Origin of the sequence: Ruminococcus sp. 1001136sp1_2201st1_G3_2201SCRN_220225 (assembly GCF_040924365.1) — a bacterium.
In the GTDB taxonomy this organism is placed as follows: Bacteria; Bacillota; Clostridia; order Lachnospirales; family Lachnospiraceae; genus Blautia_A; species Blautia_A faecis.
Map to the genome: position 1 here is coordinate 1 of NZ_JBCOME010000027.1, position 57,671 is coordinate 57,671.

General features: G+C 42.2%; 49 protein-coding genes, 1 tRNA gene and 4 pseudogenes (1 of these 54 running past the window's edge). 48 read left to right on the forward strand and 6 right to left on the reverse strand.

Annotation, left to right across the window (positions count from 1 at the left end; genetic code table 11):
• Positions 1–210: 210 nt before the first annotated feature.
• Positions 211–281 (forward strand) — tRNA-Trp (locus AB5642_RS10105).
• Positions 282–648: 367 nt separating this feature from the next.
• Here AB5642_RS10105 and AB5642_RS10110 read toward each other — a convergent pair.
• From AB5642_RS10110 to AB5642_RS10125, 4 genes and pseudogenes are all read right to left on the reverse strand, one after another.
• On the reverse strand, positions 649–1,797 hold the full coding sequence (locus AB5642_RS10110) for an ABC transporter permease (RefSeq protein ID WP_368371576.1): 1,149 nt from the start codon (positions 1,795–1,797) through the stop codon (positions 649–651).
• Positions 1,784–2,908, reverse strand: coding sequence for an ABC transporter permease (locus AB5642_RS10115; RefSeq protein ID WP_173716370.1), 1,125 nt, complete (start codon positions 2,906–2,908; stop codon positions 1,784–1,786). The genes AB5642_RS10110 and AB5642_RS10115 overlap by 14 nt, the downstream gene beginning before the upstream one ends.
• Before the next feature lie 11 nt (positions 2,909–2,919).
• On the reverse strand, positions 2,920–3,861 hold the full coding sequence (locus tag AB5642_RS10120) for an ABC transporter ATP-binding protein (RefSeq protein WP_330589390.1): 942 nt from the start codon (positions 3,859–3,861) through the stop codon (positions 2,920–2,922).
• A pseudogene (locus AB5642_RS10125) lies at positions 3,797–4,003 on the reverse strand (DUF6783 domain-containing protein); the annotation flags it as partial. The pseudogene AB5642_RS10125 and the gene AB5642_RS10120, both read right to left, overlap by 65 nt.
• Between AB5642_RS10125 and AB5642_RS10130 the strand changes: the two are divergent.
• The 4 genes and pseudogenes from AB5642_RS10130 (at position 3,941) to AB5642_RS10145 (ending at position 6,986) form a co-directional block, all read left to right on the forward strand.
• Positions 3,941–4,087, forward strand: a pseudogene (locus AB5642_RS10130) (DUF6783 domain-containing protein). The pseudogenes AB5642_RS10125 and AB5642_RS10130 sit on opposite strands and share 63 nt — an antisense overlap.
• Before the next feature lie 432 nt (positions 4,088–4,519).
• Complete coding sequence (locus AB5642_RS10135) at positions 4,520–5,467, forward strand: sensor histidine kinase (protein WP_237925947.1); 948 nt, start codon at positions 4,520–4,522, stop codon at positions 5,465–5,467.
• A 97-nt stretch (positions 5,468–5,564) separates the two neighbouring features.
• Positions 5,565–6,185 (forward strand): response regulator transcription factor, encoded by a 621-nt coding sequence (locus AB5642_RS10140; RefSeq protein WP_173719541.1) that lies wholly within the window; start codon positions 5,565–5,567, stop codon positions 6,183–6,185.
• 12 nt (positions 6,186–6,197) lie between these two features.
• Positions 6,198–6,986 (forward strand): LytTR family DNA-binding domain-containing protein, encoded by a 789-nt coding sequence (locus tag AB5642_RS10145; RefSeq protein WP_173719542.1) that lies wholly within the window; start codon positions 6,198–6,200, stop codon positions 6,984–6,986.
• Here AB5642_RS10145 and AB5642_RS10150 read toward each other — a convergent pair.
• Positions 6,889–7,095 (reverse strand): DUF6783 domain-containing protein, encoded by a 207-nt coding sequence (locus AB5642_RS10150; protein ID WP_308768488.1) that lies wholly within the window; start codon positions 7,093–7,095, stop codon positions 6,889–6,891. The genes AB5642_RS10145 and AB5642_RS10150 overlap by 98 nt on opposite strands.
• Here AB5642_RS10150 and AB5642_RS10155 point away from each other — a divergent pair.
• Entirely contained in the window at positions 7,015–7,197 is a 183-nt protein-coding gene (locus tag AB5642_RS10155; protein ID WP_308768487.1) for a DUF6783 domain-containing protein, read from the forward strand. The genes AB5642_RS10150 and AB5642_RS10155 overlap by 81 nt on opposite strands.
• A 75-nt stretch (positions 7,198–7,272) precedes the next feature.
• Positions 7,273–8,142 carry a DegV family protein gene (locus tag AB5642_RS10160; protein ID WP_173719543.1) on the forward strand — a complete coding sequence of 290 codons (870 nt, stop codon included), beginning with the start codon at positions 7,273–7,275 and terminating at the stop codon, positions 8,140–8,142.
• Positions 8,143–8,181: 39 nt separating this feature from the next.
• Here AB5642_RS10160 and AB5642_RS10165 read toward each other — a convergent pair whose 3' ends face one another.
• The gene (locus AB5642_RS10165) at positions 8,182–9,072 is read right to left on the reverse strand and encodes a polysaccharide deacetylase family protein (protein WP_368371577.1); all 891 of its coding nucleotides are present in this window, start codon (positions 9,070–9,072) and stop codon (positions 8,182–8,184) included.
• 603 nt (positions 9,073–9,675) lie between these two features.
• On the opposite strand from AB5642_RS10165, the gene AB5642_RS10170 reads away from it, so the two are divergent.
• From AB5642_RS10170 to AB5642_RS10370, 41 genes and pseudogenes are all read left to right on the forward strand, one after another.
• Positions 9,676–10,776, forward strand: a complete 1,101-nt coding sequence (locus AB5642_RS10170; RefSeq protein WP_226840990.1) for a Xaa-Pro peptidase family protein — start codon at positions 9,676–9,678, stop codon at positions 10,774–10,776.
• Positions 10,777–10,927: 151 nt separating this feature from the next.
• Complete coding sequence (locus AB5642_RS10175; protein ID WP_173719544.1) at positions 10,928–11,344, forward strand: amino acid-binding protein; 417 nt, start codon at positions 10,928–10,930, stop codon at positions 11,342–11,344.
• A 90-nt stretch (positions 11,345–11,434) separates the two neighbouring features.
• Positions 11,435–11,920, forward strand: a pseudogene (locus AB5642_RS10180) (enolase); the annotation flags it as partial.
• 298 nt (positions 11,921–12,218) lie between these two features.
• Positions 12,219–13,004: a ParA family protein gene (locus AB5642_RS10185; RefSeq protein WP_173721127.1), complete on the forward strand. Its 786-nt coding sequence runs from the start codon at positions 12,219–12,221 to the stop codon at positions 13,002–13,004.
• Positions 12,994–13,899 (forward strand): ParB/RepB/Spo0J family partition protein, encoded by a 906-nt coding sequence (locus AB5642_RS10190; RefSeq protein ID WP_368371578.1) that lies wholly within the window; start codon positions 12,994–12,996, stop codon positions 13,897–13,899. Before AB5642_RS10185 ends, AB5642_RS10190 begins: the two co-directional genes overlap by 11 nt.
• Positions 13,896–14,030, forward strand: a complete 135-nt coding sequence (locus AB5642_RS10195; RefSeq protein WP_015524546.1) for a hypothetical protein — start codon at positions 13,896–13,898, stop codon at positions 14,028–14,030. Before AB5642_RS10190 ends, AB5642_RS10195 begins: the two co-directional genes overlap by 4 nt.
• A gap of 4 nt (positions 14,031–14,034) precedes the next feature.
• Positions 14,035–14,202 (forward strand): hypothetical protein, encoded by a 168-nt coding sequence (locus tag AB5642_RS10200; RefSeq protein WP_165853758.1) that lies wholly within the window; start codon positions 14,035–14,037, stop codon positions 14,200–14,202.
• Positions 14,192–14,503, forward strand: a complete 312-nt coding sequence (locus tag AB5642_RS10205) for a DUF6050 family protein (protein ID WP_022068206.1) — start codon at positions 14,192–14,194, stop codon at positions 14,501–14,503. The genes AB5642_RS10200 and AB5642_RS10205 overlap by 11 nt, the downstream gene beginning before the upstream one ends.
• Before the next feature lie 129 nt (positions 14,504–14,632).
• Positions 14,633–15,031, forward strand: coding sequence for a hypothetical protein (locus tag AB5642_RS10210; RefSeq protein ID WP_044921493.1), 399 nt, complete (start codon positions 14,633–14,635; stop codon positions 15,029–15,031).
• Positions 15,032–15,044: 13 nt separating this feature from the next.
• Positions 15,045–15,443, forward strand: coding sequence for a single-stranded DNA-binding protein (locus AB5642_RS10215; protein ID WP_054335695.1), 399 nt, complete (start codon positions 15,045–15,047; stop codon positions 15,441–15,443).
• 14 nt (positions 15,444–15,457) lie between these two features.
• A complete protein-coding gene (locus AB5642_RS10220) occupies positions 15,458–15,850 on the forward strand; it encodes a hypothetical protein (RefSeq protein WP_195196478.1) in 393 nt (130 codons plus the stop codon).
• Complete coding sequence (locus AB5642_RS10225) at positions 15,843–16,724, forward strand: replication initiator protein A (RefSeq protein ID WP_195196479.1); 882 nt, start codon at positions 15,843–15,845, stop codon at positions 16,722–16,724. Before AB5642_RS10220 ends, AB5642_RS10225 begins: the two co-directional genes overlap by 8 nt.
• Positions 16,725–16,734: 10 nt before the next feature.
• A complete protein-coding gene (locus AB5642_RS10230) occupies positions 16,735–17,553 on the forward strand; it encodes a replication initiator protein A (RefSeq protein WP_195196480.1) in 819 nt (272 codons plus the stop codon).
• Positions 17,553–18,347, forward strand: a complete 795-nt coding sequence (locus tag AB5642_RS10235; RefSeq protein WP_368371579.1) for an ATP-binding protein — start codon at positions 17,553–17,555, stop codon at positions 18,345–18,347. The genes AB5642_RS10230 and AB5642_RS10235 overlap by 1 nt, the downstream gene beginning before the upstream one ends.
• Positions 18,348–18,429: 82 nt before the next feature.
• Positions 18,430–18,921, forward strand: coding sequence for a PcfB family protein (locus AB5642_RS10240; protein WP_117579922.1), 492 nt, complete (start codon positions 18,430–18,432; stop codon positions 18,919–18,921).
• A 23-nt stretch (positions 18,922–18,944) separates the two neighbouring features.
• Positions 18,945–20,804 carry a VirD4-like conjugal transfer protein, CD1115 family gene (locus AB5642_RS10245; RefSeq protein ID WP_368371585.1) on the forward strand — a complete coding sequence of 620 codons (1,860 nt, stop codon included), beginning with the start codon at positions 18,945–18,947 and terminating at the stop codon, positions 20,802–20,804.
• 121 nt (positions 20,805–20,925) lie between these two features.
• Positions 20,926–21,141: a Maff2 family mobile element protein gene (locus AB5642_RS10250; protein WP_017144663.1), complete on the forward strand. Its 216-nt coding sequence runs from the start codon at positions 20,926–20,928 to the stop codon at positions 21,139–21,141.
• A 12-nt stretch (positions 21,142–21,153) separates the two neighbouring features.
• Positions 21,154–22,023: a VirB6/TrbL-like conjugal transfer protein, CD1112 family gene (locus AB5642_RS10255; protein WP_117576648.1), complete on the forward strand. Its 870-nt coding sequence runs from the start codon at positions 21,154–21,156 to the stop codon at positions 22,021–22,023.
• Positions 22,024–22,046: 23 nt separating this feature from the next.
• Complete coding sequence (locus tag AB5642_RS10260; RefSeq protein ID WP_005344185.1) at positions 22,047–22,511, forward strand: PrgI family protein; 465 nt, start codon at positions 22,047–22,049, stop codon at positions 22,509–22,511.
• Entirely contained in the window at positions 22,393–24,849 is a 2,457-nt protein-coding gene (locus AB5642_RS10265) for a VirB4-like conjugal transfer ATPase, CD1110 family (protein WP_195196487.1), read from the forward strand. Before AB5642_RS10260 ends, AB5642_RS10265 begins: the two co-directional genes overlap by 119 nt.
• A gap of 175 nt (positions 24,850–25,024) precedes the next feature.
• Positions 25,025–27,796 carry a CD1108 family mobile element protein gene (locus AB5642_RS10270; protein ID WP_368371586.1) on the forward strand — a complete coding sequence of 924 codons (2,772 nt, stop codon included), beginning with the start codon at positions 25,025–25,027 and terminating at the stop codon, positions 27,794–27,796.
• Positions 27,777–28,130, forward strand: coding sequence for a DUF4315 family protein (locus AB5642_RS10275; protein ID WP_368371580.1), 354 nt, complete (start codon positions 27,777–27,779; stop codon positions 28,128–28,130). Before AB5642_RS10270 ends, AB5642_RS10275 begins: the two co-directional genes overlap by 20 nt.
• Complete coding sequence (locus tag AB5642_RS10280) at positions 28,093–29,514, forward strand: CD1107 family mobile element protein (RefSeq protein WP_330613871.1); 1,422 nt, start codon at positions 28,093–28,095, stop codon at positions 29,512–29,514. The genes AB5642_RS10275 and AB5642_RS10280 overlap by 38 nt, the downstream gene beginning before the upstream one ends.
• Positions 29,515–31,587, forward strand: coding sequence for a DNA topoisomerase 3 (locus AB5642_RS10285; protein ID WP_368371581.1), 2,073 nt, complete (start codon positions 29,515–29,517; stop codon positions 31,585–31,587).
• A gap of 70 nt (positions 31,588–31,657) precedes the next feature.
• Positions 31,658–37,987: a SpaA isopeptide-forming pilin-related protein gene (locus AB5642_RS10290; RefSeq protein WP_368371582.1), complete on the forward strand. Its 6,330-nt coding sequence runs from the start codon at positions 31,658–31,660 to the stop codon at positions 37,985–37,987.
• Between the two features lie 82 nt (positions 37,988–38,069).
• Positions 38,070–38,210, forward strand: a complete 141-nt coding sequence (locus tag AB5642_RS10295; RefSeq protein WP_005344203.1) for a hypothetical protein — start codon at positions 38,070–38,072, stop codon at positions 38,208–38,210.
• A 6-nt stretch (positions 38,211–38,216) separates the two neighbouring features.
• A complete protein-coding gene (locus AB5642_RS10300; protein ID WP_147599780.1) occupies positions 38,217–39,317 on the forward strand; it encodes a DUF5688 family protein in 1,101 nt (366 codons plus the stop codon).
• A 73-nt stretch (positions 39,318–39,390) separates the two neighbouring features.
• Positions 39,391–39,699: an HrcA family transcriptional regulator gene (locus AB5642_RS10305; protein WP_173702058.1), complete on the forward strand. Its 309-nt coding sequence runs from the start codon at positions 39,391–39,393 to the stop codon at positions 39,697–39,699.
• An 880-nt stretch (positions 39,700–40,579) separates the two neighbouring features.
• Positions 40,580–40,924 (forward strand): TnpV protein, encoded by a 345-nt coding sequence (locus AB5642_RS10310; RefSeq protein WP_368371583.1) that lies wholly within the window; start codon positions 40,580–40,582, stop codon positions 40,922–40,924.
• A 362-nt stretch (positions 40,925–41,286) separates the two neighbouring features.
• The gene (locus tag AB5642_RS10315; RefSeq protein ID WP_368371587.1) at positions 41,287–47,049 is read left to right on the forward strand and encodes a DEAD/DEAH box helicase family protein; all 5,763 of its coding nucleotides are present in this window, start codon (positions 41,287–41,289) and stop codon (positions 47,047–47,049) included.
• 76 nt (positions 47,050–47,125) lie between these two features.
• Positions 47,126–49,882 (forward strand): YodL domain-containing protein, encoded by a 2,757-nt coding sequence (locus AB5642_RS10320; RefSeq protein ID WP_015514513.1) that lies wholly within the window; start codon positions 47,126–47,128, stop codon positions 49,880–49,882.
• Positions 49,883–50,181: 299 nt separating this feature from the next.
• The gene (locus AB5642_RS10325; protein WP_012744284.1) at positions 50,182–50,388 is read left to right on the forward strand and encodes a hypothetical protein; all 207 of its coding nucleotides are present in this window, start codon (positions 50,182–50,184) and stop codon (positions 50,386–50,388) included.
• Positions 50,381–51,556: pseudogene (locus tag AB5642_RS10330) on the forward strand (CHAP domain-containing protein); the annotation flags it as partial. The gene AB5642_RS10325 and the pseudogene AB5642_RS10330, both read left to right, overlap by 8 nt.
• 158 nt (positions 51,557–51,714) lie before the next feature.
• Positions 51,715–51,927, forward strand: a complete 213-nt coding sequence (locus AB5642_RS10335) for a helix-turn-helix transcriptional regulator (protein ID WP_008703822.1) — start codon at positions 51,715–51,717, stop codon at positions 51,925–51,927.
• A gap of 5 nt (positions 51,928–51,932) precedes the next feature.
• Positions 51,933–52,634 (forward strand): VanR-ABDEGLN family response regulator transcription factor, encoded by a 702-nt coding sequence (vanR, locus tag AB5642_RS10340; protein WP_004853366.1) that lies wholly within the window; start codon positions 51,933–51,935, stop codon positions 52,632–52,634.
• Positions 52,621–53,706, forward strand: a complete 1,086-nt coding sequence (locus AB5642_RS10345) for a cell wall metabolism sensor histidine kinase WalK (RefSeq protein WP_008703821.1) — start codon at positions 52,621–52,623, stop codon at positions 53,704–53,706. The genes vanR and AB5642_RS10345 overlap by 14 nt, the downstream gene beginning before the upstream one ends.
• A gap of 143 nt (positions 53,707–53,849) precedes the next feature.
• Complete coding sequence (locus tag AB5642_RS10350; protein ID WP_330386414.1) at positions 53,850–54,698, forward strand: hypothetical protein; 849 nt, start codon at positions 53,850–53,852, stop codon at positions 54,696–54,698.
• A gap of 4 nt (positions 54,699–54,702) precedes the next feature.
• A complete protein-coding gene (locus AB5642_RS10355; protein WP_004853372.1) occupies positions 54,703–55,416 on the forward strand; it encodes an ABC transporter ATP-binding protein in 714 nt (237 codons plus the stop codon).
• Positions 55,406–56,590, forward strand: coding sequence for an ABC transporter permease (locus tag AB5642_RS10360; protein WP_117456454.1), 1,185 nt, complete (start codon positions 55,406–55,408; stop codon positions 56,588–56,590). The genes AB5642_RS10355 and AB5642_RS10360 overlap by 11 nt, the downstream gene beginning before the upstream one ends.
• Positions 56,591–56,617: 27 nt before the next feature.
• Complete coding sequence (locus tag AB5642_RS10365; RefSeq protein WP_015514509.1) at positions 56,618–57,121, forward strand: hypothetical protein; 504 nt, start codon at positions 56,618–56,620, stop codon at positions 57,119–57,121.
• A gap of 43 nt (positions 57,122–57,164) precedes the next feature.
• Positions 57,165–57,671, forward strand: partial view of a D-alanyl-D-alanine carboxypeptidase family protein gene (locus AB5642_RS10370; RefSeq protein WP_012744280.1) — the 5' portion only. Its footprint extends 450 nt past the window's final position; the window shows 507 of its 957 coding nt (coding positions 1–507); it begins with the start codon at positions 57,165–57,167; the stop codon falls past the right edge of the window.

The window sequence follows — 57,671 nt, forward strand, 5'->3', positions numbered from 1 at the left end:
GGCAGGGGTGGAAGTGCAGTAATGCACGGAGCTGACTGTTACTAATAGGGTGAGGGCTTGACCAAGAAATGAGAAAGGCAGTTATAAAGTGGCTACCAGACTCACGCAGAGGTAAAATGATTCCATTAGGATGTAACATGTATGTAGTTTTGAAGGTACAGAACCTTTCAAAGAGACGTGACTAGTAATAGTCACTTTTCTTCATAAAATAGGGGATTGGTCAAATGGTATGATAGGGGTCTCCAAAACCTTTGGTGGGAGTTCGATTCTCTCATCCCCTGCTCTCTTGATCGCCGGAAGCCTTGATTTTACTGGGTTTCCGGCATTTTCTATTTCGTGGAATTTTCTAACGATGTCACCTATGATGTCAACTAGGAATGATTCCTAGTTTTTAAAAAGATATGACCTGTTTGACTTGTTCTTAATTCATTTCTATTGATTTATTGATAAAATAGTAGAATCATGTGTAGAATATATTATATTCTACTTGAGAAGTGATAATTTCAGCTGACTTACGTTTGCTGCTAAGAAGATTATAACGTAAATGGTCTGATTGCTTGTGGATAGTTCTGTGAATCATATTTGTTTTATAAAAATAATAAATAGGTTATTAACCTTAAAAATTTTGGCTGTGCAGAAAAGAGGGAATCACCCCTCTTTTCGATACCTTGAAACTGCCAGAATCAGACACACAAACACAACTGCAAACAGCACCTCGATTCCCATATCAAGATGTACCTTTCCAAGAAGCTCCGGTGTCAGGGAATGATGCCGGCTTAGAATTTCATTTACCTGTTCATACCAGTACACTGGCAGAAACTTGGCGACTTTCAGAACAGATTTGTCCATTATGTTCATAGGGACGAAGACACCACAGAGAAAGCACATGGAAAGAGAAACAATATTGGCTACGCCGCTTAAAATATTGCTGTTGGGAATAAACATTCCAATCAGGTAAGAGAGTGACAGTGAAACTACTAACATAAGCAATGTATTTGCAATATAATAGCCACAAAGTTCAGACTTCAAAAAGGTATTTCCATACATCAGCACCACTCCCAGGATTCCAAGAAGCCACAGAATGGCACCGATCACTCCCATTGCCAGCAATCCCTGGAGGGACTGACGCCTCACTGAAATAGCAGAGGCTTCCATCCGTTTCTGGATATCTCCCTTTTTGAAGGCCATAAGAATATATCCCATGGTATAGCAAAGAGCTCCCAGAAAAAGATAAGGAATATAACGAAAATAATAAGTGTAAGGAACCAGATCACTGCTTGCAGAATCAGAGGAAATCTTGGTGACCGGTTTATGAACTTCGGTTTTTACTGCCTGAACGGCTTCCTCCTGGGAAAAACCGGCAGCAACATAAGTCCGGATGGTACTGATATAACTGCTGATCTGCTGGTCAACATAATAGGAGCTGTAGGATCCTGGAACCTTGGTGACCTTCAGTGGCTGATTTCCTTGAATGCAAGCCTCGTAAAAGTCATCAGGAATCTGCACAATATACTCCACATTACGGTAAAAGAGATTTTCCTGAAGTACTTCCGGATTATTTTTCATAGGAATTACATTGTGAATCGTGTTAAGATAATCCACAAATCCCTGAGCCAGAACGCCTTGATCTTCCTTTACCACTCCAATATCAATGCTGGTATTTGCATAAAGGCTGTCTTCACTTTTTCCAGCGGCCATCTGCATGACAAGAGCCACAGAAAAGAAAATACCAAGATATATAATGACCAGCGTCACATTCTGTCTTAAAATTTTCATGTAACATTTAAATACTATCATAGCTTTCCCTCCGGATCAGTAAAAATGAAGCAGTCACTAATATTATGCTCATCACTGCAAGAGTGAACAGGTTGCGGTAATAGCGGCTCATATCGTCATACACATTGATGCAGTAAAAAGCATCAGAAATAAGTGCTGCCGGATTGATCCGGTTAATAACAGGCATATTTTTTTCTACCAGATCCTTCATGGTATTGTTCATAAGTCCTGATAAAAAGCTGCAGACCATGGAAAAACCAAGAATAATACCAATCTTTCCCCCTTCTTTCATTTTTCCAAGACTACCTACAAAAATTCCAATAGAAACCCCGATCAGGGATCCGAAAAAAGAAATAAGCAGCATGGATCCGATTTTTCCCTGAAAATCCAGCTTTAAAATATAGCGAAGATAGATCAGCAACACGATCACATCGAAATAGCCAAGCAAAAAAGAAGCAATCTGCTCTGAAAGAATCAGCTTCAGTTTATGCGTTGGAGTAACGCAGCGTCGTGCGGCAAGTGCTGTGAGATTGGCTTGAAGAGTTATGGCAGAGCCAAATCCGATAAAACAGCCATAGAGGCAGGTCATTGCAATCAATGCATAGAAAAACTGTGCACTTCCGTTAATAGTCTGTCCGCCAAGTGAAACTTCAGTAAGTGTTTCCTGTTGATTTAGCATCTGCCGTATTCCGTCCCACAGACCGGATGGATGTGTGCGGACTATAGTGCGGATGGTGCTTTTTCCGGTTTCGTAGCCGGACAAAATGGACTGAAGGATGCTCTGGGGGATTCCGTTGGAAGCTACTGTAAGAGAAGAGGAGCTTCCCACCTGATAGATACCGGAAATTTCTTCATTTTCCAGCTTGGTAAGTGCAGCTGATTCAGATAATTCCTGAGCAGCAATCAGATGATTTCCGTTGTTTTCAATTTGATCCAGAAACATAAGAAACAACGTATCAGCGCCTTCCTCTTTTACGATTCCAACCTGTACAGTCTCGAAATCAGCATCATCAATATTTCCAAAAGCAAAATAGAACATAGTTCCAAGAAGAATTGGAAAAATAAGCGGCCAGAAAGTGGTGGCAAAATTTTTCAGCTTTACAAGAAGATTATATTTGATCAAATGCAGCATGGCAGTCCTCCTTAATCTCGCAGCTGTTTCCCTGTGATTTCTAGGAATACGTCATTTAAAGTAGGTAGCTCAGAGGAAACCTGACCAAAGGAAATATCCTGGCTCTGCAGGTAATTGAGAAGCCGGATCAGGTTGTGGCGGGCACCTGTGCACCGTACAGTGAGAATCTGTTCCTCGTAATGCAGGTCAAAGACGTGGGGAAGAGTCCGGATGTCAGCCAGATTCTCCGAGGTAAGAGGAATGGCCTCAATAGTAATGGTCTCGCCGGTTTTGATCATTTTTTTCAGATCCTCTTTGGTGCCGGAGGCAATCACATGACCGTGATCCATAATTGCGATCCGTGTACAGATCTGCTCCACTTCTTCCATATAATGGGAAGTGTAAATGATGGTGGAACCCTGTTCATTCAGCTTCTGAATGCCTTCCAGGATTTTGTTCCGGCTCTGGGGGTCAACGGCTACCGTTGGCTCATCCATAATGATCAGGCGAGGCTTATGAGCAATTCCGCAAGCAATATTCAGTCGGCGGAGAAGACCGCCTGAGAGCTTCTTTGGACGCATTTTCCGGTAATCGTTAAGATCGGTAAAGGTAATGGCTTCTTCCACCAGTTCTTTTCTTTTCCTCTTATCCGGGACATAAAGCCCACAGAAATAATCAATGTTTTCATAGACAGTCAGTTCGTCAAAAACAGCCACATTCTGCAGCACGATTCCAATCTGCTGTTTTACTTTGTAATTGTCAGGACGCATTTCTTCTCCGAAAATATGAATGCTGCCTTTATCGTATTTGAGAAGAGAAAGCATACAATTGATAGCGGTAGTCTTTCCGGAGCCGTTGGGACCAAGAAGACCAAAAATCTCTCCTTCCGAAATACTCAGGTTCAGGTGATCAAGTGCCACCAGGTCCCCATATCTTTTTACCAGATTTTCTATTTGAACAATGTTTGTGGACACGCTTTTCCTCCTTCGGGTTTTCCCCGTATAGTAGCTGTATCATAAGTTTAGAGCGTGTTTGAAAAAGTCTTTCGGCAAGATGTACGTCACTATTTGTGGGAGATTTTGCCTGAATGAGAGCGCCGTAGCGGGCTACGGCAACTGAATTCGGGCGAAATATACCGCAAAGTGGAGCGTGCAGATTGCAGGAATGCTTTTTCAAACACACTTTAGTATAACGGAATAAGGGAAAATCGCCAAGTGTCAGATGTCACGGCCTTCACATGACAAATGTCATAAAATCACAGTTTGCTTCATTCACAAAAACACTTCGCGGAACATTACTAGTATATCGAAATTTAATATTCGATGTACTAGTAAAACGTAATGTCATAAAGCGCAGAACCTTCTTTACAGCGCAAGGTCAGTTATACTATAATAAGGGAAATGTCTGTAAGGCATATATGTAAAAAAACAGGTTAAATATTTGAAAATTACCGGTTACAGAGTGAACAGCAGTATTTGGAAAAAATGAGAAAGAAGGTGGCAGAGTGGGGCACTTTTGGGACTGTGGATTGCTGGTATTTTATAGCTTTCTGTCACTTTTTTTCTGCCGCCAGGGGCGGGCTTTCTGATCGCTTTTTTGAGCTGTGTAAGTGTGATCTGTTGTGGATATGCGGTGAGAAAGAAGGCATTGCAGCTAATCCTTTACATTTTGTTCGGATTTCTGGGACTGGCTGTTCCAGAGACCTTTATCTTTTATCCATGTCTTTTTTATCTGCTTTTTCATGAAAAAATGAGGGGGCTGGCAGCAGTAGCAGTGATGTTTTTTCTCTGGAAAATACCTGAAAGCAGGGAAAACATGGGCTTTTTTGCAATGACCGGTGTATTTGGATTTTTACTGGCGTTTTTTATGGAGAGAAATACTGCAAAGAGTCAGATTCTGGAAGAGAAGCTGCGAAGGATCCAGGATGATTCCAAGGAGCGAAACCTGCTTTTGTCTCAGAAAAATAAAGCTTTGCAGGAAAAACAGGATTATGAGATCTATAATGCTACCTTAAAGGAACGAAACCGGATCGCCAGGGAAATCCACGATAATGTGGGACATGTACTTTCACGTTCAATCCTTATGGTAGGGGCTGCAAAGACCATAAATAAAGATCCCGGGATGACCGCCATACTGAAAAATCTGGAGGATTCCCTGAACCATGCTATGAACAGCATCAGAAATAGTGTCCATGACCTTCACGATGAAGCAGTAAATTTAGAAGAAGTGGAAAAGAGCCTGGTTCATGAGTTTACATTTTGTTCGGTGCAGATGGTTTATGATATGACAAGAGAGGTTCCAAGGGAGGTGAAATACTGTTTTATCAGTATTACCAAAGAGGCCTTCGCAAATATTATGAAGCACAGCAACGCCACGAAGGTGCAGCTGATCCTTCGGGAGCATCCGGGACTGTACCAGCTTTGTATAGAGGATAATGGGACAAATACTTTTTATGATCCGGAAAAATCCGGTATTGGAATTGTAAATATGAAAGAAAGGGTAAATGCCCTGGGTGGAACCATACAGATTTTTACGGATAAGGGATTCCGGATTTTTATTACAATACCCAAATGTGGTTGAGGTGGATTCCGATAAAGATACAGTAAAGCGGGCATACAGATTATGAAAAATATTTTTTGAATGTATTCCGGAAATGAAAGAAAAGCAGGAGTAAGAAATGAAAATAATAATTGTAGACGATGACTGCCTGGTGGCGGGTGCTTTGAAAACCATTCTGGAAGTGAATGAGGATGTGGAAGTGTTAGCGACTGGAGCAGACGGAAAAGAGGCCTGTGAGCTTTATGAAAGGTATGAGCCGGATGTGCTCCTTATGGATATTCGAATGGAGAAAATGGACGGTCTGGAAGCATCCCGGAGTATTTTGTCCAGGTATCCAAAGGCAAATATTCTGCTTCTTACCACTTTTTCCGATGACGAATACATAGTAAAAGCCCTGCGTCTTGGTGCAAAGGGATATCTTCTGAAGCAGGATTACGGCAGTATTCTGCCTGCACTTCGGGCGGTTTACTGTGGGCAGACAGTATTTGGGACAGAAATAGTTTCCAGGATTCCAGACCTTTTGCAGGGAGAAAGGAAGTTTGATTATGGAAAATATGACATTAATGAGAGAGAATTTGAGATGATAGAGCTGATCGCAAATGGATACAGCAATAAGGAGATTGCGGCAGAGCTTTTCCTGAGTGAAGGAACCGTGCGGAATTATCTGAGCATGATTCTGGAAAAACTGCAGTTGCGTGACCGTACACAGGTGGCAGTTTTTTATTACCAGCATAAATAGGAGCGACAGAAGATGAACATACAGAAAATTGGAGACCGGACAGCAGAGCTTTTGAATTTATATTATAACAATGAGATAGAGCCTTTTTTGAACTCTTGTCATGAGGATGTTCTTTGGATAGGACCTGCAGACAAGCAGGTGATCCGCGGAAGAAAAAATCTGGTAGATGCTTTTCACGCTGAGAAACACGAACTGAAGTTTTCTCTGAATAATCTGACGGTGCTGCCGCTTGCCACTACAAGCAGTACGGTGGCAGAGATCATGACTTTTATGCTGGTAGATACGATCTGGCCGGACAACAGTGCAAGTCGGGTAAATCAGCGTATGCAGTTTATCTGGGTGGAGCAAAAAGGTGTGCCGAAGATACGTGTGATTTTTATTTCAAATGCAATTCAGTATGATGAGAGGGATGGTATTTATCCGGTACATTATGATGAGAATTATCGTAAGTTTGTCCTTACAGGAGAGACCAGATCAGAGCGGATTTACGTGAAAGGAATTGATAAGTCCATTCTTTATCTGAATTGGTCGCGTGTGATCTATGTGGAAAGTCTCGGCAATCATACGGTGATCCATACTCTGGATCAGGAGTTTGAGTCTACAGAAAGCCTGAAAACTCTGGAAAAACGTTATGGGAACCTGTTTCTGAAGTGCCACGAGAGTTACATGGTAAACCCGGCACATGTCCATTCTATCCGCAGATTTAAAATGACTGTAACAGGAGGACGGGAACTTCCAGTTCCGGAAAAAAAGTATACGGCAGTAAAAAAGACGCTGCAAAAAATAATTGTAGCCCGTTAGAGCGTATCTGAAAAAGGCTTTCTGCAAGATGTGCGTCACAATTTGTGGGAAATTTTGCCAGGATGAGGGCGCCGTAGCGGGCTACGGCAACCGAATTCGGACGAAATATATCGCAAAGTGGGGCGTGCAGATCGCGGGAATGCTTTTCCAACATGCTCTGTGGAAAACGTTACAAAAGTACCAAAAATGTAAAAAAACACACACGTCATAAAAGAAGTATGCTATAATGGGAGCACTTAACCGATTACGGTATAAGGAATTGCCAATTAAATGAGGAGAACCAAGTATGAGTGATTATGTGATCATAACAGATACATCTGCAGATATTCCGGCAGACATTTTAGATAAGGGTCAGATTCATCTGATTCCTATGGTATACCAGTTAAACGGAGAGGAGTGTCCGCACAGGAATCCGGGAAACTGGGACAGCAGGGCTTTTTATGACAAGCTTCGTGCAGGTGGAACCGGAAGTACTTCCCAGATTTCCCCGGCTACATATACCGATTGTTTTGAACCGTTTCTGAAAGAGGGCAAGGATATTCTTTATATTTCCCTTTCCGGAGGACTGACTTCTACATGGCAGAGCTCTCGCATTGCAGCTGCTGATCTGATGGAAGAGTACCCGGAGTGTAAGATCTCCTGCGTGGATTCTCTTGCAGCTACAGGAGGACAGGGAATCCTGGTGATCCTGGCAGCAGAAAACCAGAATAAAGGAATGTCCCTGGAGGAGAATACGTCATGGCTGGAGGAGAATCGTCTCCATATTTGCCATTGGTTTACAGTAGATGATCTTGATTTTCTGAAACGAGGCGGACGTATTTCCCCCACAATCGCCTGGATCGGCGGAAAGCTGAAGATCAAACCGATTCTTCGTATTGTGGAGGATGGAACTCTGGCAATCCCGGAGAAGGTATGCGGCTCCAAGGTTGCTATGAATACGATCGTTTCCAAGTATATCAGTTCCGGATTAAATGAGGAGCATCCTTATGTATTTATCTGTCACGGTGATGCTGCTGAGCAGGCTGAGAAAGAGAAGGCTGCTATCCTGGAAGCTGTACCACAGGCTCAGGTTATCATTATGCCAATGAGCCCGATTATTGGAATTCATACTGGTCCTGGAGTACAGGCGGTTATTTATTTTGGAAATAATAGGTAATTAAAGCCTTTTTCAAACCTGTTCCAGGAAAGCAAAAATTCAGAAATCATTGAGCGTTCCAAATGTATATCCCATTTCTTTCCATTTGGTCAGCAGTTCATCCAGAATCTGTCCATTTGTGGAAGAAGTATTGTGCAGCAGGACAATTGCCCCTGGGTGGATTCGTGTGAGAAGCTTATCGAAGGCTTCCTCTCTGGTTGGCTGTTTATCCTGATACCAGTCCACGTAGGCAAGACTCCAGAAGAAGGTTTTATACCCCAGTTCCTTTGCCATGGACAGATTTGCTGTACTGTAAATTCCCTGAGGCGGCCGGTAGAATTTCGTCATGGATTCTCCGGTCGTTTCTTTATACAGATTTTCCACGCCCTCCAGCTGTTTCCTGAAATCATTCAGAGAAGAAATCCCGGACATATCCGGGTGAGAGAGGGTATGATTTCCTACAATATGCCCTTCCTGAACCATTTCTTTTATCAGATCTCCATTATCTCTTATGAAATTTCCAACAACGAAAAAAGTTGCTTTTACATTGTGTTTTTTCAATGCATTAAGAAGCAGCGGTGTATTGCCATTTTCATAGCCACAGTCAAAAGTAAGATAGAGTATTTTCTCCTGGGTATCCTTTGCAAAGTAGGCGTTATAGGAAGCAAGCTCTTGGATGGAAGCATTTCCTACAGGACGTTTTCCTTCTTCCTGGAAACTGAGTCCCCAGCTTGCGCAGTCTGATGAAGTAGCGACTGCTTCCGGGGGCGAAAAATGTTGGACGATCACCCGGGCGGCAGAACCAGCCAGAAAGGACAGGGCGAAGAGAAGAGGAACGACGGCGTAGTGGAGAAAGTCTTTGATCGCAGGGCGATTTTTCGAGCAAAAAGAGGAAATATGCGAAGAGAATTTTTCCTTCAGTGATGGAAAAGAAAAAATGGGAAATTTCATGAAGAGAAAACCTCACGGGTATTTTTTTACAGATATATGAGAAAATAAAAGGTTTATGCCAGAGCGTGTTTGAAAAATCATGCGAATAAGGGCAAGGCAGCTGCTTGAAAATGAAAGGAAAATCCAGACATTAATTAAGCCACCAGCATCGACGTTTACTGGTGGCTTAAATCTGATCCATATCCAATGGAATGTACCTCTCTTTCCGAATATATTATGCGTTTAAAACAATTGGAATTAAGGCTTACGTTCTTGGTGGACTGTACCTCGCTTTTCTTAAAGTGTTAAAAATTAAGATGTTTCGTTATGCTTCTGGTGGTCCGTACCTCTCTTTCTTAGATTATAAGTAATGAACTTATGTTTTCGGTGGTCTCACTCCTTTTTGTTTTTATTTTTAAGTTCCTTTTGTTTTATGAGCTTACTATAACAGATTACTTCTCGTTTGTCAACAAATAATTTGAAAAAAATATTATTTTATATAAAATAAAAAGTTTATACGTGTGAAAAGAATTAAAAATTCAGATAATATTTCCGCGTATAATGTGGTATGATGAAACTATAAAGAATATGGCTTTTCAACGTGATAAAGTGCTGGGAAGCTGTATGACAGAAGATGAGGAGGAAGCAAAGATGTTAAATGCAATTCTTGATGAATTGAAACTGAATGCCCTTGTGATCACAGATCCGTATAACATGCGACATGTAAGCGGTTTTCGTGGCGGCGAGGGCGCTTTATATATTTCAGCAGCCCAGAAGGTGCTGATCACAGATTCCCGTTATACGGAGCAGGCCGGTAAGGAGAGCGATTTCACAGTAATCGAAGAGTGCCGTGGGCATAACCGTCAGACGATTCTGAAGGAGTGTATGGAGAAGGAGAATGTAAGCAGCGATTTCCATATGGGATATGAGGATCAGTCCATGCTTTGCTGTGATTTTGATAAGCTCAGAAAGGAACTGCCGGTTCAGACATGGATACCTCTTGGCAGCAGAATCGATGATCTTCGCCAGGTTAAGACTGAGGAAGAACTGGAGTATCTGGCAAGAGCCGAAGAAATCGGGGACAAAGCATTTGCAGAATTTTTGAAAATCGTGAAACCAGGAATGACAGAGCTGGAAGCTGCGGCAGAACTGGAATATCTGATGAAAAAAGAGGGAGCAGAGGATTTAAGCTTTAACACGATCATCGCTTCCGGTCTGAATTCTTCCATGCCTCATGCAATCCCAGGATATAAGAAGCTGGAGGAAGGGGATTTTGTTACCTGTGATTTTGGCTGTAAATACAAGGGATACTGCTCCGATATGACACGTACCTTTGTCCTCGGAAAAGCAAGCGATAAACAGAAAGAAATTTACAATGTTGTATTAAAAGCACAGCTGGCCGGTCTTGCAGCAGTAAAGGCTGGTGTAAGCGGAGCGAGTGTGGATAAGGTGGCGAGAGATATTATTACAGAGGCTGGTTACGGTGACTGTTTTGGCCACGGACTTGGTCACAGTGTAGGTCTTTTCATCCATGAAAGTCCGCGCCTGTCTCCCTCTGACGATACCATTCTGAAAGCCAATATGATCGAGACTGTTGAGCCGGGTATTTATGTACCTGGTTTCGGAGGGGTTCGTATTGAGGATATGGTAGTGGTAACGGAGGATGGCTGCCGCAATCTGGCACATTCTCCTAAGGAACTGATTGAGGTTCCCGTTGAGAAATAAAGAGCTGATATATATAGTGAATAGATAGTGATGTCGCCGACAGGCGAAATGTCTGTTTTGTGAAAGAAAATTATCTGCCCGAGTGGCATCTTAGTTTCTTTTATGATTAAAATGTTAATATTGTTATTGAAATATGGAAAGGAATAAGAAAATGCTGAAACAATTATCGATTTTTGCGGAAAATATCAAAGGAAAAATGCAGCGGGTGACTGGAATCCTCCTGGAGGAGGATATTAATATCCTTGGTTCTGTTACCAATGACAGTGCTGAATATGGAATTATACGTATGGTTGTTTCCAAACCTGAGCAGGCGTTAGAAGCGCTGACAAAGGCTGGTTTTATCTGTAAGCTTAGTGATGTTCTTGGAATCGAGGTAAAGGATGAGGTTGGTAATCTGAACAAACTGCTTCTCAGTCTCCAGGAGAGCAACATCAATATTGATTATCTGTATCTGTCTTTCAACCGTGCTACCGGACTTCCGATCATGGTTCTACACGTACCGGATATCAGTGAGGTGGAGGCATGTCTGAGAAATAAGGGATTTAATTCCATTTCTGAGGTTCATTGAGCACTTCAGGCAGAAACAGAATCTGAAATCCTGCATAGAACTCTGAATAGTTGGAAAAACTACCGTTATCAATCTTTAGGAGGTAAGGAAATGTTACGGTATTTGCCTATTCGGAAGATTCACGCAAGACAAATTCTGGATTCCAGAGGTAATCCTACTGTGGAGGTAGAAGTGACAGTTGGAGAAGGCGTTATTGGAATCAATGGATATACAGGCCGTGCAGCAGTTCCATCCGGCGCGTCCACAGGAAAATTCGAAGCACTGGAGCTAAGAGACGGAGATAAAGGAAATTATAAAGGCCTTAGTGTACAAAAAGCAGTGGATAATGTAAACACAAAAATCTCGGAGGCAATTCTGGGAGAAAATGCACTGGATCAGACCTATATTGATTCTCTTCTGATCCAGACAGATGGCACGGACAATAAAAGCAATCTTGGGGCAAATGCCACTCTTGGTGTTTCTATGGCGGTGGCGAGGGCAGCCGCTATGGCACTTCGGATTCCGCTTTATCAGTATATCGGAGGCTGTCATGCGAACAGGATGCCAGTACCAATGATGAATATTTTGAATGGCGGTGCTTGTGTTATTATAATGACACAAGGCAGAACCCCTTATAATACAAGGGCTCTAGCGATTTAGTCCTAAATAAATTTCGTAACCAATCAACGAATTTATGAAGGAAAGGCCTCTCTTTTATAAATAACACAGTACAAAAGTAATAGAATTTCAGAACTCGGCTGAGATGTATTTACTATACCACGAAAGCGGTGATAATTGAATAAAAATATATTTTGGACTGAATTAGCTTGCATGAGATTTATTTCTCAGCTGTCTGATTCAGTCTTTTTATTTGACAAGAAAGAAGGGAAAGATTATGGCAAAAGTAATTTCTATTGTTAACCAAAAAGGAGGAACGGGAAAATCCGCATGTACAGCTAATTTAGCAGTAGGATTAGCACAAAATAATATGAAAGTGTTAATCGTTGATGCCGATCCACAGTCAGATGTATCCGCAGGATTTGGATATCGTGATTGTGATGACAGTAATGAAACTCTTACAGCTCTTATGGATGCAGTAATGAAAGATGAAGATATTCCATCAGACTGTTACATCAGGCATCAGGCAGAAGGAATAGACATTATCTGTTCTAACATTGGACTGGCAGGTACGGAAGTACAGTTGGTAAATGCAATGAGTAGGGAATATGTATTGAAACAAATTTTATATGGTATCAAGGATCAATATGATGCAATTATTATTGATTGTATGCCATCATTGGGAATGATCACAATCAATGCACTGGCTGCATCAGATGAAGTACTAATTCCGGTTGAAGCGTCTTACCTGCCAATCAAAGGATTGCAGCAGTTATTAAAAACAATTGGTAAGGTCCGCAAGCAGATCAATCCGAAGCTGCAAGTCGGTGGAATTCTGTTTACAATGGTCGATGCTCATACGAATGATGCCAGAAATAATATGGAACTTCTCAGAAATGTATATGGAAGTCAAATTCATATCTTCGATAATTATATTCCATTTTCTGTAAGAATGAAGGAAGCAGTCAGAGAAGGTCAGAGTATTTTCTCTTATGATCCGAAAGGCAAAGCTACAGAAGCTTATCGGAGAGTGACGGAGGAGGTGCTGAAAGATGTCATCTAAAAAAAAAGCAACTCCCGTTTCCTTACAGCCGCTTGATGCATTGTTTGGAACAAACGAAGAGACAACCAATGGAATTAGTGAGATAGCAATAGGAAGTCTTCATCCATTTACGAATCACCCGTTTCAAGTAAGAGATGATAAGAAAATGGAAGAATTAGCAGAAAGTATTACACAATATGGAGTGTTGGTTCCTGGTATTGTGCGGTTGAGAGAATCCGGTGGTTATGAACTTGTAGCTGGTCATCGGCGAAAACGAGCATGTGAACTTGCTGGACTAGAGAAAATGCCGGTTATCATCAAAGATCTTACGGATGATGAAGCAACGGTAATTATGGTAGATTCCAACATTCAACGAGAAGAGCTGCTGATCAGCGAAAAAGCATTTGCTTATAAAATGAAATATGAGGCGTTAAAGCGTCAGGGGAAACGGTCTGATTTAACTTCTTGCCAAGTTGGCAAGAAGTTGGCGGCAGAAGAAGTCAGTCAGAATACAGGAGATAGTTCCAGACAGATTCTTCGATATATTCATTTGACAGAGTTAATAGCAGAGCTATTAGAATTGGCAGACGAGAAGAAGCTTCCCTTTAACACAGCTGTTGAAGTTTCTTATTTGAGAACTGAAGAACAGCAGATATTACTTCAGTATATGAGTAATCACAATATGGTACCTTCCATGAAGCAGGCAAAGGAATTGAAGCAGATTTCAAAAGAGCGGATGTTGACGTATTCAGAAATTGACCAGATTTGCATGAATGAAAGTACTGAAAAAGTTCAGGTGCAGATTCCGGCGAAGAAATTGAAACAATATTTTCCAGATACATATACAAAGACTCAGATGGAAGAAATTATATTTATGCTGCTGGCATCGTGGGCAGAAAGAGAGGGTAAAGAATGAGCAATGAAGATATGGCAAGTAGAATACAAGTCTATCTGAAAAAGATAGAAAAGATACGTGTTAAACGGATAAAAAGAGAGAAGTTTAAACATTTGTTGAAAACATTAGGATTATCAGCAGGAAGGAAGTGAAAGTATGGCTTTAAAAATTGTACGAAGATATGATGCGAACGGAAGGGAGCTTACGGAGAAAGATCTGGAAACCTTTCGATTGGATTCTCCTGTGGTTAGAGAAATACTGGCAAACCTTAATCGGGAGGTGGCGGAAGGAATCAGACAGAGGGAGAAAAAAGATGACGATTGAAGATGTAATTAAAAAATCGATTCTGCCACTGGCATTTATGGTATTCTGGTTTTGGATGACAAAAACAATTATGAAGGTCAGTGGACAGACGGATTGGTTCTGGTGGGTATTTATTGCCGGACTTCCATTTGGAATACATAAAATGCGGCTGATTCTAATCCCAAGAGGAATGGATACCACAGCAACACTTGGGATGGCTGCATTAAGTGTCATCATTGGAGCATTGATTGGAAGTATCATGATTCCAGTGTATGTGATTAGAGCGATATACGTGTTTATACGGTATGTCATTGGAAAATAGAATATTAGATTGATAAGAGGCAGGCTTGCGAAAACAAAAATCGTAAGTCTGCCTCTTTTTTTGTGCTTAAAACCAGGCAATTCAGGGGAAGTCCCTTTTGCAAATATATATTCTTGGAGGATTTTTAAGATGAGAGAGCGAATTGAAAGTAAGCATGTAACTAAGGAAATCAAAAGTCAGATGCCAGTAATTCCGGTGGAAATTGTTAAAGAAAGAGGCTGTACGTTCTGCCCGTATTATCTGGGCAATTATGAGAAACAGCCACGTTGTATGATGAAAACCTGTGCCTGGGATGATGAAAATGAACGTTTCCATCCAGTTCTTCGTGAACTGATCCCATTTTACAAAGAGAAGATGGAAAAAGCAGAAGAAAAGTTCCTTGCAATGAAAAAGATTTATACAACACTGTTAGGAATGTTTGCCGATGAAATGAAGCAAGAAGAATTGGAAAAAGATGAATGTTACGGATGTGCCTATGGAAAATGTGGACCATGTATCGGCATCTGTTACAAATCAATGAAAGCATAGGAGGGTTAAGCCAATGAATACAACAGTTATTTCCGGGCGATTGGTAAGAAATCCCGGATACAACGAAGTGGAGAATGAAAAAGGACTTCATAAGATTGCCAAGTTTGTTCTGGCAGTCAGAAGAAATTATTCCGATGAAGTCAGTTTCATTCCGGTAAAGGCTTTTGCAAAGAAAGCAGAATTTGCCAGAGATTATCTGATACAGGGAACGAAGGTCATGGTGGAAGGCGAGATTGTCACGGGTAATTATGAAGATAAAGATACCGGAAAAAAGATTTATACCACCGAAGTGTATGCAAACCGGATTGAATTTGCTGGTGCAAAAATGGTTGACAGACCACCGTTTCCAGAAGATGCGGAAGGGTTCTTAGAGATCCCAGAGGGCATGGAAGAGGAAATGCCGTTTAGATAGAGGAGGATTAAAAGATGGTTTCAGTAGATCAGGCGTATATGGCAGGGCATATGAAAAATGCCGATGGAAGTATCAATAACAAAAATGTAGTGCTGTCAGCAGCATGTGAAGCAGCAGAACTGTTCCAGTGCATGATGTCAGTAAATCAGAAACTGGAGGACTGGCAGAGATTTAACCACACTTTGGAGATGCATCTGAGGAGTGTGGAATGTGAGAAAATCCATGATATCTGTCAGGCAGTATATGGAATGAAACATCCGTCCAATGAACTGGAAGGATTGTATCTGGCAAAGGAGGATGAACAGATATGCCTGCTGTATTATCAGGTATTTGTGGGTATGTTGGAAATCAATATCAATTCAGCTGAAGTGCTGTACAAACAGAAGGAGGAAACAATCAATGAGTAAGATGGAGTATATGCCGGTAGATTGTCTGCAGGTGCCAAAGATGCTGTTTCAGATGGACAGATACAAGAATCTGTCAAATACAGCAAAGATTTTATACAGCTTATTTCTGGATCGCTTAAAATTTGCGGTGCAGAATGGCTGGGTAGATGGTGAAGGGGATTTATTTGTAATCTATCCGAAAAGTGAAATGAAAAAAGACCTGAATACGACCAGATATGGCGTAGATCAGGCAGTGCAGGAACTGGTTCAAGTTGGTAATCTGGTGCGTATCATTTCAGACAATGGAAAGGCGAACCACTTTTATATCAATGATATTTATGAAAATGAGATGGAGGAAGAATCAATGATGACATTAGACAGCATTATGGCAAATATGCCGATGGAAGAAAGAGAAATTATCATGGACAAGATGGTGAAAGCATCCAGAGATATTCTGGAAACGATTGCGGATATGGGATATCTGGATGAATATGAGACACCACTGACTTCAATGGAAGAAAGAAATTATCGAGATGAGCTTGGACAGCTTGATATTGATCAGATTTCCTGTGATGGCTATGAATTTGGCATGGACCTGGCATTTGGAATCCTGGAAGAAAATGAGGAAAATGCTGATAGAGTACTGGACATTCAGAAGTATGTGAATAGGCAGCATAAAAAGTGTTCAAAAAAGAAATTTATGAAAGTTCTGGAGACTCTGGTACACGCAATAGGAAATGATGAAGGATTTATTGCCGATATGTATGCGTGTGATAAAGAGGCAAGGAAAATTTATCTGGAAGAAGCGGTGAATGCGTTCAATTATGTGCTTGATGAATTGTGTCATGGCACAGGAAGTGCAGCAGGGTATGACTTCAACAATATGGAAGAATAGGAAATAAATTATGGCAGATTTTGAATACTTCAGAGCAGAAGAATCTGACCAGTTTTCTTTTTTCCGAATACCGAAAGCTCTGTTTACAGAAAAGGAATTTCAGGGTCTTTCCACAGATGCAAAACTCTTGTATGGAATCCTTTTAGACCGCATCAGTCTATCAAAGAAAAATGGCTGGATTGACAGTGATGGTTATGTCTATATCATTTATACGATTGCAGAACTGCAGGATCTTTTGAGGATGTCCCATACGACTGTAACAAAGCTCCTTTATGAACTTGACAGTGTGCATGGAATTGGACTGATTGAACGGTACCGGCAGGGAAATAACCGTCCCTCTGTCATATATGTGAAAAATTTTGTGAAACGGGTCAGAGGAAAGCCAGACAGATATTTTCATTCTGGATTGCAAGAAACTGGAAGTCCAGATAGCAAGGAGTTGGAAATCCGGATAGCAAGAAATTGGAAGTCCGGGCAGCAAAAAAATAGAAGTCCGGACTGCAAGAATCTGGAAGGAAGTAATACTAAGATAAATAAGACAGAAAAGAATCATACTGATAAGAGTAAGAGCAACACTCACGCTTTGGAAGAAAATTTCAGCCAGTATGGGAGATTCAAAAATGTTGTTTTGTCGGAAACGGAACTGCAAGAGCTGATGACTCTATTTCCGTGGGACTACCAGAAACGGATTGATCATCTTTCCGTTTATATGAAATCCAGTGGAAAAGAGTATCAGAACCATTTTGCAACAATCTGTCTCTGGGCTGAACGGGATGGAGCCAGGACAGGAATGGAAAAATATGAATTTCAGGAAGGAGAGAGTCTGTGATGGAAAATGGAGTAACAGCAGATTATCTGGACGAAGATGGATGTCTTCATTGCGGTACCTGTGGAAAAAGAAAACAGATGAAAGTCAGTCTGATGGGATTTGAGCATGTAGTGTCCTGTTTGTGCGAATGCGAGGTAAAAGCCAGGCAGGAACTGGATGAGAAGATGCAGCGGGAAGAAGCACAGAGGCTGCTTTATCAGAGAAAGTCAGTCGGACTTCGGGAAAGAAGATTCTGGGAATGGAAATTTGAAAATGACAATGGAAGCAACCAGAAGATCATAATCGCCAGGCAGTATGTAGAAAACTGGATAGATATGAAGAGAAAAAATGTAGGACTGCTTCTGATGGGACCAGTTGGAACCGGGAAAAGTTTCTTTGCAGGCTGTATTGCAAATGCACTTTTGGAACAGGGAGAACGTGTCATGATGACGAATTTTTCCAGGATCTTAAACGAAATGACCAGCTATCAGGCAGATAAGAACCAGATTATACAAAATCTTGTGGATTATCCGCTGCTGATTATTGATGATTTAGGAATAGAACGAAATTCCGAGTTTGCTTTGGAGCAGGTCTATAATGTGATAGATAGCCGTTATTGTAAAATGCTTCCGCTGATCGTAACAACGAATCTGGGACTGAATGAAATGAAATCCACAGATTTGGATACTGCCCATCAGCGTATTTACAGTAGAATACTTGAAATGTGTGTTCCCATCTATTGTGGTGGAGAAGATAAGAGAAAAGAAGAAGGGACAGAAAAACTCGTACAGGTGCAGAACCTGATTACCGGTTAATCTGTCTTTTTTCATTAAAGGGGGTGATTGACATGATTACAGATCTGGACAGCAGTTGAATCGCTGAAAGGAGGGAAAAGTCATGCAGGAAGAGGTAACTCAGAAAACGGTCACGTTCTGTATTCGGGCAACTAAGATTACAGCAGACCTGTTGAAAAAGGTTCTTGCTGCGTATCTGCGTCATCAGAAGCAGAAATCAGTAGAGAAGAAAGCACAGAAAAATCAGCCGAAACAGGGAAAGGTCACGGTAAAAGAGCTGGCAAAACAGAATGCCGGGATGGTCAATATCGAGATCACGGACAAAAATATCAAGTCCTTTGAACGGTATGCCAGAAAATACGGGATCAATTATGCTTTGAAAAAAGACAAGAGCAAAGAGCCTCCGGTTTATCTGGTATTTTTCAAGGGACGTGATCAGGATGCCCTTAATGCTGCTTTCCGTGAGTTTTCCCAGAAACAGATTCAAAAAGCGAATAAGCCTTCCATTCATAAGCGTCTTGCAGCTTATCGGGCAATGATGCCAAAGAAGACGAAGGACAAAGTAAAGAACCGGCATCAGGAGCAGAGTCGATGAAAAAGAAAAGCGGCAAAACTCTGATGCAGAAGTGGAAGAATAAAATTGGGGGTAAGCTGTCCGCCCTGGATAAAAAGAAACTGGTTCTTACAAATATCCCTTATGCTCTGGCTGCTTTCTATGCAGACCGGGCATTTTTTCTTTACCGGAACAGTCCGGGAGAAGATATGGGGAACAAACTTTTATATGCAATGGAACACGCAGACCGGATTTTTGCTGGTTTTGTGTTAAGCAATAACTGGAAAGATCTGCTAGCAGGTATTGTTGTTACAGTCGTTCTGAAAGTGTTGGTCTGGCAGAAACAGGCAGATGCAAAGAAATTACGGAAAGGCATCGAGTATGGTTCAGCCAGATGGGGAACCGCAGAGGATATCAAGCCTTATATGTCGGAAGATCCATGGATGAACATTCCATTGACAGCAACAGAAGCACTGACCATGGAGAGCAGACCGAAGCAACCGAAGTATGCAAGAAATAAAAATATAGTGGTCATCGGCGGCAGTGGTTCCGGTAAGACACGTTTTTTCGTAAAACCATCGGTCATGCAGATGAACTGTTCCATGGTCATTACAGATCCGAAGGGCACTCTGATCGAGGAGTGCGGAAAGATGTTAGCAAAGGGACCACCTAAGAAAGATAAGAATGGAAATATCATGAAAGATAAATCTGGAAAAATGGTACATGAGCCATATGTGATTAAGGTTCTGAATACCATCAATTTTTCCAAGTCCCTTCATTACAATCCATTTGCTTATATACGGTCTGAAAAGGATATCCTGAAGCTGGTAACGACAATCATTGTTAATACCAAAGGTGAAGGGGAAAAAGCTTCCGAAGATTTTTGGGTGAAAGCAGAGAGATTGCTGTACACAGCACTGATTGCTTTTATCTGGTATGAAGGTGATGAAGAGGAAAAGAATCTGAATACCCTTCTGGATCTTTTGAATGAAAGCGAAACCCGTGAAGAGGATGAAACTTACCAGAACCCGGTGGATATGATGTTCCGGGAACTGGAAGAAAGGGATCCGCAGCACTTTGCGGTCAGACAGTATAAAAAATACAAAATGGCGGCTGGCAAAACTGCCAAAAGTATTCTTATTTCTTGTGGTGCGAGGCTGGCACCATTTGATATAGCAGAACTCCGTGAGATCATGTCTTATGATGAAATGGAACTGGATAAGATCGGTGACAGGAAAACAGCCTTGTTTCTGATTATGTCCGATACGGATACCACATTTAACTTTGTGATTGCCATGCTACAGTCACAGCTTTTCAATTTGCTTTGTGACAAGGCAGATGATGAGTATGGTGGAAGACTGCCAGTTCATGTGCGTGTCATCGCTGACGAGTTTGCCAACATCGGACAAATTCCTCAGTTTGACAAGCTGATTGCAACTATCCGAAGCAGGGAAATCTCTGCTTCTATTATTTTGCAGTCACAGAGTCAGCTAAAGGCAATGTATAAGGATAGTGCAGATACGATTCTGGGCAACTGTGACACGACTTTATTCCTTGGTGGGAAAGAGAAGACTACCTTAAAGGAAATGAGCGAGCTTCTGGGTAAGGAAACTATTGACCTGTATAACACTTCGGAGACGAGAAGTAATCAGAAGTCTTTTGGATTGAATTACCAGAAAACGGGCAAACAGCTGATGACAGAAGATGAGATTGCAGTCATGGATGGAGGAAAATGTATCCTGCAGATCCGTGGTGCCAGACCATTTTTCTCGGACAAATATGATATCACGAAACACAAAAACTATCGGCTTCTTGCAGATGAAAACGAGAAGAACCGATACAAAGTAGAAAAAGAGTTAAATCCGCAGTACACGCCGAAATCTGAAGAAGAGGTGGAAGTAATTCATGTAGAACTGTCGGAGTAACCTTGGGAATGAACGAAAAATAATGAGGAAAGGAATAACTGACATTAGGTGCGCCGGCTTTTTAGTCGGTGTTTTTTCATTCCCGTAAACACCTGAAAGAAGTCAGTTTTGGTGAATGTATATGGCATTTTTTAGCAGTGCAATTACAACTTTAAAAACTCTTGTAGTCGCAATCGGCGCAGGCCTTGGCGTGTGGGGTGTCGTAAACCTTCTGGAAGGATATGGAAATGACAATCCCGGCGCTAAGAGCCAGGGCATCAAACAGCTGATGGCTGGTGCCGGAATCATGCTGCTGGGAACTACCCTGATTCCACAGCTGGCAACATTGTTCTCTTAAGAGGAGTGGTAGATGAACACCATCATTGAGAGAATTACGGAAGCGATAAAGGATATCCTGATCGGGCTTATCAAGTCAAGTTTGGATAACATGTTCACGTCTGTCAATGAGCAGGTGGGAACCATAGCCGGGCAGGTGGGACAGACACCGCAGGGATGGAATGCAGGGATTTTTAATCTGATTCAGAATATATCCCAAACGGTGATTGTCCCCATTGCGGGACTGATCATCACCTTTGTCCTGTGCTATGAATTGATCACGATGGTAACACAGAAAAACAATTTCCATGAATTTGAGACTTATAACATTTTCCTCTGGATCTTCAAAGCGTATATAGCCATTTATCTGGTGACAAATACGTTCAATATCACGATGGCGGTCTTTGATGTTGGCCAGCATGTGGTCAACAATGCCGCCGGGGTGATATCAGGAAACACTGCGGTGGATGCAACAGAAGCAATTTCACGGATTGTGGATGCCCTGGAGGATATGGAGTTAGGGGATTTGTTCCTGCTATCCATGGAAACGATGTTGATCAGTGTTACCATGCACATTCTGTCAATTATCATTACGGTAATCTTGTACGGAAGAATGATAGAAATTTACCTTTATACTTCCATAGCACCAATTCCGTTTGCCACCATGACCAATAAGGAATGGGGTAATATCGGAAACAACTATTTAAAAGGCTTGTTCGCACTGGCATTTCAGGGATTCTTCATGATGGTCTGCGTGGGAATTTATGCAGTTTTAGTAAATGCAATGACCATATCCAGTGACCTTCATGCAGCAATGTTTTCAGTAGCGGCTTATACCGTGATTCTTGCATTTTCATTATTCAAGACCGGAAGCCTTAGCAAATCAATATTCAATGCCCATTAGCGGGCAGGAAAGGAGCGCATACCATGGCGTATGTACCAGTACCAAAAGACCTTACCAAGGTCAAAACAAAAGTAGCGTTAAATCTGACAAAGCGGCAGTTGATTTTCTTTTCACTTGCCGCAGTTGTGGGAATTCCGTTTTATCTGGTCATGAGAAAACCAATCGGTTCCAGTATCGCAGCCATCCTGATGGTAACGATCATGCTTCCGTTTTTCTTCATGGCAATGTATGAAAAAGACGGTCTTCCCTTTGAAAAAGTGGTGGCAAATATCATTCGACAGAAGTTTATCTGTCCGGCAGTAAGACCATATAAGACAGAAAATTTTTATCAGGAGATTTCCACCCTTGTGAAAAAGGAGGGTGTGCCGGATGGCAAAAAAGACAAAGCAGGAGGCTCAGCAGGAGCGTCTGTCCCTGGCGGAAAAAAGAAACCGTCAGGAAAGAAGAAACAAAAAAAGCAGAAAAGAAAGAGAACAGGAAAAGCGTAAGAAGAAACAGGAGCGGGACCGCAGGAAACAGAAAAACATTCCTACAACTGCACAGCAGAGTATTCCGTATATTCGGATGCTGCAGGATGGTATCTGCCAGGTGACAAAGACCTTTTTCTCTAAGACAATTCAGTTTTATGACATCAACTATCAGCTTGCTTTAAATGAGGATAAGACCACGATATTTGAAAATTACTGTGATTTCTTAAATTACTTTGATTCTTCCATCAGTGTGCAGCTATCCTTTATCAATCAGCAGGTGGATGTAGCAGAATTTGAGAAAAGTATTGATATTCCTGATCAGAACGATGACTTCAATGCCATTCGTGAAGAGTACCGTACTATGCTGAAAAATCAGCTTTCCAAGGGAAATAATGGTCTGGTAAAGACAAAGTATATCACTTTTGGAATCGAAGCAGAAAGCCTGAAGGTGGCAAGACCAAGGCTTGAAAGAATCGAAACAGATATCTTAAACAACTTTAAGGTTCTGGGAGCACAGGCACATCCCTTGAATGGACTGGAAAGGCTGGAGATCATGTATCATGTGTTCAACCAGGATCGGATTGAACCATTTAAGTTCCAGTATAAGATGCTTCCGGAAACAGGATTAAAGACCAAAGATTTTATTGCACCGACTTCCTTTAACTTTTCCAAGAATCAGACATTTTTGATGGGAAGAACGATGGGAAGTGTAAGTTACCTGCAGATTCTGGCACCGGAGCTGACAGACCGGATGCTTGCAGACTTCCTGGATGTAGATGACAGCATCAATGTCAACATTCATATCCAGTCTATTGATCAGAGTTCAGCGATCAAAATGATCAAGAGCAAGATTTCAGATCTGGATAAGATGAAGATTGAAGAGCAGAAGCGGGCAGTACGTTCCGGTTATGATATGGACGTGCTTCCGTCGGACCTTGTGACTTATGGAGAAGAGGCGAAGAACCTGTTGGAAGATCTGCAGTCCAGAAATGAGAGGATGTTCCTTGTAACGGTTCTGGTAATGAATACCGCAAAGAAGCGTCAGAAGCTGGATAATAATATTTTCCAGGTGCAGGGAATCGCGCAGAAATATAACTGTTCCTTAAAACAGTTGGATTATCAGCAGGAAGCAGCACTTATGTCCTGTATTCCGCTGGGAGTCAATCGGATTGAAATCCAGAGAGGGCTTACCACATCTTCAACAGCGATCTTCGTGCCATTTACGACACAGGAACTGTTTCAGGAAGGGGAAGCTCTTTATTATGGATTGAATGCATTATCCAACAACATGATCATGGTTGATCGGAAACGTCTGAAGAACCCGAATGGACTGATTCTTGGTACACCTGGTTCCGGTAAGTCCTTCTCAGCAAAGAGAGAGATTACGAACTGTTTCCTGATCACAGAAGATGATATCATCATCTGCGATCCAGAAGCCGAGTATTCTCCATTGGTACAGGCACTGCATGGGCAGGTGGTGAAGGTTTCACCGGTATCTGATCAGTATATCAATCCAATGGATCTGAATCTGAATTATTCTGAGGAAGACAATCCACTGTCACTGAAAGCAGATTTTATTCTGTCTTTGTGTGAATTGATTGTTGGAGGAAAGAATGGACTGGAGCCGGTAGAAAAGACCATCATTGACCGTTGTGTACGGTTAGTCTATCAGGAATACCTTGCCGATCCAGTACCGGAGAAGATGCCAATCCTGGAGGATTTATATAATCTTCTGAGAAAACAGGAAGAGCCGGAAGCACAGCGACTGGCCACTTCATTGGAGATCTATGTTACAGGTTCATTGAATGTATTTAATCATCAGACAAACGTGGATATCAATAACCGCATTGTCTGCTTTGACATCAAAGAATTGGGAAAACAGCTGAAAAAGATTGGGATGCTCGTCATTCAGGATCAGGTCTGGAACAGGGTAACGATGAACCGTTCTGCCCATAAATCCACCAGATACTATGTGGATGAGTTCCATCTTCTCTTAAAAGAGGAGCAGACCGCAGCTTATAGTGTGGAGATCTGGAAGAGATTCCGTAAATGGGGTGGTATCCCGACAGGAATTACCCAGAACATTAAGGATTTATTGTCTTCCAGGGAAATCGAGAATATTTTTGAAAACTCTGATTTCATTTATATGCTCAACCAGGCTTCCGGAGACAGGCAGATTCTTGCAAAACAGCTGAATATCTCACCAACCCAGCTGTCCTATGTAACCAACAGTAATGAGGGGGAAGGACTTTTGTTCTATGGAAATGTCATTATCCCATTTGTAGACAGATTCCCGAAGAATTCTCTCTATAAAATCATGACAACCCGCTTGGAGGAAACTTCCGAAGCAGGTTAAATCAAAGGAGAAAACAATGTTACGAGCAATTTCATATGTATTAACTTTTAGTGGCGGTGCTGTTTTCGGCATCGCTTTTCTCTGCTTATTACAGGCAGGGAAAGGGTATCCGAAGAAGGAGGAGTAAGTAGTGGCAGAACAGAGAATGAAAGTCAGGGACAAGAAAGTCCAAAAGATGACCAAGGATGGTCTGGTGGAAGAAAACCTGACAGATAAATCTTCTGTTCGTGTCAGTAACCGTGCCAGTGATGTGCAGATGGGAAGAAAACAGGGGGAAAAAGAAGAAAACCTTGTGGATAAGTCTCCCCGCCAGTCTGAACGGAGTGGGAAAAATATTCGTCCCTCTGTGCAAAAATCCAGAGATGCACCGGAACTGATACGGACAGAGAAGCAAAGTGAGGATTTTGGACAAAATAGAAAGCAGCAAAACCGGAAAAGGATTCGTGCTGAAGTCGGAAAAGAATCCAGACTTGCAGAAAAATCTGAAGCCGGACAGTCAGGGAGACTGAAAGAAAAACGTGCTGATCTATCAGAAAACAGAGGAGACGGCCGGAGAAATCAGACAGGTGGAAGCAAAAAGCCAAAACAAAAGCAGCGTTTGAAGTTTGCTTATGAGGAAACTGGTGCTTCTGTGAAAAATGACAAAGATATGGAGAAATTGAACCAGATGGATACGGATGGAGTCAATTTCCGCCATCAAAAACAGAAGGAAAAAGCCAAAAAGTTTTCTTATGAGGAAGCCAAAAAGAAAAAGGAAGCTAAGCAGCATTCCAAGAAGGCACAGGTCTATCGGGCAAATGAAGGGGAAGCTCCTGGAAAGAAGAAATCCCGCCTGAAGTTTGGCGAAGGGGAATCTGTGAAAACAGAAAAAGCTTCTGTTGTCAAGAAAGCAGGAAGTGCAACTTCCGTAGCATTGCACCGTGAGATCAGCAAAAATGAAGACGATAATGCGGCGGTAGAAGGTGCTCATAAGTTAGAAGAAAGCGGCGAAGGTGTTTACTGGCTGGAACAGAGAAGTGCCAGACGCAGGAAACAGAGGGCATTCAGAAAAAGAAGCAGACTTGAAAGACAGGCAGAGAAACAGACACAGGCGGCAGCCCGTCAGGAGCAGAAGAAACTGAAAAAACAGATTCAGAAGCAACAGATCAAACGGGATTATGCCAAAGCGAAGCGAAGTGAACAGACAGTAGGAACAGCTACAAAAGGTACGATTGATTATATCAAGAAGATTGGCGGCAAAGTCACCAACTTTTTTAAAGAAAACCGGAAGGTGTATATCAGTGTAGTAGTTCTGATCGGCTTGATGTTTCTGATCATAACGAATGTCACGTCTTGCTCTGCAGTGTTTTTACAAAATGTGATCACTTATACCGGAACCAGTTATCTGTCATCGGATCAGGCAATCCGGGAAGCGGAACTGTATTACACACAGCTGGAAGCTAATCTGCAAGAGCGGATCAACAACATGGAATCTGAAGAACCGGGACATGAGGAATACCGATATGATATCGGACCTATTGAGCATGATCCGTTTATCCTGATCAGTTATCTGTCTGCAAAGTATGAAGAATTTACTTTTGAACAGGTCAAGCCGGAGCTGGATGCTTTGTTTGCAGAGCAATATCATCTGACTACGGAAGCAGTGAATGAAACCGTGACGGAGACAGCAACGGTGAGGGTGGGAGAATCTTTGGGACAAGTTGTTACAAGTGGATATTGTAACTGTCCAATCTGTTGTGGTGTTTGGAGCGGTGGTCCAACTGCCAGCGGAGCATATCCGACTGCCAATCATACCTTAGCGGTAGATGCTTCCAATCCGTTTGTACCAATGGGAACAAAAGTAGTTATGAATGGTGTCGAATATACCGTAGAAGATACCGGAGCTTTCGCAAGATACGGTGTACAGTTTGATGTCTATTATGATAATCATGCGGCAGCATCTGCACATGGACATCAGACATGGGAATGTTATCTTGCAGATGATAACGGAAGCAATGAAGTCGAAGTGACCAGAACCAGAGATGTGGACACGCTGAATGTAACATTGACCAGTGGAAACCTAATGTCTATTTGTCAGGATAGGCTTGGATTCTTCCAGAAAGAACTGTTCAGTGCCTATAACGATACGAAAGGTAATTTACAGATGTTTGCGACACCGGTTGATTTTAACTGGTATTCCAGTGTGACCAGCTATTATGGATATCGGATTCATCCAATTTCAGGAGCAAATCAGTTACACAATGGTATGGATATCGGAGCACCGGAAGGGACAAAAGTAATGGCTGGGCTGACCGGAACAGTTACAACTTCTGATTATAACGACAGCTATGGCAATTATGTTGTGATCAAGGACAGTAAAGGCTATGAACTGCGGTATGCACATTTAAGCAGCCGGAGTGTATCTGCAGGAGCATCCGTCACGAAAGGTGATGAGATAGGTCTTGTAGGAAATACTGGAAATTCTACAGGAAGCCATCTTCACATTGAACTTCTGAAAAATGGAGAGCGGTTAAACCCGATCTTTTATCTGGAAACAGGAGAAGGGGCAGGCTTTGGCAGCAATGAATATACCAGTGAGGCAGCACAGCGTTTGTTAAATGAAGCAGCGAGATATCTTGGGACACCGTATGTATGGGGCGGATACTCTCCTAGTGGATTTGACTGTTCTGGATTTGTAAGTTACTGCCTGGTTCATTCTGGGGTTAGAAACACCGGAAGGTTGACAGCACAGGGATTGTACAACATTTGTACACCTGTATCACAGTCAGATGCACAGCCGGGAGATCTGATCTTCTTTACAGGAACCTACGATGCAGGAGAACCAGTAACGCATATCGGAATCTATGTGGGCAATGGTCAGATGATCCATTGTGGGCATCCGGTTCAGTATACGTCCATCAGCTCTCCATACTGGCAGAGCCATTTTTATGGATTCGGGCGATGGTAAAGAAAAGGGCGGTGTAACAGCCGCCCGGAAAGGAGAAGAGATGAAAAGTCTTGAAAAAGCAACGGCAGATTATGAGAAAGCCAAGGAAAAAATGGAAGCATCCAAAGCCAGATATGAAGCAGACTTAAAGCGGTTCAAGGCTGCGGAGATTGCAAAAACAGAAGCGGAAAATCTGGAAATTGTAAAAATTATCCGTGCAATGGATATGAGTATTCCAGAGCTGGAAGCTTTCAAAAAGAGAATGAAAAATGAACTGCCCGGCAGGGTAGAAATACAGAAGGAGGAAACAAGGTTTGATGATGAATTTAGAGAAGATGAAACAGAAGAAATCTAAAAATAGCGTGAAAAAAGGATTGCTTGCAGCAACGACATTTCTTTGCCTGACAACACCTTTGCTCCAGACACAGATTGCTTATGCAGCTGAAAATACCACACCTGCAATCACGATTGAGAAACCGGATGGCTGGAAACAGGGAGAAACAACCATTACTGTTACGGTAGATGCCAGTCATATGCCGGAAGGTTTCTCGATAGCAAAGATTGAAGCAAAAGCTGGAAAAGATGGAAGTTGGCAGGATGTAACCGGAAGCGGAAGTATCACGATTACTGGAAACCAGACGGTATACGTGCGTGTGACAGATGGTGAGGGGAAGGTCTATGAGCAGAATCGCTCTATTAAGTGTTATGACACGGAAAAGCCGACACTCTCTGCTTCCCTGACAGATGGTGTGCTGACGATTCAGGGGAATGATACAGTATCCGGGATTACTGCAGTAACAGTTAATGGCACCACTTATACAGATCTGAAGGATGGAATGCTGAGAGTGCAACTGACACAGAAAGATTTTACAACAAAACAGATTGAAATCACGGTAACGGATGGTGCCGGAAATACTTCTGAGAAATATGTACTGCAGAATCCTTATTATGAATGGGCAAAGAAGCAGGCAGAGAAACAGAAAACTTCCAGTGAAAGTAATGGTGCAATGGCAACTACGACCAGTGCAGATGCAACTGGGACTGAGAAAACAACGACTTCACCACTTCCACAGGATGCACAGGCTTCTGAGCCAACAGATGCAAAAGGAACCGTGGATGATCGGACAGTAACAGGTATTGAGGAACAGCTTAATAAAGAAGGCGAGACAGCAGATTCTGTTACCAAAACAGCTACGGAAGGCACAAAAGAGTTTTATACCATTTCGACTAAGAGTGGTAAGATTTTCTATCTGATTATTGACAATTCAAAATCTCAGGATAATGTGTATTTTCTTACAGAAGTCAGTGAAAAAGATCTGATGAACTTTACACTTTCTGATTCGGTGACACTTCCGGAAGTAGATACGGTTTATGCAGAACCAGAGAAAAAAGCAGAGGAAGAAAAGCCGGAAACGACAGAGTCAGCCGAGAAAGATAAGGTAGAGGATGATATTCAGATGCCTGAAGATAAAAGTCCATTTGGAACGTATCTTTTGATTGCACTGGTTGCAGTCGGAGCTGCGGCAGGAGGATATTACTTCAAAGTCTATAAACCAAAGCATGAATATGATGACGAGGATGAGATGGAAGAGGATGAAGATGAATCCGAAGATTCAGAGTCAGAAAAACGGGAAGTAGACGATGCAGATGAGCAGGAAGAAAGTACAGAACCGGAAATCCTGAGAGATGAAGATTTTGACGATAATGTGCTGGAAGATGAAGAAGAGGAGCAGGAGTAAATGAAATTAGTGATTGCAGAAAAGCCATCGGTTGCGATGGCACTGGCTTCCGTGCTTGGAGCCAGAACAAGAAAAGATGGCTACGTGGAGGGAAACGGTTATATCGTTTCCTGGTGCGTAGGACATCTGGTTGGATTATGCGATGCATCGGAATACGATGAAAAATATAAAAAATGGAGATATGAAGATCTGCCGATTGTGCCGGAATGTTGGAAACACAAGATTTTGGAGGGTACAAAGAAGCAGTTTGGAATCTTAAAGAAACTGATGAGAGATTCCCAAGTAGATGAGGTGATCTGTGCTACTGATGCAGGACGTGAAGGAGAGTTAATCTTTCGTTTGGTGTATGAGCAGGCAGGATGCAAAAAGCCGATGAAGCGGCTTTGGATCTCTTCTATGGAAGAACAGGCAATTAAAGATGGATTTGCGTCATTAAAAGACGGTTCGTGTTATGACAGTCTCTATCAGTCAGCACTTTGCAGGGCAAAGGCAGACTGGCTGGTGGGAATCAATGCGAGCCGTCTTTTTTCCGTTCTGTATAACCAGAATCTGAAAGTTGGAAGAGTACAGACACCAACACTTGCTATGATCGTGGATCGAAATCAGAAGATCAAGGAATTTACCAAAGAGAAATATTATATGGCTCATATCAAGTTTGACGATATGGATGCGGTAACAGAGCATTTTCAGAAAAAAGAAGATGCAGATAAAGTGGCTGAGGACTGCTTAGAGCGGATGTGCGAAGTGGAAAAGGATGATGTGAAAGAGAAAACGGTCCGCCCTCCAAAACTCTATGATCTGACAACCCTGCAGAGGGAAGCAAACAGAATGTTTGGTTATACCGCACAGCAGACACTGGATGCCGTGCAGGAGATGTATGAGCAGAAGCTTGTCACTTATCCGAGAACAGACAGCCAGTATCTGACAGATGAGATGGGAGAAAGCACAGAAACTCTGATTCAGATGTTACTTGGAAAAATGTCATATGCCGAAGGTCTGGGATATCAACCGGACGTGAGTAAGGTATTAAATTCAAAGAAAGTATCCGATCACCATGCGATTATCCCAACCATGGAAGTAGCAAAGGCAGATATTGGTGAACTGAAAGAACGAAGCCGCAAGATTTTGTATCTGATCAGTGCCAGGGTACTGACAGCAACTGCAGATCTTTATATTTATGAAAGCCATAAATGCCAGATCACCTGTAATTATCATACGTTTTATCTCACAGCAAAGAAAACAAAGCAGGAAGGATTCAAGGTGATCGAAAATAAATTAAAACAGTTCTTTGGCGTAAAGAGTGAGAAAGAAGAGCCGGAACTGGATATCTGGGCAGGCAAGCATTATGGTCCCTGTGATTCTTTTGTATCGGAGCATTTTACACAGCCACCGAAACAGTACACAGAAGATACCCTGCTTTCTGCAATGGAACGTGCAGGAAATGAAGAACTGACCGAAGATACGGAAAAGAAAGGACTTGGCACACCGGCAACAAGGGCAGCAATCATTGAAAAACTGATTCAGTCTGGCTTTGTGAAAAGGGAAAAGAAAAATCTGGTGCCGACAGATGATGGAAATGTGCTGATTACGGTTCTTCCTGACGAGATAAAATCTCCGAAGATGACCGCAGAATGGGAGATGGCATTAAACCACATCGCTCAGAATACAGAGACAGCAGATGAATTTCTAAATGGGATTACAGAGCTGATGCAGGAACTGGTTGCCAGATATCAGGGTATTTCAGAAGAAAAGAAAGATCAGTTTCAGAGAAAAGCAAAAGGAGAAGTCATTGGCAAATGTCCCCGCTGTGGAGCAGATGTCAGGGAAGGGAAAGTAAACTTTTACTGTTCTGACCGGAATTGTGCTTTTACCTTATGGAAGAATGACAAATTCCTTGCAAGCCAAGGGAAAAAGATGGATAAGGCGACAGCAAAGAAATTTCTGTCCAAAGGAAGAATCCATTATAAGGATCTGGTATCAAGAAAAACAGGGAGACAGTATGAAGCAACTGTGGAAATGGTTGATCCCGGTGAGGGAAATGTACAGTTTAATCTGATTTTTCCACAACGATAAGTAGTGTATTGCAGGCAGTCTAAGGACTGTCTGTTTTTAATACAAGTAATATGAAAGAGAGGACCTTAGCATGAAGAAAAAAGGTAATTTTAGAAAAGTAGTATCTGGCTTGCTGGCAGGCATGACAATGCTTAGTGCAGTGTTGTCTCCGATGACTGCATATGCAGCGGAGATCCAGCCAGAGGAAATACCTCCACTTTATGAAGAAGTGAAAGACCTTCTGGATGAAGATGAGGTGGTGACTGCCAAAGATTATGAAATTGAAACAGGCAGTGTATTTGATGTGAAATCAGACTTTACAGGACTGGAAATCAAGGATGATAACAAGGTCAAAGTCACATTTGAGGAAGCAAAGAATGATAAGAATGAGGATTTTACGACAGATCATGCGGACACTTACAAAGCGGTCTATTATGTGGAACCGGTAAATCAGGAGCATCCGAAGTACCAGATCAGCCGAAACCTGATTGTGCGTGAGAAAGAAACAGAAGTACAGACAGAGGCGGCAGGGAGTGAAGCAGTGATTGAATCCGAAACAGTTGGCAGTGAACAGCAGGCAGAGGAAGCGGAGGATTCCGAAGCAGACTCGGAATTGCTTCCAACAGAGGAAGTGACGGAAAGCGAGCTCGAAGAATTTGATTCTCAGGCAAGCGAACTATTACCGGACATGGAAGAAGATACTGAAAATACAACAGATCCGGAAACAGGTCTTACAGTATCGGATGCAATGGAGCAGGCGGAAGAAGAAGGAATTGATTTATATGCCATGGAAGCTGGTGAAACAGTCACTTTTATGGCAAAGACAAGTGCAAGAAGTGTACAGAAAGTATCTGTTACCAGAGGAACACTGTATCGTTATGCAGATTATGGTTATGGTTCTTATCTGACCTATCAGTATACGGTTCAGTTTGGAAATGTATCTGCGACTGCTTACTGTGTACAGCCATCAAAACCGGGACCAGGAACAGGTAATTATACCATTAGTAAAGTCGGAGATGGAAAAACATTAGCTAAGGTATGTTATTACGGAACCAAGGCAGCAGGAGATGAAGGATTTTTTACAGAAGAGAATGGTTATGGAAATCTTAGTGCTGGAGCAAAATTCATTCTTGTCCATCTGGCGGCTTCGTATGCTAATGGAAGTGGCGATGCTTTTTCCGGAGCGAATAGTACAGCCAAGAATTTAGCAATGAAATTGTATAATTATTGTGTTTCACAGCCGGAAATACCGGATGTAGCAATGTCATTTTCTGATGCAGATGTAAAAGCTTATGTGGATGGCAATTCACAGAGAACTAAAGATATTACATTCAAAGCAGATAAGCTACAGACAATTACGATGAAGCTTCCGTCTGGTGTGAAACTTCATAATCTGAGTACAGGCACAACAAGTAAAGCCGGTGCAAGTGTAGAGATTTGCGGAGGAACAGAATTTTATCTTTCTGCACCACTGACACAGGTGAGTGACGTGGCACAGAGCTGGTCTTCTACAATGAAGGGAAGTATTACAAAAGATTACTCTGCTTATAAAATCACCACCGGATCTGATACGCAGGATCTTGCGTTGGTATTTGGTGAAGGTGTAACAGATGAAAAATATATTGACTTCAAAGTAACCTGGATTGAGCAGGCTACGATCGAAATCGTAAAGAAAGACGATACAGCGGATGTTAATCTTGCAGGTGCAGTGTTTGGTGTATACAGTGATGAGGCTTGTACAAAGCTGATCACTCAGATGCCGGCAACAGATAAAAATGGAAAATCCTCTGTTACGATCATTAAGACACAGGATACCGTTTATCTGAAAGAGATCACAGCACCACAGGGATATGTGGTAAACGCAACGGCAACAAATGTGAAACTGGTAGCAAGTAAGATCTCGGCTGTGACCGTGGAAAACAAGGAACAGCTGGCAGAACTTACCATTTATAAAGAAGGACAGGTTCTGACAGGAGCAGAGGTCAGTGAGAGCGGAACTGTATTTCAGTATGAAAACCGTAGACAGAAAAATGCTGTTTATAACGTGTATGCCGGAGCGGATATCGTTACTGCTTATGGCACAAAAGTGTACAGCAAAGGTGATCTGGTAAAAGAGAACCTGACTACCGGAGAGAATGGTTCTGTTACACTGAAGAACCTGCATCTTGGAACCTATGTGGTAAAAGAAGCAAAAGCACCAGACAATTTCTATAACGGCAATGAAGAAAAGTCAGTGACTCTGACTTATGCCGGACAGAATAAAGAAGTTGTATTTGCAGATGTGACTTTTAACAACGAGAGACAGAAAGCAGCTGTTTCTGTAGTAAAACAGGATAAAGACACCAGGAAACCACTGAAAGACGGTATTTTTGCTCTGTATGCATCCGATGATATCAGAAATGCAGACGGAACCGTTGTTGTGAAAAAAGGAACGCTGATTGAGAAAGCAACTACTGGCGTAGATGGAACTGCAAAATTCACAGCAGATCTTCCGATTGGATATTCCTATTCTGTAAAGGAAGATCAGGCACCGGAAGGTTATGTAAGAAATACAGAAGATGTGTATACGTTCAAGTTTTCTTACACCAATGATAAAGAAGCAACCGTATCTTTTGCCCATACCTTCAGCAATGACCGTGTGACAGCAAAGATCAATCTTTATAAGGTGGATAAAGAGACAGGAAAAGCAGTACCGCAGGGAGATGCCACACTGAAAGGTGCAGTTTATGGACTGTATGCCCGTGAAGATATTGTGCACCCGGATGGAGCAACGGGAACTATTTATAAAGCAGGAGAGCAGGTAGCTTCTCTTACAACAGATGACAAAGGACAGGCTTCTGTAAATGGCTTATATCTTGGCAAATATTATTTCAAAGAGATTACTCCGCCGACCGGATACCTGGCAGATGCAGAAGAGCATGATCTTACGTGCAGTTATGAAGGAGATATGACAGCAGAAGTAAAAAGAGAGTGTACTTCCAGTGAGCAGGTCATCAAGCAACCATTCCAGATCATCAAAGCAGCCAACAATGGAAAGACAGATGCAGATCTGTTATCCGGAGCTGGATTTACAGTTTATCTGAAAACTTCCCTTACAAAGAAAGCAGATGGAAGTTATGATTTTGATTCTGCCAAACCTGTAGTGAGTGGCGAAAATGGAGCAACTGAGATTTTTACAGATAAAAAAGGATATGCCTGCAGTATTCCATTACCATTTGGAAGCTATATCGTGCGTGAAACTACAACACCGCACAACTACAAGCCAGTCGATGATTTTGAAGTGAATATCACAGAGCATCATCCAAATGAGCCGCAGATCTGGCGTGTGCTTCTGGATGAAGAGTTTAAGGCAAAACTGAAAATCGTGAAAAAAGACGATGAAACAAAAAAATCCGTCCTGATTGCAGGAACAGAATTTAAAGTGTACGACCTTGACAACAAAAAGTACGTGGAACAGGTAACAACTTACCCAGTGACAACCACTCACAAGTCCTATTTTACCGACAGTCAGGGATATCTGATCATGCCGAAGAATCTGAAAATCGGACATTACCGGATTGAGGAAGTCAATGCACCGGAAGGGTACACAATCAACAAGAACTATGTAGAGATTGCAGTGGATGCAAACACAGCATACCAGATGGATTCTGAGAGCGGAGATGCCATTATTACGGTAGATTATGAGAACCATCCAGTAAAAGGAAAGCTGACAATCTATAAAAAAGGTGAGATGCTGACCGGATTTAAAAAGGATTTTGTTTATGAAGAAAGATACCTGAAGGGTGCGGAATTTAATGTCTATGCAGCTGAAAATATCTATACACCGGATTATCAGAAAGATGAAAACGGAAACAGGCAGCTGATCTATGCGAAGGATGCACTGGTAACAACTGTTACGACCGGGGAAAATGGAAAAGCAGTTGCAGAGAATCTGCCGCTTGGTTCTTACTATGTGGTAGAAAAGACTGCACCGGAAGGATTCGTTCTGAACCATGACAGATCAGAAGTCGCATTTGTCTATGCCAATCAGGATACACCTGTGATCGAACAGGAAGTGACTGTTGGTGATGACCGACAGAAAATTGCGATCCAGGTAGAAAAACAGGATGCAGAAAATGGTGCAACCGTAGCAGGGGCTGTCTTTGGTATCTATAACAAAGAGGATATCAAGGCAGATGGAAAAGTGATTGTGAAAGCAGATACACTCTTACAGAAAATGACTTCTGATAATGATGGTCTTGCAGCATGTACGCTGGATCTGCCACTTGGACAGTATTATGTGAAAGAGTTAAAAGCACCGGCGGGATTTGTATCCTCTGATGAAATTTTGAATCTGGATGCTTCTTACCAGGGACAGGATGTGAAGACAGTAAAAATGAAAACAGTGAAAAAGAACCAGCCGACAACAGTAGAAATCACAAAATCTGATGTAACAACAGGTGTGGAACTGGATGGGGCAAAACTCACCGTTCTTGATAAAGAAGGAAATGTTGTGGATCAGTGGATTTCTGTAAAAGATCAGCCACATGTGATCAAACGACTGACAGTTGGAGAGGAATACACCCTTCGTGAGGAAATGGCACCTTATGGTTATCTGAAAGCAACGGATGTGAAGTTCACGCTGGAAGATACCGCAGAGATTCAGAAAGTAGAGATGAAAGATGAAGTACCGACAGGACTTCTGATTATCAACAAAAATGGAGAGTTTTTGGATAAAGTGACACTTCTGGACAATGTAAAAGGTACTGTGGAGCATCTCTTTGAATATGTAATTGGAAGTCTTACAGATGTAACTTTCGATGTATTTGCTGCGGAAGATATCAAAGCGGCAGATGGTGTCAGTGAAGATTATTTCAAAGCAGATGAAAAAGTAGGAACCATTACTACGGATTCCAATGGTATTGCACAGATGGGAGATCTACCGGCTGGCAAGTACTATGTGAAGGAAGTAAAAACTGCCCATGGTTATGTGCTGGACGGAGAGCCGAGATATGTTGATCTTTCCTACCGTGATCAGGACACACCAGTCATTACTTATGATGAGAAATGGCAGAATGCCCGTCAGAAAGTAAAGGTTACGGTTGTGAAGAAAGAAAAAGATACAGACCGTGTCCTTGCAGGTGGTGTCTTCGGTCTTTATACCAGTGAAGATATCAAAAATGCAAAGGGCGAGGTACTCCTTGAGAAAGACAGTCTGATCGAGCAGCGAGTAACGGATGAAAAAGGACAGATTACTTTTACGGCAGATCTTCCGGTAGATGGAAAATACTATGTGAAAGAAATCTTTGCGCCGGACGGATTTGTTACAACAGAAGAAGTACAGGAATTTACCTTTGAATATGCCGGAGAAGACCAGGCAGAAGTAAGCTATGACTTTACTTTTGAAAATCAGCCAACCACAGTGGAGCTGTCCAAAACAGACCTGACAACAGGTAAAGAACTTCCAGGTGCACACCTGAAAATAACGGATTCAGATGGCAATACAGTAGATGAATGGACTTCTACGGAAGAATCCCATGTGATCAAAGAACTGGTTGTTGGTAAGAAATACACCATGACAGAGACAAAACCGGCAGATGGATATGTCACTGCAGAAAGTATTACTTTCACAGTAGAGAATACAGCAGAGGTTCAGAAGCATGAGATGAAAGATGATGTGACAAAAGTAGAGATCAGTAAGACTGATATCACAGGAGAAACTGAGATTCCAGGTGCGAAACTGACGATTCTCGATAAGGATGATCAGGTAGTAGAGAGCTGGACTTCCACAGAGAAAGCACACTATATCGAAAAACTGCCAATCGGTAAATATACCTTACGTGAAGAGCAGGCACCGAAAGGATATCTTATGACTGCTGATGTGACATTTGAGGTGAAAGATACCGGAGAAATCCAAAAAGTGGTTATGAAAGATGATACTGCTAAGGGAAAATTGATTCTCAATAAGACAGATAAATCGTCAGGAGAACCACTGAAAGGGGTAGAATTTGAACTCCGTGACAGCAAAGGAAAAGTTCTGGAAACCTTAAAGACAGATGCTGCCGGTCATGCAGAAAGCAAGCTGTATGAGATTGCCACATTTAAGAATGGCAAATATGATACCGCTATCAAGTATTATCTGGTGGAAACAAAAACACTGGACGGATACACACTGGATCAGACCAAGCATGAAGTGACATTCGCCTATGCAGATGACAGTACGCCGGTTGTAGAAGTCACTTTTAATCTGACAAATGAGAAACCGGAAGTTCCAGAAACACCGAACACACCGGATACACCACAGTCCCATGAAGAGACAAAAGTATCAAATGCACCAAAAACAGGTGACAGCACGAATATTTGGCTGCCGATTCTGCTTCTGGTAATCTCCACAGGAGGTATGGCAGGACTTTATATCTGCAGAAAAAGGAAAAACAAATAAGGAAACCAACGGTTATGATTGGGAGCTTCTATGTGAGGCTCCCTTTTTCATACAAAAAAATCACAGAAAGGAACAGAAAACTATGATGAAAGCAATGGAAAAAAGACAGGAAGCACGAAAAAACCAGGAGAAAACTTTAAAGAGAATGATGGCTTATCAGAAGAAAGCCGAGCAGATGGTCAGCAGAAAAAGAATGAACCATCACATGATCAGAAAGGGGTAAAAGCGTATGATGAACAGAAAAGAATTTTATGAATATGTCAAAGACAATGTAAAGGAGTATCTGCCAGAGTCGTACAAGGACGCAGAAATTAAACTGCAGGAAGTAGTTAAGAATAATGGGTTAAAGCTGACAGGAATTACCATTCCAAAAGGGAACCAGAGAACAGTGCCAACGGTATATCTGGATTCTCTTTATCAGAAATATGTAAATGGAAAAGATGCCGATTCCTGTGTGGGTGATGTAGCCGATATGCGTATTGAGGCACAGGATAAAGCAGAATTTATTGACATGGGAGTACCTGATATTTTCGATTATGAGAAAATGAAGGATAAATTGCAGGTGAGAATCTGTGACCGAGAATGGAATGAAGAACGCCTGGCAGATAAAGTGGTTACAGAACACGGAGATTTCGATGCTTATTATGCAGTAAATTTGAAAGAAAATGAAAATGGAATCGGCAGTATTCCGGTAACTATTTCGCTGATGAATGAATGGGGAGTATCTGCCGAACAGATTCAGACAGACGCAATGGCGGCAGACCAGAATCGTGGTGTTGTTCTGATGGACATGAATGAAATGGTAAAATCTATGATTTTCGGTGGAGAGCCGGAAAATCTTCTGCATGAAAAACTGGATATTGAAGCAATCGAAAATCCAATGTTCTGTCTGACAAATACACAAAAAATGAATGGTGCTTCACTGTTATTGCAGGAAGATATTCGTAAGCAGATTGGCGAGTGTCTTGGCAGTGATTATTTTGTTCTTCCATCTTCAATTCATGAGGTGCTGATTCTTCCGGATAATGGGATGCTTGAAGTACCAGAATTAAATGCCATGGTAAAAGAAGTCAATGAGACGCAGGTAGAAAGACAGGAACAGCTTTCAGATAAGGTTCAGTTCTGTGATGGAAAGACAGCAGTCATGGAAAATGCGGAACGCAGGGAAACACGTCTGGAGAAAGCGAAAGAAGCAGAAAAAGTAACCGCAAAAACCGAAGCAAAAGGTGGAATCCATGGAAAGCTGGAAAAAGCCAAGGCAGAGATCAAGGCAAAAGGGGCAGATACAATCCCAAAGGATAAGGCGAAAGACCTTGCCACAGTATTATAACGAGAAATAACGATAATTTAAGGGGACTGTGTTGAGCAGTCCTCACTTTTATATAGTAGGAGGAGAAAAGAATATGGATTGGTGTTTATATGGTGATGACAAACGAAAGGAAATGGATAGAGATTTAAAGCCGGAATATCTTTTGGATGACTTGCGGAGATATCAGGATGTATTTGGCGAAGAGTTTGGTGTAAAAGAGCTTCTTATGCTGGAGGACATCCGGGTAAAGGCTATGATTGCCGGAGCACTTGCAGATGTGCCGGAATTTCTTATTGATCAGATTGGAAAAGCAAATAACAGCAGTAATTTTCCTTCTATGACAAGGGCAATGGAACGGATTGCTGATGTTGTAGAAGAAAAATGGGAGGAAGAAAAGGAGTAGCACATGGCAAATAAATTATATGCAATGGAACAGCTGACGGAAGAGGTGGCAAAAGATGTAGCTGCCAGTCCGCAGGAATGGATGCGGTTCCTAAACACGGCATCCAGACTGTACAAATACACTTTTCCAGAACAGCTTTTAATTTATGCACAGCGGCCGGAAGCAACTGCCGTAGCATCCATGGAAATCTGGAATCAGAAGATGTACCGCTGGATCAAAAAGGGATCTAAGGGGATTGCCTTGATTGACAATACTTCCGGACCGAAAACAAAACTTCGTTATGTATTTGATGTGCAGGACACTTATAAAGTGCGGAATCTTGGAAAGGATCCTCAGTTATGGAATCTTCCGGTGGAAGGAGAACAGCTGGTGGCAGATTATCTGCAGGAGCAGTTATCACTGGAAGATATAGAAGGAGGACTTGCTGAAAGTCTGCATCAGGCAGCGAAGGAGAGTATGCAGGAATGGCTTCCAGATGCATTGGAAGAACTGAGACTGGATGTAACAGGGACATTTTTGGAAGAACTGGACGAACAGAATCAGGAAGTAGAATTCCGGGAACTGATGACCAATAGTGTCTGGTATGTATTACTAAACCGATGTGGGCTGGATGCACAGGAATATCTGGATGCAGAGGATTTTCGGCATATTACGGACTTCAATCAGCTGAAAGTATTAGGACATCTGGGAAGTGCAGTCAACGAGATCAGCAGACCAGTCCTGATGCAGATTGGACGGTATGTATTGAATGATCTGGAAAATGACCTGAAAACGGTTGCAAAAGAAAAAGAAGTAGTCTATAATGAGTTTAACACGTTAATTCGTGAAAGCATCAAAAAGAATGTTAGCAATAAAGATGAAAATAAGGAGGAAATTGTCAATGAGAGAGATCACTTACAGCCAGAACGGAGAGTATCAGATTCCAGATATCAGCCTGGAAGAGACGAGAGGAACGATCGGGAAATATGGAATGATGAGGAAAGAGTATCTGAGAAATCACAAGGTAGCAAGGTTCAACATTCTCACACTGCAGAACCGTCTGGACAGTCATCTGATGGAGATCGACAGTCAGGCAAGACAGAGAATAGACAACCTGATGAACGAACTTCTGGAGAAAGATCCAGCACCGGACAAGATGACAGACACAATGGCGTGGACCAGACACATGAACCAGATCAAAGCACAGGCAGAGGAACTGGTGATTCAGGAGATTATTTACAGTTAAGCCTGTTCCCAACAGAAGAGGAACAGTTAGGGGAAATAAGGAAAGCGGCAGCTGCACTTACACAGCCAGCCGCTTTTTTGATTTCAGATGATATTGTAAATGATATTCTTCGTACCGGAAGTGGAGGCAATAATACGCTTTTTCATATTACAGCAAAACTGATTGAAGGATTAGATCATGAAGAAATGCGAAAATTTCTGATCAGTGAGTATGGTACGGGTGGAAAAGGTTTTACCATCCGTGGACAGAAAATCAGTATCTGGTATGACAGCGATGGTATCCGTATCCGCCGTGGAGATTCCGCCAGACGTAATTTTGACCGTATGGTTACATGGGAGGAAGCAGCTGACCGCATTCGGGATATGTATGAGGAGGGGAATTATGTTTCCAACAGCATTTCCAATAATGCTATCGAAAAAGAACGGGAAGGAACAAGTATTCAATTAGCATTGCATTTTCGGGATACTAACAGAAATCCAGACGAGCGATTGTCTTATCAGGAATGGCAGGAAATAATCCTAGATTGCTTGCTTGAACCGGAAGCTATTCAGGAAATCTATGAGCGGTTTGAATATCTGCAGAAAGACATGGATGAAAATCCAGGGGAATATCATCAATGGGAAATTCAGAACAATCCAAAATTTTTTAGCCGTTTCCGTGACCTGCAGCGGGATATGTCCTGGCGGGATCAGAAACAGCAGGTAGAACGTCCGGAACTTTCTTTTATCACACAGGATGAGATTGACGCAGTATTAAGAAAAGGCGGCATTACGGCTGGTGGTCGTAACCGTATTTATGAATATTTCATGGAACATCATGATACAAAAGAAGCTGCGGATTTCCTGAAAAATGAATATGGAACAGGTGGTTCCTCACCGGGAATCATTGGAGCCTATCAGTCGGATGCGTCTCACGATGCGAAAGGCTTGCGATTGAGTAAAGGGAAAATCGGAAATCCGGATGTGACGGTTTTATTGAAATGGAACAAAGTTGCAGAGCGTGTTCGTCAGCTGGTTCGTAGTGATGATTACCTGTCACCGGAAGAAATGGAAAAGTATGAGGAAAGACAGGAAGCACAACGTCTGGCTGATCTGGAAGAAGCACAGCAGGCTCTTAACTCAGAAAATGATTTGGAAAATCCGCAGGAAGAACCAGTCCATGAAGTGCAGGAACAGGAAGATACCACAGAATCATTAGAGGAAACAGTATTCAATGAATCGGAAGCAGAAACGGAGTCTCCAATACAGCAGCTAGAAGAAATGGTTCCGGCAGGAAATTTTCATATCACGGATGATGAGCTTGGACAGGGAACACCGAAGGAGAAATTTCGAGCCAATATTATGGCTATCCAGCTGTTAAAGAAATGTGAGGATGAGAACCGTAATGCTACACTAGAGGAACAGGAAATCTTATCCAGGTACGTCGGCTGGGGAGGTCTTGCAGATGCATTTGATGAGACAAAAGCTGCATGGGAGACAGAATATCTGGAATTAAAGACGGTTCTTACACCAGAGGAATATGCTGCAGCCAGAGCTTCCACGTTAAATGCTCATTATACACAGCCGATTGTGATTGAAAGTATGTATCAGGTGTTGGAGAATCTGGGATTTACAAAAGGAAATATTCTGGAGCCGTCTATGGGAGTAGGGAACTTCTTTGGAATGATTCCGGAGAATCTAAACCAGTCCAAACTCTATGGTGTGGAACTGGATAGTATCAGTGGTAGAATTGCAAAGCTGCTTTATCCAGATGCCAATATTCAGATCAAAGGTTTTGAGAAGACAGATTATCCTAATGATTTTTTTGATGTGGCGATTGGAAATGTGCCATTTGGTGCATACAAGGTCAATGACCATCAGTATGATCGCTACAATTTCATGATCCATGATTACTTTCTCGCCAAGACGATAGATCAGTTACGTCCAGGTGGTGTGGCGGCACTGATCACAACAAAGGGAACTATGGATAAGGCGTCACCGGAAGTACGGAAATATCTGGCAGAGCGGGCAGATCTGCTAGGAGCAATCCGACTGCCGAACACAGCTTTTAAGGCAAATGCGGGAACAGAAGTCAGTGCTGATATCTTGTTTTTCCAAAAGAGGGAAAGCCTTACGAAAGAAATGCCGGAATGGATAAATCTGGATAGTGATGTCAATGGAATTACGGTCAATCAGTATTTTGTTCAGCATCCGGAAATGATTCTGGGTGAGATGAAAGAAGTGTCCGGTCCGTATGGTATGGAAACAACCTGTGCTCCATTGGAAGGAGCTGATTTGGAATTACAGTTACAAGAAGCTGTGAAACAAATTAAGGGAAGCATGGTACCGGCAGTAGATGTGGAAACAGAACTGGATGAGATGCCAGAGAGTATTCCGGCTGATCCGAATGTTAGAAATTACAGCTATACGGTGGTAGATGGTCAGGTATATTATCGTGTCAACTCTTTGATGAATCAGGTGAAAATGCCTGCAGCCACTGCAGAACGTGTAAAAGGCATGGTTGCAATCCGTGATACCGTTCGTGAGCTGATCGCCATGCAGATGGAAGAATTTGTCACAGACGAAGAAATCCAAAAACAGCAGGAAAAACTGAATCAGGTGTATGATACCTACACAGCAAAGTATGGAGTTATTGGAAGTAATGCTAATAAACGGGCATTTTCTGATGACTCTTCTTATTGTCTGCTGTGTTCCCTGGAAGACTTGAATGAAGATGGAACATTGAAGCGGAAAGCGGACATGTTCACCAAACGAACCATCAAAAAGGCGGTTGCTGTGACAAGTGTGGAGACAGCCACAGAAGCACTTGCTCTGTCTTTAAATGAAAGGGCTAAAGTAGATCTCCCATATATGGCACAGCTGACCGGAAAGACCGAAGAGAAAATTACAGAAGAGCTGGTTGGAGTTATCTTCAAAAATCCACTGACAGACCAGTGGGAAAGCGGAGATGAATATCTCTCCGGAAATGTTAGGGATAAATTAAATACTGCGAGAACTTTTGCAGAGAATCATCCGGAATTCACATCGAATGTGCGTGCACTAGAGGCAGTTCAGCCGAGAGATCTGGAAGCATCGGAGATTGAAGTGCGTATTGGAGCTACCTGGATTGAACCTTCGGATTATCAGGATTTTATGCAAGAAACATTGCATACACCATGGTATCTGCTTCAGAAAGAAATACAGGTGAAATTCTCTGAGGTAAATGGTGAGTGGAGGATTACAGGAAAGAATGCCGACAGTCCCCAAAATGCGTTTGCCTATGCAACGTATGGAACTGAGAGAGCAAATGCCTATAAGATTCTGGAAGATACCCTGAACCTGAAAGATGTACGCATCTATGATAAGAGTGTCAATGAAAATGGTGATGAGATCCGTGTCCTTAATAAGAAAGAAACCATGCTGGCATCACAGAAGCAGGATGCCATGAAAGCAGCATTTAAGGACTGGATTTTTAAAGACCAGCAGAGACGAGAGAGACTGGTAAAAGTGTACAATGAACGATTTAACAGCATCCGTCCCCGTGAATACGATGGCAGTCATTTAACTTTCCCAGGAATGAATCCGGAAATTGAACTTCGCCCACATCAGAAAAACGCTGTCGCACATCAGCTTTATGGAGAGAATGTGCTTCTTGCTCATGTAGTAGGAGCAGGGAAGACCTACGAAATGGTAGCGGCGGCAATGGAGAGCAAACGCCTGGGATTATCTCAGAAAAACCTCTTTGTCGTTCCAAACCATTTGACGGAGCAGTGGGGTGCAGAATTCCTGCAGTTATATCCGGGTGCCAATATCCTGGTGGCAACGAAGAAAGATTTTGAACCGGCAAATCGAAAGAAGTTCTGTGCCAGAATCGCTATGGGAAATTATGATGCTATTATCATTGGACATTCCCAGTTTGAGCGTATTCCAATCTCTGATGAACGTCAGGAAGCCATGTTGCGGAAGCAGATTGATGATCTGGAAATGGCAATTCAGAGTGCAAGGTATGAACAGGATGGCGGGCGTTATACCGTCAAACAGATTGAAAAGACCAGAAAGACACTGCAGACAAGGCTGGAAAAACTGAATCAGAAAGAGAAAAAAGATCAGGTAGTTACGTTTGAAGAACTGGGAGTGGATCACTTGTATGTAGATGAAGCACACAGCTATAAAAATGCGTTTCTTTATACAAAAATGAGAAATGTAGCCGGGATTGCACAGAACGAAGCACAGAAGTCGGCAGATATGTTCAATAAATGTCAGTATCTGGATGAGATTACCGGAGGAAAAGGCATTACCTTTGCTACGGGCACACCGATCAGCAACAGCATGACGGAATTATATGTTATGCAGCGGTATCTGCAGAACAGCAAATTACAAAATATGGGACTTGGATTGTTTGATTCGTGGGCCTCTACTTTTGGAGAAGTTGTAACGAGTATCGAGCTTGCACCCGAAGGAACAGGTTATCGAGCAAAATCAAGATTCGCCAGATTCTATAATATCCCGGAACTGATGAATATGTTCAAGGAGATTGCAGATATCAAGACTTCCGATCAATTAAAGCTTCCAGTGCCGGAAGCGGAATATGAAACAGTGGTGCTGAAACCAACGGAACAACAGAAAGAAATCGTAGAAAGCCTTGGAGAACGTGCAGAAGTTGTTAGAAACGGTGGAGTAGATGCCTCCGTTGATAATATGCTGAAAATCACCAATGACGGAAGAAAATTAGCACTGGATCAGCGTTTAGTGAACGAACTATTGCCAGATAATCCGGAAAGTAAAATAGCAGTCTGTGCAGAGAAAAGCTATGAAATCTGGAAAGATACAGCAGCACAGAAATCAGCACAGTTGATTTTCTGTGATTTGAGCACACCGAAAGGCGATGGCAGTTTCAATGTTTATGATGACTTGAAGAAGAAACTGATGGAGAAAGGTGTACCGGAAAAAGAGATTGCTTTTATTCATGATGCAAATACAGAAGCAAAGAAGACGGAGCTGTTTGGAAAAGTAAAATCCGGGCAGGTTCGTTTTTTGATTGGCTCAACAGCAAAAATGGGTGCGGGAACCAATGTGCAGGACCGTCTGATTGCCCTGCATCATCTGGATATTGGCTGGAAACCGTCTGACTTGGAACAGAGAGAGGGACGTATTATCCGTCAGGGAAATCATAATAAAAAGGTTCATATTTTCCGATATGTAACAGAATCCACATTCGACAGCTACATGTGGCAGCTAATCGAGAACAAGCAGAAATTCATTTCCCAGATTATGACCAGTAAAGCACCTGTGCGAAGCTGTGAAGATGTGGATGAAGCGGCACTTTCTTATGCGGAGGTCAAGGCACTTGCAACCGGAAATCCGGCAGTAAAAGAGAAGATGGCATTAGATGTGGATGTGGCAAAATTAAAGCTTTTAAAAGCTAATCACATGAATAACCAGTACCGCCTGGAAGATGATATTGCAAGGAATTTTCCGCAACAGATTGCAAAACTGACGGAGATAATTGACAGCTACAAGGAAGACATCGCTCATTTTTCTGAGCATAAAATCACAGATCCAGAGCAGTTTTCTATGGAAATCAGTGGCAAAGTGTTCACAGAAAAGAAAGAGGCAGGAGCGGCTCTTCTGGCGGTCTGCAAAGAAATTAAGTCTGTGGATGCAGCTATGGATATTGGAAGCTATCAGGGATTTAACATGAGAATCCAATTCGACAGTTGGAGCAAAGAGTTTATCCTGTCTGTAAAGCATGAATCGGTAGCTAAAGTTCGATTGGGAGCCGATGCTCTAGGAAATATCACTCGTATCAATAATCTTTTAGAAAGTTATCCGGAGAAACTGGCAGAAGCAGAACAACGGCTGGAAACGGTACAGGAGCAGATGACAAACGCCAAAGAGGAAGTCGGGAAGCCATTTCCAAAAGAAGAGGAACTGAACCAAAAACTGGAGCGACTGTCAGAGTTAAATGCACTTCTCAATATGGATGAACGGGAAGATACAGAAACAGAGCAGTCGGAATCAAAAGAGAAAGAAGAAAGACCGGCACGAGGTTCTATCCATGAGAAACTGCAGATTTATAAGGAAAAGAGTCAGCGGGAAAGTGAAACTGGCAAGGAAACCAGAAAACGGGACTTCGGTCTGGAATAAAGAGGAAAGATGGCATAATTTGGTAGAAGAAGGTTCTGTCGGTTATGCCATTTTTTAGAACACAGGAGGAATTTATATGGCAAGAAACAGGATAACGGGTAGAGAAACACAGAAAATGCAGGAATACACGCAGGGACAGATCAGTCAGGCAGAGCGTAGAGGCATAGAATTTCCAACAGATGTAAAAGAACAGCTTTTTGAATATGCGAATCTGATCGGTGAGGAAGAGAAAGTTAGGACTCTGGTAAGAAATCTAGCAGATGCAGTGATCCAGGCAGATGAAGAAGGGGTAGAGGATCTACTGGATGATGCAAGAATGGATATTCAGGATCTACCAGATCCAACCATAGGTAAGCTGGAATTACGTGATTATGGATATACAGCAGAAGACATGGTGCCGCTTAGAAAAGAAGCAGCTTTGGATTATCACAGAATGGGTTCTAAGATTTATTGCCTGGGCAGCGATGGCAGCAAGGGAGAGTATGCAAGTAAAGAAATGATACAGGCGCATGAAGGTCTGTTTGGCATGGAATCGCAGATGTGGGAACGGATAGAGGAGAATGACCTGGATTATGCCGATGAAGATTTTGGAGCATTTCAGGAGCCTATGAGTGTCATTGAGCAGGAAGAAGCACTGAAATTATACGATGCCGGAGCAGATATCTATCTGATCACTAATTTTTCATCACCAATGTATGTCACGGAACGCATGGAAATTGAACGAGGACCGGAGCATTATCAGATGTCTATGACAGAACTGGAGCGTTTCCGTAACCTGGAATGGGAAATGCAGAAATATCCGCAGATTCAGTCTTTGAAAGAGGCAAACCTGTTGTTAGGAACAAGGCGAACCTTTGGTATTTATCAGATCAAGGACGATTCACCGGGCGAAAACTATGCATTTATGAATATGCGCTTTATTGAAAGTCATGGTATGCAGATAAAAAAAGAAGATTATAAGCTGGTCTATGTTGGGGAATTATCGGGAAATATGTCACTGGATGATATTTTTGAAAGGTTCAACATTGATAGACCGGAAGATTTCCGTGGGCATTCCCTGTCTGTCAGTGATATCATAGTTCTGAATGACGGGGAAAAAGTAACCGCTCATTTTGTAGACAGTATCAGTTTTGAACAGCTGGATTCTTTCCTGAATCTGGAAGAACAGGTTCTTAGTGAACTGGCATATGAGGTAGGAGAACGTTACTTTGCTATTCAGAGAACAGAAGAAGGATATGATTATTCGTTTTACGATGAAGATTTTCGTCTGATGGATGGTGGCGTCTATGAAAATGATCAAATTTCTATTGAAGAAGCGGCAGAGGAACTTCTGGAAGACGAAGGCTGGACTGGAGAACGCATCCGTGGAGATTATGATCAGTTGATGGAAAAAGTAGAAGAAATGGATGAAGTTGTAATGGCAGAGATTCAGAAAAGCCAGGGCGAATATAAGCCTTTGGCAAAGGTGGAGGAACTGGAAGAGGCGAATTATAACATGATTGATAACGTCCTTAATAATATGCCACCGAAGAAAGAGCCTTATCTGGAATATTTCGCCACAGAATGTGATGAGTTCCATGATATGGGAGCTTATGAAAAAAGTACCGATGTTAATCAGATTGCTGCGGTCTATGAAAAATATAGGGAGAATCCTAAAACTGCGTATCTGGGATGCTCAATGGGAATTATTTATCGTGATCCGGAAGACAGTTACTATGATGAAGCCGAATTTGCGATCGTTAAAGGGAATACCGTATTCGGAGATCTGATGGATGATGTTCGATTTTATGGAGAACTTGCACTGGTACGGGAAGGGATCGAGAAAATTCATGAAGCATTGCCGGACTACAAGTATGTACCGATGAGGGATGTTCGAGAAGCAATGTATCCTGAGAAAATGACCACAGAACAGCTGGCAGAGGCACTGGATGAGATTGCAGAAGCTTTTGATCCGTATGAGTATCGAGATAATGTGGAGAGGGGAGAAAATACGGTGCAGGAAGTAATGCTGGATTTGAGAAGTGGAAATATTCATTCCTATATTTCATATCTGAAGGATATTGTAGACGAAGAATGCGATCTGTCTGTTCGTGCAGGAGTATTGATTGAAAGACTGAAAGCCTATGAACCTGAACTTCCAAAGGATATGGAACCAATGGTGTATGTAAACTATTGTGAAGAAAGTGATCTCATGAATCCAAGATGTCAGAAGCTGTCTGAGCTGGATGCAAAAACAGCAGAAATGGATAAAGAATGGTATGCAAAACGTGATCCGAAGACAGAGGAACCTACAAAAATTGCAAAGATATATGTGACTGTATATTATGCGGAAAAAGGTGAACAGATGCTGCATCATTTTAAGAAGTCAATGGATATTGGAAATGGACATGGCGGTATTGTGAGTCAGTTGAAGTATGATAATGAAATGAAGCTTACAGATGAGTATTGGATCAATTACCAGAAAGGCAAAGGAAGTGAAGAGTTCCAAAAGTATATGGAAGATCTGACAGACATGCAGAATCATGTGCTTCCGTATCTGCAGAGTTTTTGCAATCTGGAGGAAAAAGGTGTGAAGGAGAGACGAGAACAGCAGATAGCAGAAAGATATGAAGGAAGAGCAGATGAGAGGGTAACAAGTACCGAAGCGAATGAAGTTGTTAAGGATGTAGGAAAAACAGATAGAAAACCGGCACAGCAGAAGCAGGCGGTAGATGGAAAAGATAAGAAATTATCCATTCATGAACGGCTTGAGATCAATAAGAGGATTATTCAAGAAAAGCAGGGAAAAGATAAAACGGAGAGAGGAGTTGATTTGGGTGTAAGGACAGTGTAGAATAAGCAGAACGAGTCGGAGGTCATGGATGATAACGTGGCTTCCGGCTTTATTGCGTATTGTCGGAAGAATTATAAATGGTATAATGAATGTAAATGCGATAAAAGAATGTCGCCTGTTATGCGACTTCCAAATGAGAAAAGTGTGTTATTCTGAGATCAAACAAGAGGCTAATAGAGTCAGGAGGATGACATTATGAGTAAAAAAGGATATAGCAGACCAGGATTCTTTGGATCCATAAACCATTATGATGCAAACGGAAAAAAGTAGGCGAGAGCAGACCAGGATTCTTTGGTGGTATGAACGACTATGATGCAAATGGAAAGAAAATCGGACATAGTTCGCCTTCCTTTTTTGGTGGTATGAATCATTATGACAATAACGGGCATAAAGTAGGTGAGAGTCGACCAGGATTCTTTGGCGGTTTAAACCATTATGATGACAAGGGGCATAAGCGGGGGCATAGCAATCCAGGATTTTTAGGTGGATTCAATCATTACGGTTAAAACTGCACAGAGAGCAGCACAAGCGGCAAGGGCTGCGGCAAAAGCCGCCGTGGTTACGGTAAAGGCGATTGCCAAAGCGACCGCACTTGCCATTAAAGCGATTATTGCCGGAACGAAAGCCTTGATTGCCGCTATCGCCGCAGGCGGCTGGGTGGCGGTTTTGGTTATTATCGTGATTTGCCTGATTGGTATGATCCTCGGCTCAGTATTTGGCATTTTCTTCTCAGACGAAGATTCCGGCACTGGAATGAGTATGCAGACCGTTGTGCAGGAAATCAATACCGAATACGATACCAAGCTGCAAGAGGAAAAGAACTCGGTATCCTATGATGTTCTTGAAATGAGTGGCAGCAGAGCCGTTTGGAAAGAGGTGCTTGCCGTTTACTCTGTAAAAACGAATACGGATCAAGATAACCCCCAAGAGGTTGCCACAATGGACGATGGCAAAAAGCAACTCTTAAAAGACATCTTTTGGGAGATGAATCAAATATCTTCCCGAACAGAGAGCAAGACCGAAACAGTTATTACCGAAACCGATGACGGACACGGTAATATCGTGGAAACTGAAAGCACGGTCACACAAACCTATCTGTATATTACCGTCAGCCACAAGACTGCCGAGGAAATGGCGGCGCAATATGGTTTTAACGAAGAACAGAAAGGCTACCTCGCTGAACTGCTTGCAGATGAAAACAATTACCTTTGGTCACAGGTGCTTTACGGCATTACAGGCGGCGACGGACAGATCGTGACCGTTGCACTCTCTCTGGTTGGCAATGTGGGCGGTCAGCCGTATTGGTCGTGGTACGGTTTTAACTCCCGTGTAGAATGGTGTGCTTGCTTTGTATCTTGGTGTGCCAACGAGTGCGGCTATATCGACGCTGGAGTTATCCCAAAATATGCAGGCTGTGTCAACGGAGTACAATGGTTTAAGGATCGTGGACAATGGCTGGATGGCAGCGCCGAGCCTGCCCCCGGAATGATTATTTTCTTCGATTGGGCAGACGAAAGTGGTCAGGATGGATTATCCGACCATACGGGTATTGTTCAAAAGGTCGAAAACGGCAAGGTTTATACGGTCGAGGGCAACTCCGGCGACAGTTGCCGAGTCAATGAGTATTCTATCGGTTATTACGAGATTCTTGGCTACGGCGCACCTGCCTATTAAAATACACAAGCCGCCTGCATTTTGCAGGCGGTTGGATTACATATCAGAAAGATATTGTGCCGGTTTGAAAACTAAAAGTCTCAAAATACAGACTTAATAATTGCGATTTCACTCTCAAAGTGCTATAATACAAACTATATTTGGGTGGAGGTGCGGAAATGAAAGTACGGTACAACAAACTTTGGAAACTTCTGATTGACAAGGGAATGAAAAAGAGTCAATTACGAGAAGCGGTCGGGGCAAGCAAAAGTACATTTGCGAAACTCGGAAAAAATGAAAATGTTACCCTTCCCGTGCTGTTGAATATATGCGAATACTTAGAGTGTGATTTTGGCGACATAATGGAAGCCGTACCCGAAAATGAGGTGTAGGATCAATGAACAAGAAGATTTTAATTGTGGATGACGAAAAAGAAATCGTTGATCTGCTTGAAGTGTATTTGAGTAACGATGGTTATTCAGTATATAAATGTTATAATGGGTTAGAGGCGATGAAATGTATCAAACAGTCGCAGATTGATTTAGCGATACTTGATATTATGCTGCCGGATATTGATGGTTTTCGACTTTGCCAAAAAATTCGGGAAAAGTTTTACTTCCCTATTATTATGCTTACCGCCAAAATTGAGGATAGCGACAAGATTATGGGGCTTACGATTGGTGCGGATGATTATATAACGAAACCGTTTAATCCTTTAGAGGTTGTGGCAAGAGTAAAGACGCAATTAAGGCGTTATCAGAGCTATAACAGTCCTAATTTGAGCCAATCCGAAGAAAAAGACGAGTATGACATCAGAGGTCTACTGATAAACAGAGTCAGCCACAAGTGCTACTTGTATGGCAAAGAAATAGCCTTGACTCCGTTGGAGTTTTCTATTCTGTGGTATCTGTGCGAACATCAGGGTAAAGTTGTCGCCTCGGAGGAATTATTTGAAGCCGTGTGGAAAGAAAAGTATCTTCGCAACAGTAACAATACGGTAATGGCGCACATTGGGCGGCTTCGGGAAAAATTGAATGAACCTTCAAAAAATCCGAAGTTCATTAAAACTGTTTGGGGGGTAGGGTATGAAATTGAATAAAAAAGAAAAAAACTATCTGCTCTCTACCTTGTTCAAAGGGTATGTAATTCAATGTGCGATTTGCTCTGTGCTTATTTTTGGCGGTACTTTTCTTTTAGGAATTATGGCAGAGGAAATTCTCCGCAAGTATGTTTTGTATTATTACTTGTATTACAGAACAGTATATCTTTATATAGTGGCTGTAATCGTGTGGGGTGGCTGTATTATATACATGACATACCTACTTTTGAAAAAAGTAGTCGCCTATGTGTACGAGGTACAGGCTGCGACAGGAAAAATGTTCGATCAGAATGTCAGTTACATTGAAATGTCCCCGGAGTTGAGTGAAATCGCCGCTAACATCAATCAGTTAAAACAAGAGGCTGAAAGTAATGCAAGGCTTGCAAAAGAAAATGAGCAGCGAAAAAATGACCTGATTATGTATCTTGCACACGATTTGAAAACACCGCTTTCTTCTGTAATCGGGTATCTTACTTTACTGCGTGATGAGTCGCAAATCTCAAAGGAACTTCGAGAAAAGTACCTTTCAATCACTCTTGGTAAGGCAGAACGGTTAGAGGATCTGATTAACGAGTTTTTCGAGATAACACGATTCAATATATACGATATTACATTACAATACACGAAAATCAATTTAACTCGCCTGCTGGAGCAACTTGTATATGAATTTAAGCCTATGCTCAAATCAAAGAATTTGCAATGTAATCTTTGTGTTGATGATGATATAATGCTTCGATGTGACGCAGACAAAATTCAGCGTGTTTTTGATAACCTTTTGAGAAATGCGGTTATCTACAGTTTTGAAAATACGGATATCACGATCAGCGCACAATGTCAGGAAGATACGGTCAGCATTATTTTTTGTAACCACGGCGATACTCTGCCGGAAGAAAAGTTAAACAGGATTTTCGAGCAGTTTTATCGGCTTGACGCAGCGAGAAGTACAAGCAGTGGAGGAGCTGGATTAGGTTTGGCGATTGCAAAGCAGATTGTTGAACTACACAATGGTACAATCGTTGCAGAGAGCCAAGAGGATCAAAACAAGTTTTCAATTACTTTGCCGTTGGCGTAGGAAAATTGTAAGAATTTGCATAGAAAAAAAGAGGAATATCTTACGAGCAATCAAGAAAATACGGGCTTCTGTTTTGGTACAATAAAAGTATCAAGATAGAGGCTCGTATTTTTTGTGATACAGCATAAGGAGGAATGATGAAGTTGCTAAGAAAACAAATGCTGCTATGTTCTATTTTGTTTCTTGTATTTACGCTATCTGCCTGCTCTGCAATTGGGCAGACAGACGAAAACAATCTTACAGATAGCGCAACATCCGCAGAAAAAACGGTATCAGTTGTACGAGGGACAATTACTCCAACCGTTTCAACGCAAACGACTATTGTTCCGGCAGTACCGTTTATTATTTTCTCACCCGAAAATGGCATATTTAATACAGCGGTAGAATTAGAAGAAAAAATCACTGCCGGGCAAATTATTGGAACTGTGAACGGCAAAGAATTGAAATCTCCGGTGGATGGTACAATTACCTCTATTGCCCCATCCAATGAAAGCGTACCGAGTAATTATCCCGTAGCGATAGTGCATTATACAGGATTTGCCCTCAATGTAGAGGCAGATAATTTTTTGAGTACCTTACCGGAGTATGCAGAGTTGAAAGCAAAATTTCAAGTATATGATGGTGTAGGACCAACCGATATGATTGCCGTGGTGTCGCCTGCCGCAGATGAAAATGCGTTTACGGGAATCGTGCCGCAAGAGGGCATTCTGCAATGCTTGATCAGTCAAACAGTCGATGTGAAATCGGGGCAAAGTGCAACGGTAGTCATAACGGCGACAACGAGAAATGATGTCCTTATATTGCCGCTGTCGGTAATAGCGGGTAGACAAGGGACGGGATTGGTTACTGTAATTACTCCGAATGGAGAAAGAGTGGAAACAAAAGTGACATTGGGTGTGACAGACGGAGCCAATATAGAAATACTGTCCGGCTTAGAGGAGGGCGATGTAGTTTCTGCTACTCCGCCAAACCTTGATCCGAGGGGGATTTGATAAAATGAAAGGAATTTCCGAAAAGACTTTAATCAAAATAAAGGATTTGAAAGCAAGCGTCAAATTGAATAATGGCGATATGCTGACAACAGTAACCAACGCTAATATGGAATTGCAACGAGGGCGCAGTTATGCCATTGTCGGAAAGTCCGGCTCAGGCAAAACAAGCCTTATATCCATTATTGGCTTGTTAAATCGGGAATATGAGGGCGAGTACCTTTATGATGGTATATCTATTTCTGCTTTGAAAGACCGTGATCTGTCTATACTGCGAGCCAATAATATCGGATTTGTATTTCAGAACTACTCTCTGATTAAGCACTTGCGGGTATGGGAAAATATCGAATTACCCCTACTCTATGCCAAAAAGTCGTTTACCGCCAAACAGCGTCACGAGATAATTACAGGCTTGCTAAAAAGTGTCGGCTTAGAAAGCAAGGAAAATGATTACCCAATCAATTTGTCCGGCGGTGAACAACAAAGAGTTGCAATCGCAAGGGCGCTTGCAGTATCTCCGGAAGCCATTTTATGTGATGAGCCTACGGGAGCGTTGGATAAAAAGACGGGAACGCAGATTATGGAACTGTTGCACAGCGTCGTAAAAGAAAATGGAATTATGCTGCTGTTGGTTACGCACGATCCTGATATTGCAGATACCTGTGATACGATTTTTGAAATGGATGGAGGGAGGATAACTTGTGCTAAAAATGATACTTAAAGACCTTCGTCTGTCTCCACTTAGAAGTATTCTGACAAGTGTTTCAATGCTTGTAGGCATTATCGCAATGCTTGGATCGGTATTAGTTGGTACGCTTGGACGGGAGTATTTGATTTCCGTAAACGCACAGGTATATGGCTGGTCACCTACTTACTCATTCGTGATAACGGAATCCGATTTTCACGATAGAAATAAAATGGAACAATTATTCCAGAGATTTGAAGCCATTGATGATGTAGCCGCTGTTACTTTTTCTATGGGAGAAGATATTCGATTTGCACCAATGAAAGATTTAACGCCAATACCGCCGAATGATGTTTACCAAAACCTGATGGCTTTTGATTTAGTTTGCACCACGGAGGCATATAGTCAAGTCTATAATCTTCCAATGACATCCGGTAGATGGTTAGAGCCTTCGAGTGAGGGCGGATCGCTTGAAGTGGTCATAAACAAAGAAGCTAAAAACTATTTTAATGATTCGCCCTATGCTGCAGGAAATGTAAAAAGCACACTTTCGTTAACCCCATTCAATATTGTCGGAGTAGTAAACGATGGCAGGGATTTTCCGACTATCTATGCGGATTCTGCGGCGATCCTCAATTTCGCACCAGCAATGTGGCAAGTACAAAATGCAAATGTGTATTGGCATCCCACAACAGGACTGACAATCGAACAGATACATTCTGCCCTTGGCGACATTTTGACTGATACCATTGGCGGTTACTGGGAAAGTGCTGGGCGGAGTGATATTGGAGATACCTATGATTCGGTATTGTCCATACTGCAATTAGGGCTTTTGGTTACTTCGCTTTTGTTGCTGTTTGTTTCCGTATTAGGGCAGATCAATATCGGACTATCTTCATTGGAACAGCGCACACATGAGTTGCTGATCCGCAGAGCGATAGGTGCTTCACGAACAAATATTGTGGCATTGGTTTTAGGCTCACAGTTGATTTTATCAATATTCGTTTGCTTTGCAGCTATTTTGATTTCGCTGATTTTGGTGCATTGTATTGGAGCGTTGCTCCCTGTGGATTCCCCGGTGGGAACACCGAGTTATCCAATCAGCGTTGCTGTTGTTGCAGTTGCTGTGTCTGTGCTTACAGCATTATTGGGCGGATTATTACCAGCATTGAAAGCAGCAAAATTAGAGCCTGCATTGGCTCTTAGATAATAAAACTCAATTCAAGGAGGAAACAAAATGAAACGAACAATCTCAAAATCCGAAAGACCGTACAGACTGTTATTGTGTGTTATGATTTCTTTGCTGGTGATTATGCTGGCAGGCTGCTCCACTTCTTCGGACTCCGACACAAACACAAGAGGTTTCACGGACTTTGCTACCATTGAAGAAGAATACCTAACGACCATTGAGAGTTTGAATTGGCCGGAGGGCTTTACGCCGCCTGATGCTTTGGAAGGCGAAGATACGGGAGCGTCTTTTCAGATAGGATATGGCGATACAAGAGCATCTAACCTTTGGGAATATTCTTGGATGCAGGAATGGCTTGATACTTACAATACGGATTCGGAAAGGGCGGCAAAAGCCTTAGCTGAACTCGAAAAAGCCTTTGATATGCCTTATATGGGAACAGATCGCTGTGATGACGCCACACGCAAATATCTTCGTGATAATATTGATAAAGCTAAGTTGGGAGATCCGTCTGGATTTACAGAGTGTATTCAGGCAAATTATGCCGATTAAAAATGGCACATAGGAGTTTTGGTGTTGGGAGGTGAGCACATATATGCAGAGAAAACGCCGTAAGAAAAAACGATTTGGAGTATTTTTGTTTTTGCTTGTAGTTTGTATCGGCATAGGTATAATGTTTGTGCCGTGGGCAATGCAGCCGGAAAATTTCAGAGAGGTAAAGAATAAAATAAATGGTTTTCTCTACAAAGAAGATTTTCCTGACTCTTATAATGCAAAATCGCTGATTTTGGTGGATTGTTCTGATGATGAAATATTTGTTTCAAAAAACGAGAACGAGCCACAAATTCCTGCAAGTTTAGCCAAGCTGTTTGTTATTGAGTATGCGTCAACTTTAGCAGACCTTGATAGTATCGTTGTTGCAGACTATGGTGCTATTTCACTCACGAAACCTGGCTCGTCTGTTGCTCAAATCAAGGAAAAAGAATACTTTTTACACAATCTATTTGCGGCAATGTTAGTACCGTCAGGGAATGACGCAGCTTATGTGGTTGCTGATTATTGTGGAGGATTACTTTCGCCGCAAGCAGAAAGCTGTCAAGAG

Excerpts from the sequence above, each read along its gene's own strand:
- AB5642_RS10110 (WP_368371576.1), bottom strand. The coding sequence starts at position 1,797 with ATGATAGTATTTAAATGTTACATGAAAATTTTAAGACAGAATGTGACG.
- AB5642_RS10115 (WP_173716370.1), bottom strand. The coding sequence starts at position 2,908 with ATGCTGCATTTGATCAAATATAATCTTCTTGTAAAGCTGAAAAATTTT.
- AB5642_RS10140 (WP_173719541.1), top strand. The coding sequence starts at position 5,565 with ATGAAAATAATAATTGTAGACGATGACTGCCTGGTGGCGGGTGCTTTG.
- AB5642_RS10145 (WP_173719542.1), top strand. The coding sequence starts at position 6,198 with ATGAACATACAGAAAATTGGAGACCGGACAGCAGAGCTTTTGAATTTA.
- AB5642_RS10155 (WP_308768487.1), top strand. The coding sequence starts at position 7,015 with ATGTGCGTCACAATTTGTGGGAAATTTTGCCAGGATGAGGGCGCCGTA.
- AB5642_RS10160 (WP_173719543.1), top strand. The coding sequence starts at position 7,273 with ATGAGTGATTATGTGATCATAACAGATACATCTGCAGATATTCCGGCA.
- AB5642_RS10165 (WP_368371577.1), bottom strand. The coding sequence starts at position 9,072 with ATGAAATTTCCCATTTTTTCTTTTCCATCACTGAAGGAAAAATTCTCT.
- AB5642_RS10170 (WP_226840990.1), top strand. The coding sequence starts at position 9,676 with ATGACAGAAGATGAGGAGGAAGCAAAGATGTTAAATGCAATTCTTGAT.
- AB5642_RS10175 (WP_173719544.1), top strand. The coding sequence starts at position 10,928 with ATGCTGAAACAATTATCGATTTTTGCGGAAAATATCAAAGGAAAAATG.
- AB5642_RS10185 (WP_173721127.1), top strand. The coding sequence starts at position 12,219 with ATGGCAAAAGTAATTTCTATTGTTAACCAAAAAGGAGGAACGGGAAAA.
- AB5642_RS10190 (WP_368371578.1), top strand. The coding sequence starts at position 12,994 with ATGTCATCTAAAAAAAAAGCAACTCCCGTTTCCTTACAGCCGCTTGAT.
- AB5642_RS10195 (WP_015524546.1), top strand. The coding sequence starts at position 13,896 with ATGAGCAATGAAGATATGGCAAGTAGAATACAAGTCTATCTGAAAAAG.
- AB5642_RS10200 (WP_165853758.1), top strand. The coding sequence starts at position 14,035 with ATGGCTTTAAAAATTGTACGAAGATATGATGCGAACGGAAGGGAGCTT.
- AB5642_RS10205 (WP_022068206.1), top strand. The coding sequence starts at position 14,192 with ATGACGATTGAAGATGTAATTAAAAAATCGATTCTGCCACTGGCATTT.
- AB5642_RS10210 (WP_044921493.1), top strand. The coding sequence starts at position 14,633 with ATGAGAGAGCGAATTGAAAGTAAGCATGTAACTAAGGAAATCAAAAGT.
- AB5642_RS10215 (WP_054335695.1), top strand. The coding sequence starts at position 15,045 with ATGAATACAACAGTTATTTCCGGGCGATTGGTAAGAAATCCCGGATAC.
- AB5642_RS10220 (WP_195196478.1), top strand. The coding sequence starts at position 15,458 with ATGGTTTCAGTAGATCAGGCGTATATGGCAGGGCATATGAAAAATGCC.
- AB5642_RS10225 (WP_195196479.1), top strand. The coding sequence starts at position 15,843 with ATGAGTAAGATGGAGTATATGCCGGTAGATTGTCTGCAGGTGCCAAAG.
- AB5642_RS10230 (WP_195196480.1), top strand. The coding sequence starts at position 16,735 with ATGGCAGATTTTGAATACTTCAGAGCAGAAGAATCTGACCAGTTTTCT.
- AB5642_RS10235 (WP_368371579.1), top strand. The coding sequence starts at position 17,553 with ATGGAAAATGGAGTAACAGCAGATTATCTGGACGAAGATGGATGTCTT.
- AB5642_RS10240 (WP_117579922.1), top strand. The coding sequence starts at position 18,430 with ATGCAGGAAGAGGTAACTCAGAAAACGGTCACGTTCTGTATTCGGGCA.
- AB5642_RS10245 (WP_368371585.1), top strand. The coding sequence starts at position 18,945 with ATGCAGAAGTGGAAGAATAAAATTGGGGGTAAGCTGTCCGCCCTGGAT.
- AB5642_RS10250 (WP_017144663.1), top strand. The coding sequence starts at position 20,926 with ATGGCATTTTTTAGCAGTGCAATTACAACTTTAAAAACTCTTGTAGTC.
- AB5642_RS10255 (WP_117576648.1), top strand. The coding sequence starts at position 21,154 with ATGAACACCATCATTGAGAGAATTACGGAAGCGATAAAGGATATCCTG.
- AB5642_RS10260 (WP_005344185.1), top strand. The coding sequence starts at position 22,047 with ATGGCGTATGTACCAGTACCAAAAGACCTTACCAAGGTCAAAACAAAA.
- AB5642_RS10265 (WP_195196487.1), top strand. The coding sequence starts at position 22,393 with ATGGCAAAAAAGACAAAGCAGGAGGCTCAGCAGGAGCGTCTGTCCCTG.
- AB5642_RS10270 (WP_368371586.1), top strand. The coding sequence starts at position 25,025 with ATGACCAAGGATGGTCTGGTGGAAGAAAACCTGACAGATAAATCTTCT.
- AB5642_RS10275 (WP_368371580.1), top strand. The coding sequence starts at position 27,777 with ATGGATTCGGGCGATGGTAAAGAAAAGGGCGGTGTAACAGCCGCCCGG.
- AB5642_RS10280 (WP_330613871.1), top strand. The coding sequence starts at position 28,093 with ATGATGAATTTAGAGAAGATGAAACAGAAGAAATCTAAAAATAGCGTG.
- AB5642_RS10285 (WP_368371581.1), top strand. The coding sequence starts at position 29,515 with ATGAAATTAGTGATTGCAGAAAAGCCATCGGTTGCGATGGCACTGGCT.
- AB5642_RS10290 (WP_368371582.1), top strand. The coding sequence starts at position 31,658 with ATGAAGAAAAAAGGTAATTTTAGAAAAGTAGTATCTGGCTTGCTGGCA.
- AB5642_RS10295 (WP_005344203.1), top strand. The coding sequence starts at position 38,070 with ATGATGAAAGCAATGGAAAAAAGACAGGAAGCACGAAAAAACCAGGAG.
- AB5642_RS10300 (WP_147599780.1), top strand. The coding sequence starts at position 38,217 with ATGATGAACAGAAAAGAATTTTATGAATATGTCAAAGACAATGTAAAG.
- AB5642_RS10305 (WP_173702058.1), top strand. The coding sequence starts at position 39,391 with ATGGATTGGTGTTTATATGGTGATGACAAACGAAAGGAAATGGATAGA.
- AB5642_RS10310 (WP_368371583.1), top strand. The coding sequence starts at position 40,580 with ATGAGAGAGATCACTTACAGCCAGAACGGAGAGTATCAGATTCCAGAT.
- AB5642_RS10315 (WP_368371587.1), top strand. The coding sequence starts at position 41,287 with ATGTATGAGGAGGGGAATTATGTTTCCAACAGCATTTCCAATAATGCT.
- AB5642_RS10320 (WP_015514513.1), top strand. The coding sequence starts at position 47,126 with ATGGCAAGAAACAGGATAACGGGTAGAGAAACACAGAAAATGCAGGAA.
- AB5642_RS10325 (WP_012744284.1), top strand. The coding sequence starts at position 50,182 with ATGAACGACTATGATGCAAATGGAAAGAAAATCGGACATAGTTCGCCT.
- AB5642_RS10335 (WP_008703822.1), top strand. The coding sequence starts at position 51,715 with ATGAAAGTACGGTACAACAAACTTTGGAAACTTCTGATTGACAAGGGA.
- vanR (WP_004853366.1), top strand. The coding sequence starts at position 51,933 with ATGAACAAGAAGATTTTAATTGTGGATGACGAAAAAGAAATCGTTGAT.
- AB5642_RS10345 (WP_008703821.1), top strand. The coding sequence starts at position 52,621 with ATGAAATTGAATAAAAAAGAAAAAAACTATCTGCTCTCTACCTTGTTC.
- AB5642_RS10355 (WP_004853372.1), top strand. The coding sequence starts at position 54,703 with ATGAAAGGAATTTCCGAAAAGACTTTAATCAAAATAAAGGATTTGAAA.
- AB5642_RS10360 (WP_117456454.1), top strand. The coding sequence starts at position 55,406 with ATGATACTTAAAGACCTTCGTCTGTCTCCACTTAGAAGTATTCTGACA.
- AB5642_RS10365 (WP_015514509.1), top strand. The coding sequence starts at position 56,618 with ATGAAACGAACAATCTCAAAATCCGAAAGACCGTACAGACTGTTATTG.